Below are 41,308 nucleotides of genomic sequence, written 5' to 3' on the forward strand. Positions count from 1 at the left end.
AGCAGCCGGTCGACCTTGGTCAGCAGGTTGGCGATGACACCGAGCTTGTCGGAGACCTTGGCGCCGCCCAGCACCACCACATAGGGCCGCTCGGGGCTCTCGGTCAGCTTCTTCAGCACCTCGACCTCGGCCACGACCAGCCCGCCGGCCGCGTGCGGCAGCAGCCTGGGCACGTCGTAGACGCTGGCGTGCTTGCGGTGCACCGCGCCGAACCCGTCGCCCACGTAGAGCTCGGCCAGCCCCGCCAGCTTCGCGGCGAACGCGGCCCGCTCGGCGTCGTCCTTGGACTCCTCGCCCGGCTCGTAGCGCAGGTTCTCCAGCAGCGCGACCTCGCCGCCCTGGAGCGTTTCAACGGTGCCATGGGCGCTGTCGCCGACCACGTCGGTCGCGAACGCCACCTCCTGGCCCAGCAGCTCGCCCAGCCGCCCGGCCACCGGCCTGAGCGAGTATTTCGGGTCGGCCTTGCCCTTGGGCCTGCCCAGATGGGCACAGACGACGACCTTGGCGCCCCGTTCCACCAGCGCCTTGATCGTCGGCACCGACGCCCGGATGCGGCCGTCGTCGGTGATCGTCTCCCCGTCGAGGGGGACGTTGAGGTCGACGCGCACAAGCACGCGCCGCCCCTTCACGTCGAGCTCGTCGAGCGTGCGCATGCTCATGCTCCTGTTCATTGCCTCCGCTCCGCGGAGGCGGGCTCGGTCGCTTCGAGCCGTCGCCTGCTTTTGGCCTCCGCTCCGCAGAGGCGGCTCGGTCGCTTCGAGCCGTCGCCTTCCCTCGTCGCTCCGGTCGCTTCGCTCCCTGCGCTCCTCGGTCCAGGCGACGGCGCTCCCTCGCGAACACATGGGCCCCACCCCACGGCGGCGGCTTGTTCGCTCTGAGCCGTTGCCCTCCCTCACCGGGCAAGGCAACGGCGTTCCCCCACGGACTCGGTGGGTCAGAGGTCGCGGCCGACCAGCTCGATCAGGTCGGCGAGGCGGTTGGAGTAGCCCCACTCGTTGTCGTACCAGCCGACGACCTTGACCTGGTTGCCGATGACCTTGGTCAGGCCGGCGTCGAAGATGCACGAGTGCGGGTCGGTGACGATGTCGGAGGAGACGATCTGGTCCTCGGTGTAGCTGAGGATGCCCTTGAGCGGCCCCTCGGCGGCGGCCTTGACCGCGGCGTTGACCTCCTCGACGGTGACCTCGCGGCTGACGTCGACGGTGAGGTCGGTGGCCGAGCCGGTGGGGATCGGCACGCGCATGGCGAAGCCGTCGAGCTTGCCCTTGAGCTCCGGCAGCACCAGGCCGATGGCCTTGGCGGCGCCGGTGGAGGTGGGCACCACGTTGAGCGCGGCGGCGCGGGCGCGGCGCAGGTCGCCGTGCGGGCCGTCCTGGAGGTTCTGGTCCTGCGTGTACGCGTGGATGGTGGTCATCAGACCCTTCTCGATGGTGAAGGTGTCGTGAATGACCTTGGCCATCGGCGCCAGGCAGTTGGTCGTGCAGGAGGCGTTGGAGATGATCGTGTGGCTGGACGGGTCGTAGTTCTTCTCGTTGACGCCCATCACGATCGTGACGTCCTCGTTCTTCGCCGGAGCGGAGATGATGACCTTCTTCGCGCCGTTCTCGGCGTGCACCTTGGCCTTCGTGGCGTCGGTGAACAGGCCCGTCGACTCCACGACCACGTCCACACCGAGGTCGCCCCAGGGCAGCTTGCCCGGGTCGCGCTCGGCGAAGACCTTGATCGCCTTGCCGTCGACCGCGATCTCGTCGCTCGTGGCCTTCACCTCGTAAGGCAGGCGGCCCAGGATGCTGTCGTACTTCAGCAGGTGGGCGAGCGTCGCGTTGTCGGTCAGGTCGTTGACCGCGACGATCTCGATGTCCTTGCCGCTGGCGGCCACAGCGCGCCAGAAGTTGCGACCGATGCGGCCGAAGCCGTTGACGCCTACGCGGATGCTCACGGGAACCGATCTCCTCGAAACCAGATGGCGGGCTGAAACCTCAACCACGAACCTTATCGGACCTAAATTGGTTTAGACCACTGCAGGTCCCCGCATGTGAATCAGCGTTCCGGAGGCACGTTTTGCGAGGTTCGAGTAAAGTGCCCGACTCATCGATGTAAATTCGTGCATTCTCTGGGGGCTGAGATGTCACACAAGCGGTCCGGCCTGCTGCCCGGACTCATTGTAGGCGTACTATCTGCGCTGGTCAGCGCGGCAGTGCTGGGGGCGGCCGTGCTGTTCCAGACCCGCCTGCCCGCCGCCGTGATCGCCTTCGGCAACGGCCATCCGCTGTCGCTGGCCTCGTCTCTCGTGGTCGCCCTGATCGTCGCCCTGGCGATGGGCGCGGTACGGCCCCGCAGCATCATCCTGATCCCCGTGGCCGCGCTGTACGCGGGCGGCGCCATGGCCGCGGGTCAGATCGCCGGCTCGTCGATCATGATCGGCTCCACCCTGCACACCCCGCCCGCCGAGCGCGGCCCCGCCGACCTGTCCGACATCACGCTGGACAACTTCTCCGCCGGCCTCCCCTACGCGCCCGCGCTCTACCGGGATCCGCTCTCGGTGTCGTGGGCGGCCTGGCTCTACATCGCCGTGGCCGCCCTCGCCGCACTGCTCCTGCTGACCCTGCGCGTGGTACGGGTCCGCCGCGCCCAGAGGGCCCAGGCGGCCGAGGCGGAGTCTGAGTCGGCGGAGCCGGAGTACCGCGCCCCGTTCGAGCCCGCCCAGGCCCCCACCCCGAAGCCGACAACGGACCTGTTCACCCCCCGCAACCCCACCAGGGACTGACCACCCCCACCCCACCAGCCCCGGGCCCCACCCCCGCCCCGCTGACAGACACACCGCAACCGTCTGCCGGCCCGCTGACAGGACACACCCCAACCGCCCCGCAACCCGCCGACGGGCGCCAAAACCCGGCAACATGCGCACGCCCGGCAACTCGGCAACCCACCGACGCGCGCACCCCGGCCAGCGCCCAACCCGGCGCCAACCAGCCAAGTGCTCCAACCAGCCGGTGGACCGCCTACGCACCCCGACCACCCGCCAACCGGCCACCGGCACCTAACGACCCAGCACGTCGCCTCTGGGCCCCCCTGCGCCGCGCACAGCCCCCCGCGAGTCCACGGCTCACGAGCGACCGACACTCGGACCACCAACGCTGCAGCCACTGGCCGCACACCAGTCACTCCAGCCACCAGCCGTCCACGCGACGCACCAGCCATCGGCACCCCGGCCAAGCCGACCACGGAGCCGGCCCAGAATGCGCGTCGTCACGGCGAGCACCCCGTGAGCCTTCACGACCGGCCATGACAGACGGCCACCCACGTCGGCGCGTGCGGCCCACCGTGCGCAGCCGTAAAGGATGGGCCTGAAGACCGGCGCGGCCCACCGTGCGCAGCCTTAAAGGATGGGCCTGAGGACCGGCGCGCAGCCGCAAGAGACGGGCTTGAAGCGCACACCGCAGCAGGTGACCGGGCCCCCACCAGGCACAGCCGCGGCATCTGGAGATCTAAAAAGTCACGGGGCCAGCATGTCGACGGTGAGATTGGCCTCGGTGTTGGGGATGCCCATGTCGGAGGCGCGCTTGTCGGCCATGGCCAGCAGGCGCCGGATCCGCCCCGCGATGGCGTCCTTGGTCAGCGGCGGGTCGGCGATCTGCCCCAGCTCCTCCAGAGACGCCTGCTTGTGCTCCACCCGCAGCCGCCCCGCCACCACCAGATGATCGGGCGCCTCGTCCCCGAGGATCTCCAGAGCGCGCTGCACCCGCGCTCCCGCCGCCACCGCCGCCCGCGCCGACCGCCGCAGGTTGGCGTCGTCGAAGTTGGCCAGCCGGTTGGCGGTGGCCCGGACCTCGCGGCGCATCCGGCGCTCCTCCCAGGCCAGCACGCTGTCGTGCGCCCCCAGGCGGGTGAGCAGCGCGCTGATGGCGTCGCCGTCGCGCACCACGACGCGGTCGACGCCGCGCACCTCGCGCGCCTTGGCGTGGATCTTGAGCCGCCGCGCCGAGCCCACCAGGGCCAGCGCCGCCTCCGGCCCCGGGCAGGTGACCTCGAGCGACATCGAACGCCCCGGCTCGGTGAGGGAGCCGTGCGCGAGGAACGCGCCGCGCCAGGCGGCCTCGGCGTCGCAGGCGGCCCCCGCCACCACCTGGCGGGGCAGGCCGCGCACCGGGCGGCCGTGGTTGTCGATGAGGCCCGTCTGGCGCGCGAGCGCCTCGCCGTCGCGGTAGACCCGCACGACGTAGCGCGAGCCCTTGCGCAGGCCGGCGGGCGCGAGCACCAGCACCTCGGCCTTGTGCCCGAACACCTCGCCGATGTCCTTGATCAGTCGCCGTGCGGTGGCGTTCGTGTCGAGCTCGGCCTCGATCACGATCCGCCCGCCCACCAGGTGCAGGCCGCTGGCGAACCGCAGCAGCGTGGAAACCTCCGCCTTGCGGCAGCACGGCTTCAGCACCGGCAGGCGGCTCAGTTCGTCTTTCACCACACCTGTCATGGCCATGCGTTAGTCCTCTCCCCCATCAGACCGGCTCTCAGCAGTCTCTCGCACCTTCGCGCCACGCCGACCAGGATCAACGCTTCTGGAGGAAAATCTCGTCCAGGACGGAGGCAAGACGTCGTGGGTCATGCCTCGGCGAGCCGTCCGCGGCGGCCACGTCGGCCATCACGAGCCGTGCGCCGAGCGCCGCCGCGGCCTTGTCCAGCGCACCGGGGTCGTCCACCACTCCGGTGTCGGCGAGCACGACGTCGATCGACAGGTCAGGAGCGTGCTGCCTGAGCACCTCCAGGTGTTGCTGGGGGGAGAAATCATCTGTTTCACCCGGCTGGGGCGCCAGGTTGAGGGTCACGAGCCGCTTGGCCTTGGTCGAGTGCAGGGCCCTGGCCAGCTCAGGCACCTTGAGATGCGGCAGCACGCTGGTGAACCACGATCCCGGCCCGAACACCACCCAGTCGGCCTCCTGCACCGCCTCGACCGCCTCGGGCCGCGCGGGCGGGTCCTCGGGCACGAGCGAGATCGCCTGCACCCGCCCAGGCGTCAGCGCGCACGCCACCTGCCCGCGCACGGTCGATCTGACGCCGTCGAGCTCCACCTCGGCCACGATGTCGAGCGGCACCGACGCCATCGGCAGCACCCGGCCGTGGGCGCCCAGCAGGCGTCCGACCCAGTCGAGCCCGGCCACGGGGTCGCCGAGCAGCTCCCACAGGGCCACGATGAGCAGGTTGCCGACGGCGTGCCCGTGCAGCTCGCCCTCGCTGCGGAAGCGGTGCTGCACCACCTCGCTCCAGGTGCTGCCCCACTCGTCGTCGCCGCACAGCGCGGCCAGCGCCATCCGCAGGTCGCCGGGGGGCAGCACGCCGAGCTCGCGCCGCAGCCGCCCGCTGGACCCGCCGTCGTCGGCGACGGTCACCACGGCGGTCAACCGGTCGGTCACCATCCGTAATGCCGACAGGGACGCGTAAAGCCCGTGCCCGCCGCCCAGCGCCACGACGTGCGGCCCGAACCCCGAGAACGTCCGCGTGTACGTCCCGCGCTCCGGCACCGGGTTGCCCGCGGCCGGCCGCGCGAGCCGCACCGGGCACACCTCACCCTCCGAGGCCGGGTCCGGGTTCTCCGCACGCCCCACACCGGCCCCCTCGGAACCCGTACTCTCAGCACGCCCTTCGGAGCCTGGACCCACCGCGTCCGAGCGGGTCACGGCGCCGGGAAGATCACCGTCCGCCGACCGCGACGAACCTGCCGCTGCGAAGTCTTCATCGGTCACTCCCGCCCCACATCCCGATGGCTCACCTGGACCTCCATCCCGCGGTCGCGCAGGCGGGCGCCGACCTGTTCGGCCATGGCCACGCTACGGTGCTTGCCGCCCGTGCAGCCCACCGCGAGCGTCGCGTAGCTCTTGCCCTCGCGCGCGTATCCGGCCGCGACCACCTGCAGGACCTCCTCGTACGCGTCGAGGAACTCCTTGGCCCCCGGTTGCCCGAGGACGTAGTCGCGCACGGGCGCGTCGAGCCCGTTCATCGGCCGCAGGTCCGGCACCCAGTGCGGATTGGGCAGGAACCGGCAGTCGACCACCAGGTCGGCGTCCACCGGCAGCCCGTACTTGAACCCGAAGGACACGACGTTGAGCCGCAGCCCCGGCCGGTCCTCGCCGCCGAAGTACGCGACGATCTTGTTGCGCAGGTCGTGGACATTGTGCGACGAGGTGTCGATCACCAGGTCCGCGTTGGCCCTGACCTCCCGCAGGATCCCCCGCTCACGGGTGATCCCGTCGACCAGCCGCCCCTCGCCCTGGAGGGGGTGCGGCCTGCGGACGTTCTCGAACCTGCGCACCAGCTCCTCGTCGCTGGCCTCCAGGAACACCACCCGCACCCGCACGCCGCGCCCCTCGAGCTCCTCGATGGCCGCGTTGAGGTCGGTGGTGAAGGCCAGGCTGCGCACGTCGACGACGGCCGCCACCTTGTCGGCCGCCAGCTTGACCTTGCCCGCCTCCTCCGCCATCGCGAACAGCAGCCCGGGCGGCAGGTTGTCGATGACGAACCAGCCCAGGTCCTCGAGCGCTTTGGCGGCTGTGCTGCGCCCCGCCCCGGACATGCCGGTGACGATGACGAACGCCGGCTCGGTGCTCATTGCCTCTCTCCGTCCCGCACGCCCTGCCCGGGCGCGCCACCATGGCGGAGGCACCCGGACACGCCGTGGCATCCTGGCGAGATCATGGTGACTCTCCCTTCAGTGTCGACACGATGACCTCGGCGATGGACGGGCCGATGCCGGGAACCTCGCACATTTCCGCGGCAGTGGCCTCGCGTAGCTTCTTCACGGAGCCGAAGTGTTTGAGCAGCGCCTGCCTGCGCGCCGGCCCGAGGCCGGGCACGCCGTCGAGCGCGCTCTCCTTCACCGTCTTGGACCTCTTGGAACGATGGTAGGTGATGGCGAACCTGTGTGCCTCGTCCCGCACGCGTTGCAGCAGGTAGAGACCCTCGCTTGAACGAGGCATGATCACCGGCTGGTCATCGCCGGGCAACCACACCTCCTCCAGCCGCTTGGCCAGCCCGCACACGGACACGTCGTCGATGCCGAGCTCGTCGAGCGCCCGCTGCGCGGCGGCCGCCTGGGGGCCCGCGCCGTCGACGACGACCAGGTTGGGCGGATAGGCGAACTTGCGCGGTTTGCCGGTCTCCGGGTCGATGGGGCCGTGGCCGGTGTCGTCGTCGGCGGCCAGCTCGCCGGTGGCCGAGCGTTCCTCCAGGTAGCGGCGGAAGCGGCGCATGATCACCTCGTAGATCGAGGCGACGTCGCCCTCCTTGGTCTTGACGGCGAAGCGCCGGTATTCGCTCTTGCGCGCCAGACCGTCCTCGAAGACGACCATCGACGCCACGACGTTCTCGCCCTGCAGGTGGGAGACGTCATAGCACTCGACGCGCAGCGGCGCCTGGTCGAGGTCGAGCGCGTCGGCGATCTCCTGCAGCGCCTTGCTGCGGGTGGTCAGGTCACTGGCGCGGCGGATCTTGTGCTGCGCCAGCGACTCCTTGGCGTTGCGCTCGACGGTCTCCATCAGCGACTTCTTGTCGCCGCGCTGCGGCACGCGCACCTCGACACGGGCCCGGCGCTGCTCGGTCAGCAGCTCGGCGACCGCGTCGTTGTCGGGCGGCAGCGCGGGCACGAGCACCTCGCGCGGCATCGAGTCGGGGCTCGCCTCGGCATACATCTGGAGCAGGAACTGCTCGACCAGCTCGCCGGGGGAGGTCTCCTCGACCTTGTCGACCACCCAGCCGCGCTGGCCGCGGATGCGGCCGCCCCGCACGTAGAAGACCTGAACGGCGGCTTCGAGCGGATCCTCGGCCAGCGCGATCACGTCGGCGTCGGTGCCCTCGCCGAGCACCACGGCCTGCTTCTCCAGCGCCCGCTGCAACGCCTGGATGTCGTCGCGCAGCCGCGCGGCGCGCTCGTACTCCTGCTCGCCGGCGGCCTCGCGCATCTCCTTCTCGAGGCGCTTGATGAAGCGGCCGGTGTTGCCCGCCATGAAGTCGCAGAAGTCCTCGGCCAGCTCGCGGTGCTCCTCCGGGGTGACCCGGCCGACGCACGGCGCCGAGCACTTGTCGATGTAGCCGAGCAGGCACGGGCGGCCGATCTGGCCGGCCCGCTTGAACACCCCCGCCGTGCACGTGCGCACCGGGAAGACCCGCAGCAGCAGGTCGACGGTCTCGCGGATGGCCCACGCGTGCGAATAGGGGCCGAAGTAACGCGTGCCCTTGCGCTTGGCCCCGCGCATGACCTGCACGCGCGGGAAGTCCTCGCCCATGGTGACCGCGAGGTAGGGGTACGACTTGTCGTCGCGGTATTTCACATTGAAGCGCGGGTCGAACTCCTTGATCCAGGAGTATTCGAGCTGCAGCGCCTCGACCTCGGTGCCGACGACGGTCCAGTCGACGTCGGCGGCCGTGGTCAGCATCGTCTGGGTCCGCGGGTGCAGCGCGGAGAAGTCGGCGAAGTACGAATTGAGCCGCTGGCGCAGACTCTTGGCCTTGCCGACGTAGATCACCCGGCCGTGCGCGTCCCTGAACCGGTAGACCCCCGGGGAATCGGGGATCGAACCCGGCTTGGGCCGGAAACTCAAGGGGGTGCCCGCTGATCTCGCCACGTTCAAAGACTAGTAGGCCCCACCGACAAGGTTGCCCGCCGCGCCTTCCCACCAGGCGCGGCGGGCCCTCCCTGAAAAGGGGCCCGCCTACGCGAGCGTGATCTGGTCGCCCTCGACCTTGATCTGCTGCGCGGGCAGCGGCTTGTCGGCCGGTCCGTCCTTGACCGAGCCGTCCGCGATGGCGAACTTGCTGTTGTGACACGGGCAGACGATCACCCCGTCCGAGACGCTGCCGACCGTGCACCCGTTGTGCGTGCACACGGCGCTGAACGCCTTGAACTCGCCCGAAGTGGGCTGCGTCACCACGATCTTCTGGTCCTTGAAGATCGTCCCGCCGCCGACGGGGATGTCGGCGGTCTTGGCCAGCGCCCCACCGGCTTGCGGCGCGCCGGACTGCGGGGCGCTCGACTCGGAGGCGGTGCCGGCGGACTGTGCGGTATCGGTGCCGCCGCCGCAGGCGGTGAGCGCCAGCGCGAGGCCGCCCGCACCGACGCTCGCGAACACTGCACGGCGACTCTGAAGGTCATCTCCCATGCGCTCACCCAACCGCACCTAGGTGAGAAATTCATGAGACGCGATCTACGCGAGCTTGATCTTGTCTCCGTCCACGGTGATCTTCTTCTCCTCAAGCGGCTCGCTCGCGGGCCCGTCCTTGACGGAGCCGTCGCTGATGTTGAACTTGCTGCCGTGACAAGGGCAGTTGATCGTCTTGTTCGCGACGGTGGCGACCGTGCAGCCCGCGTGGGTGCAGACCGCCGTGAACGCCTTGAACTCCCCGGCGGTCGGCTGCGTGACCACGATCTTCTCGTTCTCGAAGACCTTCCCACCGCCTTCGGGGATATCGGCCGTGTCAGCCAGCGCCTTGCCGCCGCCGCTCTTCGCCTCGGCCTTTTTCTTCTTCGGCGACGACGACTCCTCGGCGGGCTCCTCCGCCGGCGGTTCCGCACTCGCCTCCGTCGTCGGCGAGCCGTAGCTCGCACACGCCGTCAGAACCGCCGCGAGCCCGGCGCCGCCGGCGCCGAGCATCATCGCCCGGCGAGTCGTTTCCGTCATGGTGTGTTCCTCCCAGATTGGCTTTCACTTCAGGTACGGCCAGCGCCCTCGCGCCGGTTCAGCGTGCCCGAGCCCAATCCGGTTCTCTACGCATAAGTACGTGTTCAGCAGGCCACTTCACGCCGCCACTTCACCCGCCACTTCAGGCGACCACGATGCCGTCACCCTCGACCCTGACCTTGTAGGACGTCAGCGGGGCGCTCGCGGGCCCCTTGGTGGCCTTCCCGCTGTCGGCGGCGAACTCGCTGCCGTGGCAGGCGCACCTGATGACGTTCTCCTTGGGGGTGCTGACCGCGCAGCCCTTGTGCGTGCAGATCGAGCTGAACGCCATAAAGACCCCCTGCGTGGGCTGGGTCACCACGACCTGCAGGTCCTCGATCACCTTGCCCCCGCCCACGGGCACGTCGGCGACCTTGGCGATGACCTTGCCCTTGAGACTCGGCTGGGCCTTGGCATCTCCCCCGCCACACCCCGCCAACGCCAGCGCACACGCCGCAACCCCGGCCGCTCCCAGCACCTTACGCCGCCCGAACCCCGCTTCAGAGCCCACTTCAGGCCCTGTTTCAGGCACGGCTGCGCCCCGCTCCGTAACCGTCATGAACTGCCGACCCTCCGCGTCGCCGCTGACCCCCTGCAGGTCAAGCCGTTACCATCACCCAACCTTATTGCCGCCACCCCTCGGTCCCCTCGCCGGGTAGCACCCCACCCCACCGCTCAGCTGGCCACTCCACCCCACCCCCACCGCCCAGTCGGTCACTCCACCCCGCCACAGCCACCACCGCGCCGCACGACCGCCGGCACCTCACCGGCCCCCAACCATCGACCCCGACGACCGGCCCAGCCGTTTCCCAGCCACCCCTCACCGACGAGAAGACCCAGCAATCCCCAGCCACCCGACCAGCAAGCCGACCCAACAGCCCTCAACCAGCCACCCCAGCGAGGCGGCCAGCAGCCTTCAGCCATCCGCACCGGCAACGCGACCCAGCAGCCCTCAGCCGCTCACACCGGCGGGGCAGCCCCACAACCACCCCCACCAGCGAAACATCCCAGCACCCCCCAACCCTCGGCATCCCAGCAATCGGTTGCCGAGGCGAGAACTCGACTACCGCCCGGCGTGATCGACGGTCAGCGGGCGGTAGGCCGACGGTCAGCGCCGACGCCCACCCTGCCCATATGACTCTCACGACAGAACGCCCGGCCACGCCCCCCGTCAGACCCCGCTGGTGGCGGCGTCCCTGGGTGGCCCCTCTGGCGGTGGTGGCGATCGCGTTCGTCGCCTTCTCGCTGCCGCCCTACCTGTCCATGAACCCGGCCCAGTCCCGCGTGCCCGCCCCCGACTTCTTCCCACCCCACTTCGCGGTGCTGTCCCTGCACGTGATCTTCGGCTCGACCGCGATGATCACGTGCTGCCTGCAGATCTGGCCGTGGTTCCGCCGGCGCTATCCCCGCGCGCACCGCCGGATCGGCCGCGTGTACGTCTTCGGCGGCTGCCTGCCCAGCGGCGTGCTGGGCCTGATCGTGTCGGTGACCACGCCGTACTTCGGCCCGGTGACGGCGGCCAGCGGCGTCGTACTCGCAACCCTCTGGGTGGCCTGTACGCTGGCGGGCTGGCGGATGGCCAGGCAGCGCAGGTTCGTCGACCACCGCCGGTGGATGATCCGCAGCTTCGCCCTGACCCTGTCCATCATCACGAACCGCCTCTGGGGCGTCGTGTTCACCATCGCCCTGTCGCCCGAACTGGAGACAACCTTCCATGGCGACGAGACGCTGCTGGCGAGCATGGTGAGCGCGCTGAGCGCGTGGCTGGGCTGGGTGCTGCCGCTGCTGTTCGCCGAGTGGTGGCTGGAGCGCGGCGACGCCGCCAAGCGCCGCGCCCGCGCCGCCGCAAGCCGCCAAGCAGCCTGAACGCACACTTCGCCCCGCCACCCCCGGCCCACAGAACCGGCTTCGCCCCGCTACCACCCGCGCACAAGCTACGAACGTCCCCCAACTACCACCCCACGCGCAAAGCCCCGCAACCACCCCACGCACAAACTAGGAACATCCCCCCGCTACCACCCCACGCACAACTACAGGCACCGCCCAGCGCCACCGCGCACAACTACGAACGCTGCCCACGCCACCGCGCATGAGCACCCCACGTCCGCCCAACACCCGCCCGTGTGGACACCCGCATCTCTCCGGCATCACCACTTCGCGCGTAAGCACGAATATCGCCAGGCACCAGCACTCCGCGCCCAACCTCGTCCAGCACGACCACCCCACGTGGGCGCTGTCCCCCACCAGCAACGCCCACGCGGACACCCCGCGTCTGGCCGACACCCCCGTCCCCGGCACGCCCCGGACCCATCCCGGCCGTCCCGGACCGCTACGCGCGCACCGGGGTGCCGCAGCGGTCCGCACCGAGGCGGCCCCCGCCGGACGCCCCGATCAGCCACACCGCCAGAACTGCCGCCCGCACGAGGACACCCCCGTGCGGGACTCAGGCACGAGGACACCGCCCCATGCAGGACTCGCGCACGAGGACACCCCCCGTGCGCGACTCAGAAGGAGAGAATCTTCCGCAGGAAGCGGCCCGTGTGGCTCTCGTCCACCAGCGCCACCTCCTCAGGCGTCCCACTGGCGACCAGCGTCCCGCCCCGGGACCCGCCCTCGGGCCCCATGTCGATGATCCAGTCAGCGGTCTTGATCACATCGAGGTTGTGCTCGATCACGATCACCGTGTTACCGCCGTCGACCAGCCGCCCCAGCACCCCCAGCAGTCGCCGGATGTCCTCGAAGTGCAGCCCGGTCGTCGGCTCGTCCAGCACGTAGATCGTCCGCCCCGTCTGCCGCCGCTGGAGCTCCGAGGCGAGCTTGACGCGCTGCGCCTCACCCCCGGACAGCGTGGTCGCGGGCTGCCCGAGCCGTACGTAGCCCAGACCCACGTCGTTGAGCGTCTGCAGGTGGCGCTTGATCGCCGGGATCGCCTCGAAGAAGCCCAGGGCTTCCTCGATCGGCATGTCGAGCACCTCGGAGATCGTCTTGCCCTTGTAGTGGACCTCCAGCGTCTCCCTGTTGTAGCGGGCGCCGTGGCAGACCTCGCAGGGGACGTAGACGTCCGGCAGGAAGTTCATCTCGATCTTGATGGTGCCGTCGCCCGCGCACGCCTCGCAGCGCCCGCCCTTGACGTTGAAGCTGAAGCGCCCGGGCTGGTAGCCGCGCACCTTCGCCTCGGCGGTGGCCGCGAACAGCTTGCGGACGTGGTCGAACACGCCCGTGTACGTGGCCGGGTTGGAACGCGGCGTGCGCCCGATCGGCGACTGGTCGACGTGGACGACCTTGTCCACGTGGTCCATGCCGTTGATCCGCGAGTGCCGCCCCGGCACCGTGCGGGCGCCGTTGAGCTCCTTGGCCAGCGCGTTGTAGAGGATGTCGTTGACCAGCGTCGACTTGCCCGACCCCGACACACCCGTGACCGCCGTGAACACGCCCAGCGGGAAGTCGATGTCGACACCCTTGAGGTTGTGCTCGCGCGCCCCCTTGACCGTGATCTGCCGCTTCCTGTCGCGCTTGCGGCGCTTGGCCGGGATCGCGATGCTCTTGCGCCCGGACAGGTACTGGCCGGTCAGCGACTCCTCACTGCTCAGGAGGTCCTGGACGGTGCCGGACACGACGACCTGGCCGCCGTGCTCGCCGGCGCCGGGGCCGATGTCGACGACCCAGTCGGCCGCCGCGATCGTGTCCTCGTCGTGCTCGACCACGATCAGCGTGTTGCCCATGTCGCGCAGCCTGACGAGCGTGTCGAGCAGTCGCATGTTGTCACGCTGGTGGAGCCCGATGGACGGCTCGTCGAGCACGTACAGGACGCCGACCAGGCCGGAGCCGATCTGCGTGGCCAGCCTGATGCGCTGGGCCTCGCCGCCCGCCAGGGTGGCGGCGGCGCGGTCCATGGTCAGGTAGTCGAGGCCGACGTCGAGCAGGAAGCCCATGCGGGCGTTGATCTCCTTGACCACCCGCTCGGCGATGTGCATGTCGCGGTCGGACAGCTTGAGCCCGGCCAGGAACTTCGCGCACTCGCCGATCGACATGGCCGCGACCTCGGCGATCGACTTGTCGGCGACGGTGACCGCCAGCGTGACCGGCTTGAGCCTGGCGCCCTTGCAGGCCGGGCACGGGATCTCCCGCATGTAGCCCTCGAACCGCTCGCGGGTCGAGTCGCTCTCCGCCTCGGCGTGCCGGCGCTGCACCCACGGGATGACGCCGTCGTAGGTGGTGTAGTAGGAGCGCTGGCGGCCGTAGCGGTTGCTGTAGCGTACGTGGACCTGCTCGTCGTGGCCGTACAGCAGCGACTTCTGCGCCTTCTTCGGCAGCTTCTCCCACGGCGTGTCGAGGGTGAACCCGACCGTGTGGCCGAGCGCCTCGATCAGCCTGACGAAGTATTCGCTCGTGTGGCCGCCGGACCAGGGGTGGAGCGCGCCGTCGCCGAGCGTGCGCTCGGGGTCGGGCACCACCAGGTCGGGGTCCACCTCCATCTTCGTGCCGAGGCCTGTGCACTCGGGGCAGGCGCCGAACGGGGAGTTGAACGAGAACGAGCGCGGCTCCAGCTCCTCGAACGACAGGTCGTCGTAGGGGCAGTAGAGGTGCTCGGAGTAGAACCGCTCCCGGTTGGGGTCGTCCTCCGGCAGGTCGACGAACTCGAGCGTGATCGTGCCGCCGGACAGCTGCAGCGCGGTCTCGACCGAGTCGTTGAGCCGGCGCCGCGCCGACTCCTTGACCGACAGGCGGTCGACGATGACCTCGATGTCGTGCTTCTCGTACTTCTTCAGCTTCGGCGGCTCTTCCAGCCGCACGACCGTGCCGTCGACCCTGGCCCTGGCGAAACCCTTGGTCTGCAGCTCGCGGAACAGCTCGGCGTATTCGCCCTTGCGGCCCCTGATGACCGGCGCGAGCACCTGGAAGCGGGTGCCCTCCTCCAGGTCCATCACGCGATCGACGATCTGCTCGGGCGTCTGCCTGGCGATCGGCCGCGCGCACACCGGGCAGTGCGGCTTGCCGATGCGCGCCCACAGCAGCCTCAGATAGTCGTAGACCTCGGTGATCGTGCCGACGGTCGAGCGCGGGTTCTTGCTGGTGGCCTTCTGGTCGATCGACACCGCGGGCGACAGGCCCTCGATGAAGTCGACGTCGGGCTTGTCCATCTGGCCGAGGAACTGGCGGGCGTACGCCGACAGCGACTCGACGTAGCGCCGCTGGCCCTCAGCGAAGATCGTGTCGAAGGCCAGGCTCGACTTCCCGGAGCCGGACAGGCCGGTGAAGACGATCAGCGAGTCTCGCGGCAGGTCGAGCGAGACGTCCTTGAGGTTGTGTTCTCGTGCACCACGCACGATCAGGCGGTCTGCCACGGCGATCCCGGAGGTCAAAAGGCGGATAGGTCCACGGGGGATGGTAGACGGAGGCTCCGACAATTTCGGCGGACCGTTGCCCGGCCCCCGAAAATCCGTCCCTCACAGGTTACGGCCATCTCCCACCCCGGCAGGAGCCCTTCCACATTCAACCAGCTGACCTGCGGCTTTATGCCGGGCGCCAGCCCACGCCCCCAACTGACGAAATATCCAGACATGACCGTCCTACTCGCGCTGCAGGCCGAGCTGGCCTCGGCCACCGGCCGGCTGCTGGCCACCGCCGCGTCCCTGTCCGACGCCGACCTCGCCGAACCCTCCCTCCTGCCCGGCTGGACCAGAGGACACGTGCTCGCCCACGTCGCGCAGAACGCCGACTCCCACCTCAGCCTCCTGACCTGGGCGAAGACGGGCGTCAGAATCCCACAGTACGCCTCCCACGAGGCCAGAACCGCCGCGATCGAGCCGTGCCCATGGTCGCGCTCACACGGGGCTCCGCTGGTCACGCAAGCTGCCGCTCTCCGCCCCAGGGTCGCCGCTCCGGCACCACCCGCCCGGCCGCCCGGCACCTGGCCGGCCTCGAGGAAGGCGCGGCCCGCCTGGCCGCCGCCGTCCGCGACCTGCCACAGGACCGCTAATCCGCCCGGGTGGAGGGCATGCGCCCGCCCGAGCACCCCGCCTGATACCTCCTGGTACGCCGCCTGCGCGAGATCGGCCTCCACCACGTGGACCTGGCCGCCGGGTACGGCCCCGCCGACTGGCCCGAACCGTTCGTCCTGCGCGAACTCCACGACTGCCGCGCCTGCCGGCCGCACGCCCGCGGCACGGTGAGCGAGATCATGCTCAAGAACCCGTCGGGCGAGATCGCCGCCAGGTGGCCCGGCCTCGGCTCCGGCCCCACGGTCGAGGGCGCGCCGGCCGACATGCTGGCCTGGCTGACCGGCCGGTCGAGGGGTGAGGGCGTTACCCTGGTGCCAGTGGGGCAGTCGTTCACGCCCGCGAGCGCGGGCCTTCCGGAGCCGCCGCCGTGGCTGACGATGCCGGCCCCCGCTGATCTGCCCACGACACCCCCGAAGGACTACCCATGACCTACACAGGTGACGTCCAGGTCGGCGGCCCCGCCGACGTGCGCGAGCTGCCCGCGCTCACGATCTACAAGCTCGCCGTCGGCCCGTTCGACAACAACGCGTACCTGCTGCGTTGCTCGGAGACCGGCGACGGGCTGCTGATCGACGCGGCCGCCGACGCCGACCGGCTGCTCGCCCTGATCTCCGACCGGCCGGTCGGAGAGATCGTCACGACCCACCAGCACGGCGACCACTGGCAGGCGCTGGAGCAGCTGACCAAGGTCACCGGCGCCGAGGTGATCGCTCACCCGCTCGACGCGCCCGCCCTGCCCGTGCCGGTGGACCGCACGGTCGAGCACGGCGACACCATCACCGTCGGCGCCGTCACGCTGGAGGTCATCCACCTGCGCGGCCACACGCCTGGCTCGATCGCCCTGCTGTACGACGGCGGCGAGGCGGGGCACCACCTGTTCACCGGCGACTCGCTGTTCCCCGGCGGCGTCGGCAACACCCAGAAGGACCCGCAGCGCTTCACCCAGCTCTACAACGACGTGGTGGAACGCATCTTCGACCGCCTCCCCGACGAGACCTGGGTCTACCCGGGCCACGGCAAGGACACCACCCTCGCCACCGAACGCCCGTCCCTCCCCGAATGGAAGTCTCGCGGCTGGTGATCTAAGCGCCATCTTTCAAGGCAGGCCGCACTGTTTTGGACGGACTTGCGCGGCCTGCCGCTTAGGGACGACGCGTCTGAGAACGAGGGGCGCCTCTTCCGCGAAGGTGCCGCCCTCTCGACGCCGCCTTGGTCAGGCTCACCACGGAGTCGGCCCAGAACGCGCGTCGTCACGGCGAGCAGCCCGTGAGCCTTCACGACCGGCCATGACAGACGGCCACCCACGTCGGCGCGTGCGGCCCACCGTGCGCAGCCGTAAAAGCTGGGCCTGAAGACCGGCACGCGGCCCACCATGCGCAGCCGTAAAAGATGGGCCTAGGGATGGGTGGAGAGGACGTGGAGGATGCGGTCGGCGGCGAGGGCGGGGTCGTCGGCCAGGCCGACGACCTCGCCCCACGACCACCGATAGAACCATCCTTCGGACATCGGCACGCAGTCGACCGTCTCCGCCAGCAGCGCCGTGTCGGGGTCGCTGATCCGCAACGCGGGCGGGTAGGGCCGGAGCGTGGCCGTCAGCCCGCGTTGCTCCAGCTCCGTGGCCAGCTTGCCGAGATAGTACGTGCGCGTGTGCTCGCGCGGCGTAGCCGACATGGCTCCATCAAAGCCGAAGTAAGACGAAAAATCCCGGTCAGTTGTTAATACGTTCGGCCTCGCGGCGCTGCTCCCGCTTGTAGACCAGCACCCGCAGAGGGATCGCCGCCACGAGCGCGATCTGCATGCTCGCGCCGATCTTGATCGGCATGTCGCCGCCCTCGGGCCAGGCCACCCAGAAGGTCAGGAACGCCACGTTCACCATGATCCAGCCCAGGACGCCCGCCAGGAGCTGGCCCTTCGGCTTGGGGTACTCGATCCGGCTGACCATCAGCCACGCCACGGCGAGCACGGCCAGCAGGGACCAGACGCTCGGCTGGAACAGCAGCACGATGGAGATCACGGTCATGGCCCCCATGGGGATGGGCAGGCCCATGAAGTCGCCGCTCTTGGTCTTGACGCAGGCGAACCTGGCCAGGCGTACGACGCCGGCCACCAGCACGGCCGCCGCCGCCCCGACCACCATCGGGAACGGCACCTCTTTGGTGAATCCGCCCCAGATCACGACCATGAACGCGGGCGCGAACCCGAAGCTGATGACGTCGGCCAGGTTGTCGAGCTCGGCGCCCATCGCGGAGGCTCGGAAACGCCGCGCCACGAGGCCGTCGAACAGGTCGCACGTCGCGCCGATGAGCAGCAGCACGATGGCGGTGGCGAAAGAGCTGGGAACGGGCGTGAAATGACCGCCGGCGACCGTCAGCTGCTGGATCGCGGAGTAGGCCAGCACGCACACCGCGAGGAACCCGCAGACCGCGTTGCCCAGCGAGAGGGAGTCCGCGGCGGACAGGCGGAACGCCTTGCCGACGGGACCACGAGGTTCTTCCTCATCCGCCTGCCAACTGCCGGCGTCAGCCGCGGTCAATTCTGGTCACCCCCGCAACCGTCTTCTCACCCACGGACACCGCGGGAGAGATCCCTTCGGGAAGGTAGATGTCGACGCGCGATCCGAACCTGATGAGCCCGATCCGCTCGGCCTGCGCCACCTTCGCACCGCTGCTCACGTATGGCACGATCCTGCGCGCCACCGCGCCCGCGATCTGCACCATCTCGATGTCGCCCAGCGTGGTCTCGAAATGCCACACCACGCGTTCGTTCTGGTCGCTGTCCTTGTTGAACGCCGGCAGAAACCCACCTGCCACATGCTGCACGGAGGTGACATTTCCCGCAAGAGGGGCCCGATTGACGTGTACGTTCAGCGGGCTCATGAAGATCGCGACCCTGGTGCGGCCGTCCGGCCACGGGTCGATGCTCTGCACCACGCCGTCGGCGGGCGACAGGACGCGTCCCTCGCCCGGAGTCCGGTCAGGGTCGCGGAAGAACCAGAGCATACCGCCGGTGAGTGCGCTCAGCGGCACCGCCGCGAGCGCCCAGCGCCGGTCTCGGCGCGTCAGCAGCGCGGTGGCGGCCGCCGCGGCCACCGTCGGGAGGAGCCACGGGGAGACCCCGCGTGCGAGCCTGACGCGGCTCGACTTGGCAGAATCGTCTGACACGTACAACCTTTGATGGTGACTGGATTGGGCGCTTTGCCGTGATGTTACAGAACTAGCAACTATTACACGGCACAACTACACAAGCAAAGCGCCTCGAAGCCCTTTTCGCTAGACCTGCTCCGGGTGCGGTTCCTCGCCCTTGCGCGCGTCGATGCGGGCCTTGATCAGGCTGGCCACGGTGGTGATGACCATGGTGGCGCCGATGACCGAGAGCGACACCCAGATGGGAATTTCGGGCGCCCAGGAGACATGGCTGGCGTGCAACGCCTCCAATATCAGCTTAACCCCGATGAACCCCAGGATGAACGCCAAACCATAGCTGATGTAGACCAGTCGCTGCAGCAGCCCGCCCAGCAGGAAGTAGAGCTGACGCAATCCCATCAGGGCGAACGCGTTGGCCGTGAAGACGATGAACGGGTCCTTGGTGAGCCCGAAGATCGCCGGAATCGAGTCGAGCGCGAAGAGCAGGTCGGTGCTTCCGATCGCGACCATCACGATGAGCATCGGGGTCACCATGCGCCGGCCGTCGATCTTGACGGTGACCTTGGAGCCGACGTACCCGTCGGTGGTGGGGAAGGCCCTGCGCACCCACCGCAGCACGACGTTCTCGTTGAACTCCTCTTCCTCACCCTTGAGGTGCTGGCGGATGAGGTTGATCGCGGTGTAGACGAGGAAGGCGCCGAACACGTAGAAGAGCCAGCTGAAGCGCTCCAGGGCGGCGGCCCCGAGCGCGATGAAGATACCGCGCATCACCAGCGCGAGCAGGATGCCCACGAGCAGCACCTTGTGCTGATATTGGCGTGGCACGGCGAATCTGCTCATGATGATGAAGAAGATGAAGAGGTTATCGACGCTCAAGCTGTATTCGGTGATGTAGCCGGCGAAGAACTCACCGGCCTTGTCTCCCCCGACCGTGGCCCACAGGAGCACTCCGAACACAATGGCGAGGGCGACATAGAAGGTCACCCAGTATCCGGCCTGCCGCATGGAGAACTCTCGGGCTTCTCCACGGTCGACTATCCACAAGTCAATGGCGAGGACGACAAGGAGACCGCCGATCACGGCGATCCAGGCCCACACGGGTACAGTCACGTCAAGACCCTCCGGCACGCACGACTCATTGCCGGAGGTCTCTCCCGCCCGCTGAAAACCGCGGACCGGCAGCCCCGGGGGCCCCGTGGAGCGGGGCTGCACCGTGATGACGAGGCTGTCGCGAAGGGATACTCCCCTCCCTAACCCAGGCAGTATATGAGAACCGTTCGGCGCGGCCTAATCATCCTTTGGATCTTGACCACCGTAAACGGCCAGCACGCTCTCGACGGCGTCGTCGTCCCCGGGCATCTCCAGCCCCCGCCGCGCAGCCGCCGCGGCCAGCGTTTCCGCAGCTCCGGGAGCTACGAGCGCCTGTACGGCCCGGCGCAGCGCCTCAACATCCCCGGGTGGAACCAAGATCCCAGCATCCCCCAAAATTTCTGGAATTCCACCCACATCGGATGCTATTGCCGGCGTTCCCGACATGAGCGCCTCGCGGAGGGTCAGCGGCTGGCCCTCCCACCGGCTCGGCATCACCAGCACGACGGCGGCCCCGAGCAGGTCGGGCACGTCGTCCCGGTTGCCGAGCAGCACCACGGGCAGGCTCTCGGCCTGGATCCTGCTCTGCAGCTCCCCGCGCAGCGGCCCGTCCCCCGCGACCACGAACAACGGCTGCTCGGACGGCCACGGCCCGGCGGCGACGTCGAGCAGCGTCTCGAGCCCCTTCTGCTGGGCCAGCCGGGCGATCGTCAGCAGCACCGGCCGGTCGCCCGCACCCAGCTCATCCCGGACCTGCCGCGGGGTGCGTGCCACCGGCCGGAGCCCGGGCGCGGGCACCACGGCGGCCCGCACGTCGCGGGCCCCGAGCCGGGCCATGCCCGCACCGAGGTCCGGCGAGACGACGAGCACGTGATCGGCCCGCCGCGCCACGATGCGCTCCAGGACCCCGTAGACGAGCCCGACGAACCCTCCGGCGGTCAGCGCGTTGTGCAGGGTGACCACCAGTCGCGGCCCGCCCCGCTGCCCGAGGGCGGCCAGCGCCCCGGCCCGCAGCCCGTGGGCGTGCACGACGTCGGCGTCCCGGGTCAACCGCCTGATGGCGAGCACGGTGCGCAGGTCGTTCGCGGGATGCGGCCGGTCAGAGACGGCCACCGCCGCGAACCGCGCCCCGGCACGACCGTAGGAGAACTGCTCCTCGACGCTGCGCGGCCCGATGACGGCCACCTGATGCCCGCGCCGCACCAGCCCTTCGACCAGCATCCGGACATACCTCCCGGTGCCGCCGGACGTGGTGCCCAGCACGAAAGCCACCCGCACAACCCGCTCCTTCCTCGCCGCTCCCGACCGCCGGGCCACGGAGCGGCCCGCTCAACCCGGCCCGCTCAGCCCGGCCAACTCAACCCCGCCTGCTCAACCCCGCCCTCGCGCTCTCAACCCCGCCCACCCCGGCGCAGCAGCCCGGCCACGGCGCCGGCGTCGGCGCGATCGACCAGGGCCACGACCACGGCCCCCACCACCAGCGCGACGGCGGCGGCCAGGACGGTGGCCCCCACGTTGGGCCAGATGCCGCTCGCCCCGACCAGCCCCACCACGCCGGTCCCTGCCAGGTAACCCAGGAAACCGCCCCCGGCCGCCGCGACCGCCGCCCGGGGCAGGCCCGCCAGCGCCGCGCTCCCCCGGGCGCGGACCACGGAGCCGAGCAGCAGCGCCCCGCCCACGCTCATGCCGACGCTCATGCCGAGCGCCAGGCCGCCGATCTTCCACCCCCCGGGCAGCGCCAGCGCGAAGACCGCCTGCGCGACCGTCGCCACCACCCAGGCCGTCACGGTCCCGGTGGCGACCTCCCGGCCGCGGCCGGCCGCGTAGAGGACCCGGCTCAGGTGAGCGATCAGCCCGTATCCGACCAGGCCCGGCGCGAACAGCGCGATGGCGTGGGCCAGCTCGGACGGGTCCACCTGGGTCTTGATCCCGAGGAACACCACCGCTCCCGGCCCCGACGCGGCGGCCAGCACCCCGGCGGCCAGCCCGGACACCAGCACCACGGCCCGCGTGGTGCGCGCCGCCAGCTCGGCGAACGCCCGCGGCTCGCCGGCCAGCGCGGACAGCCGGGGGAACGCGCTGGTGGCGATGGGCACGGCCAGCACCGCGTACGGCACCAGGTAGATCGCCCACGCGTAGTTGTAGACGACGATGGCGCCGTTGCCGATCGCATGGTTGGACAGCACCAGCACCACGATCGTGGCGGCCTGCTGGGCGAGGAGCGCGGCGATCCCGGCGAAGGCGAGCCGGCGCACCTGCCCGGCCACCCCCTCGGGGAAGCGCAGGATGGGCCGCCATCTCAACCCCAGCCGGGCCGTGGGCCCGATCACGGCCAGCACCAGGGACAGCACCCCCAGGCTGGTCCCCAGCGACAGCGCCAGCTCGGCCGGGCCCAACAGCGACTCAGGGTTGCTGTCGCCACCGCTGAGCGGCACGAACAGCAGGTAGGCCACGATGACCACGATGCTGGACACGAGGGGCGCGACCGCGGGCCCGGCGAAGCGCTTGTGCGCCTGCAGCACGCCGTAGAGCACGACGGCGACGCCGTAAAGGGGGATCTGGGGCGCGAAGACGACCAGCATCCGGGTGGCGACCGCGGTCACCGCGCTCATGTCGCACCCTTTGATCGGGGAGCCGAAGAACAGCCCGATGACCGGCCCGGCGAACAGCGCGGTGAGCACGGCCAGCGGGACGAGCACCACGACCACCCACGTCAGCAGCGCCGAGCTGATCCACCCCACCCGCTCGCCGGTCTCCCGGTCGTCGTCCGAGGCCCGGGCGGCGAGCACCGGGACGACCATCCCGGCCAGGGCCCCGCCGACGACCACCTCGAACACGATGTTGGGGATCTGGTTGGCCGTCATGTAGGCGGTCGAGAGGCAGTTGGTCCCCACCGTCTGGGCGAAGGCGTACTGCTTGGCGAACCCGGCGACACGTGCCAGCACCGTGATGGCCCCGATGAGCATGGCGCCGCCCGCGACCCCTCGCGCCGTCACCACTGCCACCCGGCCTCCCCAGCCCCGCGCCCGATCGCGCCGACGCAGAACATCCTGGCAGGTCGTACCGACAAACGAGCGGTCACACAGGGTCGACCGGACGGCGGCCGAGCATGTCGAGGCGGTTGAGCACGGGGTTGCCGGCGATGACCTTGGTGAAGCTGACCTTCTCCGCGGCGGCGGTCAGCGCCACCACGGTGCCCAGCAGGACGTAGCGGCCCGGACGGCCCAGCTTGGTGACGGCGGCGAGCCCGAGCAGGGCGCCCAGGGAGTTGGCCCCGGCGTCGCCGAGCATGGCGCGCTCGCCCAGGTCCTCCGGCAGCAGCGCCGCGGCGGCCCCCAGCGGCACGGCGGCCAGCGCCGCGGCGGCGGGCGAGTCGCGGAAGAGGGCGGCGGCCAGCAGCGGCCCGCCGGTCAGCAGGCCCACCTTGATGGCCCGGCCGGGGCGCAGGTCGAAGAGGTTGGCGAGGTTGGCGGCGCCAGCGATGGCGGCGCCGTTGACCAGGGTGTCGACCGGTCCCTGCGAGACGAGGGCCGCGGCGCCGAGCCCGGTGGCGCCGATGCCGAGGATCTTGACGGCGCCGCTGGTGACCTCGCCCCGGGCGAGCGCGGTCAGGTGGCCCTTGAAGCCCTTGGACGACGTGGTGCCGTACAGGTCGTCGTAGGCGCCGAGCGCGCCGCTGCCCGCGCCCGCGACGAGCGCTGCCAGGCGCAACCTCCCCGGCAGGCCGGGCGTGAGCGCGGCCGCCGTGCTCGCCCCCGCCACGAACGCGGGGCCTTCGAGCAGCGTGATGGGCTCGCCGCGGTGGTTCTTACGCGTCCAGCGGCCGCTCAGGTCGGCCGGCTTGTTGCGGGTGAACGCGGCGTACGCGACGCGGGCGGCCGCGGCGCCGATGGCGGCACCGGCGATCGCGTAGAGGAGGCCACGGGCCTGGGTGGCAGGCATGTCAGCTCCCTGACTGGGTGGTGGGGGACGGAGTGGCGGTCGTCACCGTGGGCAGCATCGCCGAGGCGCCCTTGCCGATGCCGTACTGGCCGGCACGCCCGTTGAGCTGCTCCCGGAGAGAGTAGACGATCGCGACCCGGCCCGCGGGCATGTCGGCGGTATCGACCGAGCTGACCCTCTTGGAGACCTCGCCGTCGTCGCGCAGGGCAGCGATCGGGTCGCCGGGCGCGGCGGGAGTCGCGACGGTCCCGGCCAGCACCGTGCCTTTGCCCGCCAGGTCGAGCCCACCGGCCACGGAGACGAGCGCGCCCGCCTGGACCTCGGCGCTCTCGCCCTCGTACGGCTTCTCCGGCGCGAGTATGACGGCGAGCGTGGCCCGCTTGACCGGGTCGCCGTCCGTGGTGAGCAGCCCGCCCGTCTCGAAGGAGCTGACGACGTCGGCGGTGGCCGGGTTGGGGGTGTTGGCCTGTGCCTGGTCGGGGGTGACGAAAGCGGCCGAGAGCAGCGTGGCGGCCCGGTCCCAGGAGGTGGCCGTGGCCGGGAAGATCATGTTGGCCGGCTTGAGCTGGTTGACCAGGCCGTCCAGCACGCCGACACCCTTGGGGTCGAGGAACTTCTCCGTCAGCGAGACCCGCCCGGAGATCTCCGCGCCCGCCTGCGTGAGCACCTGCTGCGCGGCCTCGCGAACGGTGCTGCTGGAGCCGGGCGTCTCCACAAGGAGCACCCGCTGGCCCGTCAGGTCGCCCGCCACCAGGTCCGGCGTCAGGGCCGTGATGAGCGCGTCGTTGCCGGACTCGCGGCCCTGCAGCGTGTCGAGCTGCGTCCGCAGCTCCTCCTTCGACTTGGTGAGCTGGGCGGCCACCTCCTGCGCCGACTTGACCGCGGGCTCCTGCAGCAGCGTGGTGCCCAGCACGATCCCCACCGCGAGCGCCAGGAAGATCGCGACGATGGAGACGAGGTGATAGCGAAAATCGATCACGAGAAAAGTCCGACCAGCCAGAAGATGAAGGCGTTCCAGGCATCTTGCAGACCGTTCAGCCAGGTCTGGCCGATCGGTGTGAGGTTGAGTGCGACGGTCATCGTGATCAGCGCCGCGATCACGAGCAGGAGCAGCTGCGGGGTGGAGATGCGGCTGCGGTAGAGCCTGCTCACGCCCTTGGCGTCGATGAGCTTGCTACCGATGATCAGCCGGGTGAGGAAGGTGCTGGCCATGCCCGGGCGTCCCTTGTCGAGGAACTCCTCCAGCGTCCCATGGGTGCCGACGGCCACGATCAGCTCGGCACCCTTGTCATCGGCCAGGAGCATCGCGATGTCCTCGCTGGTGCCGGTGGCGGGGAAGATCACCGCCTCGCGGCCGAGCTGGTGGACGCGCTCCAGGCCCGGCGCCCTGCCGTCGCGGTAGGCGTGTACGACGAGCTCGGCGCCGCAGGTCAGGGCCTTGGTGGAGACGGAGTCGAAGTCGCCCACGATCACGTCGGGCAGATAGCCGGCCTCCATGAGCGCGTCGGCCCCGCCGTCCACGCCGACGAGGACGGGACGGTATTCGCGGATGTAGGGGCGGAGGGTGGCGATGTCTTCCTTGTAGTGATAGCCGCGCACCACGATGAGGACATGCCTGCCCTCCATGGGGGTGCGGATCTCAGGTACGCCGACTCCGTCGATGAGCAGCTTGCCCTCACCGCGGACGTACTCCATGGTGTTGACGGCGAAGGCCTCGATCTGCACGGCGAGCCCGGCGCGGGCCTCGGCCATGGCCGACTCGACGGCCTCGACGGTCTGCTCGCTGCCCTTGCCGACGATGTCGTCGTCGAGGTAGACCACGCCGTCGCTGACGCGTACGACGTCGCCGTCCTTGACGCGTTCGAACAGCTCCTGATTGACGTTGTCGACGAACGGCACGCCCGCTTCGAGCAGAATCTGGGGCCCCAGGTTGGGGTAGCGGCCGCTGATGCCGCAGGCGACGTTCACCACCGCCGCGGCACCGCATGCGACGAGCGCCTCCGCACTGACCCGGTCAACGTCAACGTGGTCGATAATCGCAATTTCTCCGGGTTGGAGGCGCTTTGTCAGCCTCTTGGTCCGCCGGTCGATTCTCGCCACTGCCGTTACACCTGGAAGGTCTCCGACCTTCCGGCCGCGGAGGCCCGGCATCTTGCTTCCCGGAACCTTCATCAAGACCATCCTGCCAGAGCGAAACAGCGCAGAGGCCACGCATGACGCGGCGTGTCCGCTATGTCACCCAGGATCACCTGTCTGCCGCGGCCAGCCCCAGGAGTTCTTCCGCGTGGGCTCTGCCCAATTCGGAGTCCTCCAAGCCCGCCAGCATGCGGGAGAGCTCGCGTACCCGGCCCTCGTGGTCGAGCGTGACCACGCCGCTGCGCACGACACTGCCGTCACTCGCCTTCTCGACCACCAGATGCTGGTCGGCGAACGCGGCGACCTGCGGCAGGTGAGTGACCACAATCACCTGCGCGGTGCGGGCGAGCCTGGCCAGCCGACGCCCGATCTCGACCGCGGCCTTGCCGCCGACACCCGCATCCACCTCGTCGAACACGAACGTCGGCACCGGGTCCGCCCCCGCGAACACCACCTCGATCGCGAGCATGACCCGGCTCAGCTCGCCGCCGGAGGCGCCCTTGTTGAGCGGCAGCGGCGGCGCGGCGGGGTGGGCGGCCATCCGGAGCTCCACCTCGTCACGGCCCTCGGGGCCGAACTCCTCGCTCTGGCTGAGCTGCACCACGACCCTGGCATGGGGCATGGCCAGCGCCGTCAGCTCCTCGGTCACGGCCCGGCCGAACCGCTCGGCGGCGCTCTGGCGCACCCTGGTGAGCTCGGCGGCCAGGTCGGTGAGCCGCGCGGTCAGCTCCTCGTGCTCGCGGGTCAGCTCCTCGATGCGCTCGTCGTCGCCCTCCAGCTCGGCCAGCCGCGTGGCGGCCTGCTGCGCCCAGGCCAGGACACCCGCGCTGTCCTCCGCGTATTTCCTGATCAGCCCGGACAGCACGGAGCGGCGCTCCTGCACCGCCGCCAGCCGCGCCGGGTCAGCCTCGATCGACTCCGCGTAGGCCGCCAGGTCGGTGGCCACGTCGGAGATCAGGTAGCCGGCCTCGGCCAGCCGGTCGGCCACGGAGGCGAGCTGGGGGTCGAAGTCGCGTACGGCCTCCACTGCCGTACGCGCCTCGCCGAGCAGCGAGATCACGTCGTGGGGGCTTCCCGCCGCCTCCATGGGGTCGCCGAGCAGCGCGGTGTGCGCGGTGGTGGCGGCGCTGCGCAGCGCGTCGGCGTGCGAGAGCCGCTCCTCCTCCCCGCGCAGCTCGGTGTCCTCGCCCGGCTTGGGGTCGACCTTCTCGATCTCCTCCAGGCCGAACCGCAGCCGGTCGGCCTCCTGCGTCCGCTCCCTGGCCCTGGTGGTCAGCTCCTCGAGCAGCGCGCCGACCTGCTTGTGCCGCTTGTACGCCTGCGAGTACGCCCGCAGCGGCTTGACCAGCTCGTTTCCGGCATAACGGTCGAGCGCCGCGCGCTGCCTGGCCGGCTGGAGCAACCGCTGCTGATCCATCTGCCCGTGCACGGCCACCAGGTCGTCGGCGAGGTAGGTCAGGGTGCCGACGGGCACCGTACGCCCGCCGAGCCAGGCTCTGGACCTGCCCTCGGCCGAGACGGTGCGCGAGATGATCAGCTCGCCGTCCTCGACCTCGCCGCCGATGTCCTCGACCTGCTGGGAGACGCGCCCGCCCGGCTTGATGACCAGCGTGCCCTCGACGCGCACCCGATCGGCCCCCGGGCGGATGCGCGAGGGGTCGGCCCGGCCGCCGAACAGCAGCCCGAGCCCGGTCACGACCATCGTCTTGCCCGCGCCGGTCTCGCCGGTGACCACGTTGAAGCCCGGCGAAAGCTCGAGCACGGCCTCGTCGATGACGCCGAGCCCCTGGATGCGGACCTCCTCGACCCTTGGTCGCACTGCCCACTCCCGTTCACTGCCGTGTCTGATGGTCACCCGCGTCGTCTCCGAACACGTGTGCCAACGTGTGCCCAGGCGATCCTACGCGGTCCCGCCTCCATTGACTCAGGGTCGCACCCTTCCGCGCCAGCCCTGAACAGGAAGCTCGAACTTGGCGACCAATCTGTCGGTGAACGGCGCGCCGCTGTTCTCCACGCCGTGCAGCCGAGCCAGGCGTACGGGCTCGGCGCCTCTGCGCACCTCGACCCGCGAGCCCGACGGCAGCTCGAAGCGGCGCCGCCCGTCGCACCACAGGACGCCACCCGGCGTCTCGGGCAGGATCTCGACGGCCAGCGTGGAACGCGGCGAGACCACCAACGGCCTGGCGAACAGCGCGTGCGCGCTGATGGGCACCATGAGCAGCGCCTCCACCTCCGGCCACACGACGGGTCCGCCCGCCGAGAAAGCGTAGGCCGTCGAGCCCGTCGGGGTGGCGCAGATCACGCCGTCGCACCCCCACCGCGACAGGGGGCGGCCGTCGATCTCGGCGACCACCTCGAGCATGCGCTCCTGCTTCTCCACGGTCACCTCGTTGAGCGCCCACGTGTCGGCGATCACCCGGCCGTTCTGCCTGGCGAGAACGTCGATCGTCATGCGCTCCTCGACGTCGTAGCGACCCGCCACGACGCTGTCGACCGCCTCGGCCAGGTCGGCGACCTCCGCCTCGGCCAGGAACCCGACGTGCCCGAGATTGACTCCCAGCAGCGGCGTGCCCGCCGGCTTGGTCAGCTCGGCCGCGCGCAGCAGCGTGCCGTCGCCACCGAGCACGATCATGACCTCGGCGTCCTTGACCGCGCCCGGGTCTCCGGGCACCGTCTCCACGCCGCCGCAGCCGACCTCGGCGTACTCGGTCTCGAGCACCCTGACGTTGATTCCGGCGTCCACCAGCCGGTTGATGACCAGGCGAGCGCTCTCGACTGCGGCGTCACGCCCGGTGTGTACGGCGACCAGCACGGTCCGTTTCATTGCGGCCCTTCCGCGACGGCACGTTGGATCTCGGCTTCGAGGTCGGCGACAGCCGGCTCGCCCTCCCCCTTGCCCAGCCAGAGCAGATATTCGACATTTCCCGATGGTCCCGGCAACGGGCTGGCGGTCACGCCGCGCACGATCAGCCCCAGCTCCCGGGCCTTGGCGGCGGCATCGCTCACCGAACGCCTGCGCAACTCGGGATCGCGCACCACGCCACCCGCCCCGACGAGGTCCTTGCCCACCTCGAACTGCGGTTTGACCAGCATCACGAAATCGGCCCGCGGCGCGGCGACCGAGGCCAGCGCGGGCAGCACCAGCCGCAGCGAGATGAACGACAGGTCGCCCACGACCAGCGTGGGCGGCTCGCCGACCATCTCGGGGGTCAGGTCGCGTACATTGACGCGCTCCATCACCGTCACCCGCTCATCGGTACGCAGCGACCAGGCCAGCTGGCCGTATCCCACGTCCACGGCGAGCACGTGACCGGCGCCGCGGCGCAGCAGCACGTCCGTGAACCCGCCGGTGGAGGCGCCCGCGTCGAGGCAGCGCCGGCCCTCCACACTCAGGTTCTCGAACGCCTCGAGCGCGCCGAGCAGTTTGTGCGCTCCTCGCGAAACGTAGTCGGGCCCGTCCTCCGACTCGGCCACCACGATGGCGGAGGCGGTCTCGACCTGGGTGGCGGGCTTGCGCGCCGCCTGGCCCCCGACGCTGACCCGGCCGGCCTCGATGAGCTGGGCGGCCTGCTCGCGCGACCTGGCCAGGCCCCGGCGCACCAGCTCGCTGTCGAGGCGGATCCGCCGGCTCACTGCTCTTCCACTGCGGTGGCCAGCGTGGACTCGAGCCCGGAGAACGCCTCGTCGAAGACCTGCACGTGCTCACTCACCGGCAGCTCGCCAAGGCGGCCCAGACCGGCCACGATGGCATCGACCCGCTCGTTGCCGGTCTCCTCCGGCAGCTCACTCATGACTCGACCGTAACGCCTCCCGCGAGCGCCCGGGACCTTGGCAGGCGTGTCACGCGTTGAAGCTCATACAGGGGTGCTACTGATGTGGAACGCTACCGTCCGCAAAGGGAAATGAAAGGATGCGCATCATGGCAAGCGTCGAGGAGTGCCGGGCGGCACTGGTGAAGCTCGTCGCCCAGTTCGACGAGATCGACGAGCAGGATCGTGCCAAGCACGTGGTCGAGCGGACGGTCAGCTGCCGGGTTCCCGACCTCGACGTGATCTTCTACGGCCGACTGCACCACGGAGGGCTCGACCCGTTCACCGAACGTCCACCATCGGACGGCAAGCCGGCGGACGTCAAGCTCACGATCGCGAGCGACGACCTGATCGCCCTGGTGGACGGGGAGCTGGATCTCGCTCGCGCGCTCCTCGGGGGACGCGTGAAGGTCGACGCCAGCTTCGGCGACCTCCTCCGCCTCCGCAGACTCCTCTGACGGAACTCACCAACAAACCCATCACCCCACCCCAACGAACCCATCGGCCCACCCCAACGAACCCGCCACCCCAACCAACGAACCAGCCACCCTGCCCAACTGACCCGATGCCCTGCCCCTCGGGCCCGCACACAACCCCAACCCTCCCCAGCCGCCCCCTAAGGGCGGCTCACCACTCGCCGCCCCTGAGGCCCCCTGTCCGTCCTCCCTCCGTCTGCTCGCGCTCCCCAAACGGAGCAGACCATCTGACGACCACCGACCGCGACCCGCATAGTCGCCACGATGGCACCACCTGACGCCAACCACCCCGCGCGTCCCAACCCCAGCAACACCACGCAGCCGAGACATCAGGTCGCCAACATTGGCCAGTCCGGCAGCAGCGACGCAGCAGCAAGCGGGGGCAGGCACCACCAACCGGCCCCTGAGCAGACTCACCGCCTCCCTGCCCGCAACCCCGGCGGCAGCACAACCCCCAACGCCAGCCAGCCCCTGAGCAGATTCACCGGCTCCCAGCCCGCAGCCCCAGCAGGGCCGCACACTCCCCAACCCCAACCAGCCCTGCTGTCTCCACCACAACCCTGGCGACACAACGCAGCGGAGACATCCGAGCCAGTCCACCCGTCCAGCAGCAGCCACCACGGCAGCAGCGGGGACGGGGACCACGGCAGCAGCGGGGACGGGGAGCACAGCAGCGGCGAGGACGGGGACCACAGCGGCGGCAGCGGCGACAGCAGAGGCGGCAGCGAGAGGCAGCTCCACCCACCCGACACCCCTGCGCCAGATTCACCCACCTGCCCCTACCCGGGCAACGCTTCAGCGGGACCGGCGCACCCTCAACGGTGGCCCAGCCCTCGCGAACCTCAGCCCAACCGATCCAGCACGGGCTTCACGGTGTCCTCCTCAACCCGCCCCTCACCGGCCACGGCCCACGCCGCGTCGCAGGCAGCCCGCAGCCCGTCGATCCGGCTCCCGTCGCCATCGAGGTGCAGCACGCCGTCCTGCCACCGGGCCCGCCAACCCCCGCAAGCCCCATCCCGCACCTCGGGATAAGACTCCAGCAACGTACGCAGATCCTCACCCACATAGGTGGGCCGATGACGCGGTCCCGCCGTCAGCACATCGACAGGCGTAGCCACCCCGGTCAACACCAGCAGGCTCTCAACCCCCGCGTTGGAGGCCCCCTCGATATCGGTGTCCAGCCGATCCCCCACAACCAACGGCCGCCGCGCCCCCGTACGGATCATGGACTCCCGATGCAACGGCGGATCAGGCTTACCCGCATAAACCGGCTCAACCCCAGTAGCCGCCGCGATCACCCGAACCATCGCCCCGTTCCCCGGCAACTCCCCTCGCCCAGTAGGCATCGTGCTGTCCCCGTTGGAGGCCACGAACAACGCCCCCTGCCGCACCGCCAGCGCCCCTTCCGACAGCAGCCCATACGACAGCCCGGGGGCGATCCCCTGCACCACGGCAACAGGCGACTCGGCGGCGGTAGAAACCGGCCGAAGCCCCCGATCCCGTAGGGCCAGCCGCAACCCGGACCCTCCGACGACGAGCACGTTCGACCCAGGCGGCACCCTTTCGGCGACCAACCGGGCAGCGGCCTGAGCCGAAGTCACCACGTCGTCAGCCGAGGCCGGCGCCCCAAGCTCGCGAAGGTGAGTGGCGATGGCAGCAGGTGTACGAGAGGCGTTGTTGGTGACGTACGCCAGCCGCACCCCACGCCGCTGAGCCTCCTCCAACGCCGCCGGCGCCCCCGGCACCGCGTGGCTGCCCAGATAGACCACACCGTCGAGGTCGAGCAGCAGGGTGTCAAAGCCGTCGATCAGCACAGTGTCTCTCCCCGTTTGACTCTCACGCCGCGTGCGACTTTAGCGCCGCCGCAACCCTCACCCGCACAAGGGCCGACCATTTCCCGCGCCCACCGCCCATACGCGTGGACACCCACCTCCACACCACGGGCACACGCAGAGACATCCACCCCTACATGCGCAGAGCGCCCAACTTCACATCCCACGTCCACACCAACCAACGCCCCTCATCACAACGGCCGCCGCCGCATTCGCGGCCGCCATGTCGAGCCGACTGACCCAGCGGCCGTTCCCTCACTCCCCAAACGCGTTACAGCCCGCCTAGGCTCCACAACCCACCCTGGCTACATCGCCAGTCCCCTCACCCTCGTCGGCCCAGAGCCCTGCACGCCTGAGCTCCACACCGCCGATCGCGCGGGCGGCACCCACACCCACCAACCCCAGCTTTCCAACCGGAGCAGTCTTCACCCGCGCCCGGACGTCATGAGATCACTCAATACCAACCTCACGCCCCCGCCTGCGCTTGGGCCACGGGACACAACCCGCGCCCTCGCGCCATCGCCAACCGCCGAACAGCGCGACGCCATTGCCGACCACTCGATCCCGCACGAGGACAACAAGAACGCCGCCTACCGCCCACTCACACACCAGGCCGGCTCAAGCGCCGAACCCCTCGCCGGAACGACGCAAAGCATCGCTCAACACGCATCCCACACCCAGAACCACATAGCTCAGACAGCCAAAGAAGACGACCAAAGAGACCAGGGCGGCTCACCGACCCCCACGTCCTCCGACTACATTTCGCGACGAGCTCGCAAGGTAGCGCGAACACTCTTCAAAGCCGACACATAATGCCGCTCATCCGGCCGCATGGCCACCGCGATGGCCAGAGGTTCCTGGGCCCCCTCCACATCCCCGGTCCGCCACAGCGACAACCCCAAACCAAAGTAGGCATAATCCTCGGCCGGATTAGCATTCACGATCTGCCGGAAACTAGCGGCAGCCTCCGCGTACTGCCGTGAATTGAACTGCGCCCGAGCCAACGCCTCCAGAATGCTGCGCGATGCGGGTTCGGCCGCGGCAGCGCGCTCCAGCAACGCGGCAGCGGCAGCCGGGCTGCCCTCTTTCAGCAATCTCACCCCACGCTGATACCAATCGTAAACACCGCCCCCGGGAGCACCTGAGTTCTCGTTCTGAACGTTTCCATCGTGGGCCATGCGTGGGGACTCCTTCATCGCTTAACGACGGACCCGCTTCGCCCTGCTACGGAACGGGCACGGGCTGCAACCATGGGGCGACTTCTGGGAGGGACAAGCATTTATGGGAGCATGCCCGGTATGGGGATTCCTGAACTGCCGATGCCGGACGGGCTGGTGCTGCGACCCTTCCGAGGGGTACGTTTCGCCGTCGAAGATCCCGCCAAGGTGACCTCCCCGCCATACGACCTGATCTCCGACGCCGACGTGGACGCCCTCCTGGACTCCCATCCGAACAACGTCGTCCGACTCATCCTTCCCCGCTCCCCCCGAGGCGATTCCTCCGTCAAACCACCAGCCCCTCATCGGCAACAGGAACCAAACCAAACACCCAGCACCGCGCCCCACCGCCCGTCGGCTGACGGCGAGCCGACCGCCACGGAGCAGCAGGCGTCCGTTCCTCCCACACCGTCCGACGCAGGGCTTGAAACCCGCTATGCCAAGGCGCGGGACACGTTGAGAGCCTGGCTGGACACGGGTGTCCTGGTGCCGGACGACGTTCCAGCGCTCTACGTGTACGAGCAGAGCGGGCCGAACGTGCTGCAACGCGGCTTGATCGGCGACGTGGGCCTGGCCGATCCGGGGCAGCGCATCATCCTCCCCCACGAGGACGTCATGCCGGGCCCCATCACCGACCGGCTCGCCCTCATGAGCACCACGCAGGCCAACCTCGAACCCATCTTCCTCCTCTACAACGGCGACAACGGCACGGCCACTCGCCTGGTGGACGAGGTGGCCTCGGAACGGCGCCCTCTCGTGTCCGCCCGCACTGAGGACGGCCTCACGCACCGCCTGTGGGCCATCACGGACACATCCGAGATCAACGCGATAAACGCCGATCTCCACGACCGCCAAGCCCTGATCGCCGACGGCCACCACCGGTACGCGACGTACCGCGTCCTCCAGCGCCAGGAGCACGCCACCCACCGCTCAGCCCAGCCCGAGCAGCCGGCCACCACCACGAGACCGGAACCACCCGACATCCCACAGACGCCGCCACCGCTACGCACCGCCACGTCAGAAGCCCCCCTCTCCTGGCCTGCCACCACTTCAAAGGCGCAGTCACCCAACGCCTCGGAGGCAGAATCATCCGCTGCCTCAAAGACCGAGTCACCTGGCGCTCAGGACGCAGAACCATCCACCACCTCCAAGACCCAGCCACCCACTGCCCTGGAAGCAGAACCACCCAGCGTCTCAAAGGCCCAGTCACCCGGCGCTCAGGACGCAGAACCATCCAGCACCTCCAAGACCCAGCCACCCACCGCTCTGGAGGCGGAACCACCCAGCGCCTCAAAGTCGCGGTCATCCAGCACCGTAGAGACAGCACCGGTGGCCGTTCCCCAGGCCCACCCGCTCCGCACCACCACCACGCGTCCAGCGACCACGCCAGAAGCCGAGCAGCCCGGCGCCACGTCTGAGGCCCCGTCGTCTTCCTCTGACGTCGAGCCAGCGGCTCGACCACCTCATCCCGCCATCCCTTCGGAATCACAGACGTCTTCCCCCGGGAACCTCGACCTGGATGGGAAGCCGCCGATCCCTGACATCCCCCAGGCCTCCCAGGTCTCCGGAACCTATGGTGCCGCCAGTGTTTCCCGTACGGCCGGATCTGGGCGCTCAGGCAGCGGCCGTTCGACGCCGGAACCCGTGGTCGGGCCGTGGGACTTCGGGCTGGCCCTGCTCGTCGACTCCACCGCGTACCCGCCCAATCTGCAGGCCATCCACCGCGTGATCCCCGGGCTCCCCCTCGCCGAAGCGGTCGCCAAGGCCAGAGGCGCGTGGCGCGTTCACGACTTCGACGACTTGGCGCAGGGCCTGGCCGCTCTGGAGGAGGCTCAAGAGCCGGCCTTCCTGCTCGGCGGGGAGGGCGGCACGCACCTGCTCACCAACCCCGACCCGGTGCAGCTCGCCCGAGCCATGCCGCCCGACCACTCCGAGCGCTGGAACTCCCTCAACACCTCCATCCTCACGGAGTTCGTCCTGCCCAAGGTGTGGGGTATGCGCGATGACGAGCAGGCCGTACGCATCGTCCATCACGACACGGACGCCGCGGTGCGACTGGCCATCCGCACCGGCGGCACCGCGGTGCTCCTCAAGCCGCTCGCGGTCGACGACGTACTGGCCGTCGCTGCGGGCGGCGAACGAGTCCCCCGCAAGTCCACCTCCTTCGGTCCGAAGCCCAGGACCGGCCTGGTCCTCCGTACGTTCGCCATCGACTGACGCAGCCGTCTCCTCCAGCGGCGCATGATGCTTCCTGATCGCCGACGTCCGCCGTCTGCGCGGCGATCGTAAGGACTTTCCTGCCGTCCATAAACCGCTGCGCGGCGGTGGCTCCTGCGAGAACTACCCGTGGGCTGCGGGACTCACGGAACGGTGCAATACCCAGCACGACCGCCCAGCCACGGACAGCCCCGATCAATGGCCAGCCCAGCCACCCGCCAGCGAGCGCGGCCTGGCGGAACGACTCCACGTGATGACCGCGAGCACCACCGCTGACCGCGGCGGCCAGTTTCGTGCTCTCGGTCGACGGACGGCCGAGGAAATCCACGCCCGCCACCCCCACGAGAGGGCGCTGTCCACGACCGGGCGAGACTCCGGCGGTCTCCGCGCACGACAACCCTCCGCAGCCCCGGTGGGTCAGCTTGCTGGGGCGAGGTAGACCACTTGGCGGGGGATCAGGGCGGCGAGGCTTCCGTGAGCGCTGTGGGCGGGGCCGTCCGGAAGGTCGCTGGGGAGGGGAACGTCAGCTTCGTATGGTCTGGCGGAGCTCACCTCCACCTCGTACCGCCAGATCTTGGCCGCGGACGGGCCGAAGACACGGCAGCGGAAGGATCCGGTCACCTCCATGTAGTCGCGGGGTTTGAGGCCGCGGATTGTGGCCACCGTCTCCGGGTCGAAGGTGACGCACGGGATGCTGTCGGTCAGCGCGGCTCCTCGTCGGTTGCGGCGGCGGCGCACGATGATGCGCCACTTCGCCACGGTGTCGCCGCTGGGCAAGGAGTGCTCCTCGACCCCCGCCGACAGCCGGCCTACCAGCAGGACTTCGTTTCGGTCCACTGTCGTCCTCCTATCGGTGCTCTGGTGGAGATCACTATCTACGATGAGGAGGAGGCCGGATCGGCTGGAATGCCGTTCTGGGGACAGCTGCTGGAGGCTCGGGAGTTCCTGTGGATAACATCACCGCGTTGGGTGGCGACGTCTATGAAATCGACACCAAAATGGCTGGATACACGGGTATCACGGCCGGCTATCTGATTTTGGGGGATCGACCGTGCCTCGTGGAGACGGGCACCTCGACCTCGGCCCCTGTGGTGCGCGATGCGCTGGCCTCGCTCGGTGTCGGCCCGGAGGACCTGGCCACCGTCGTGGTGACGCACATTCATCTGGATCATGCCGGTGGCGTGGGCGACATCGCCAAGTTCTTCCCGTCCGCGCAGATCGTCGTACATGAGAAGGGCGCCCGCCATCTGGCTGACCCGTCACGGTTGATGGCCAGTGCACGGATGGTGTGGGGTGACCAACTCGACACACTATTTGGTGAGCTGTCGCCCACCGAGGCCGAACGCATCGTGGCCCTCGGCGACACCGGAGCCATCGACCTGGGCAACGGACGCACGCTGAACAGCCACTACTCCCCTGGGCACGCGAAACACCACGTGGGCCTCATCGACTCCGCCACCGGTGACCTGTACGTCGGCGACGCGGCCGGCGTCTACCTCCCCGAAACAGGCGATCTCCGTCCCGCGACGCCGCCGCCGGACTTCGACCTGGAGACGGCGCTCGATTCGATCGCGCTGTTCGAGGCGCTTGGGCCGCAACGGCTGCTGTTCAGCCACTATGGGCCGGTCGATGCCGTACAGGAGACTTTGGAGCGGTCTGCGGAGGAGCTTCGCATCTGGGTTGATCTCACTCGGCGGGCTCATGCTGAGGGGATGGATCTGGACCACGCCGTCGCCATGGTCAGGGATCGCACCAAGGATCGCTATCGGGCGTTGGAGGCTGCTGGTGGGGAGGATGGGGCGGCTGAGCAGTTCGAGCTGTTGAGTGGTGCTCCGTCGAACGTGGCGGGGATCCTCCACTGGCTCAACCGCGTCTCACCGTAGTCGCGTGTTGTGGGAGGTGCCGGGCGGTGGGGGGCGGATGTCCCCGCCGTCGCCTGGCCGGTACCCGCTTTCGGCGCCTGGCCGGTAAATCTCGCCACAGAAGCCGTGTGTGTTGGGGGGGTCTCAGCGTCATGCGTGGGGGCGTCGTGCCCCCGTGCGTTTGGCGGTTCTTGGCGTCATACGTGTGCCAGGGGCGTCGTGCTCCCGTGTGTGGCGGTTCTTAGCGTCATACGTGTGTCGGGGGGCGTCGTGCCGTTGCACGTGGACCGACTTCGTCGACGTCAGATTCCCCTAGGTCACGCGTGTACGGGGCTCCTCGCAGGTCAACGCTACGCAGGATTTCTCGCCGGGAGGCGGGTCCGGGACTTCACGCGGTCGGATACGTATGGGATCTCAGGGCCGATGGACGTGAGCTGGGTTCCTCGGCGCAGTACGAGGGCCGAGTTCCTCGGCATCAATCGCGCGGGGGATTCTCACGAATATGCCGTACAGGATCCCCCGGCGGACCGGATGGGCGGGCGTTCGCCATCGGCTGAGACCGTGAGCGACCGCCCACCCGTCCCCGCCGTACCGGACCGGCTTGACCGTCGGATGGCGACGGTATCGGTCCGGGTACGGCGGGGACGTGGCGTCAGTCGTCGGACTTGCGCTTGACGTCCGAGGCGGGTTCGTCGGACTCGTCGTTGAGCGTGTCTCCGAAGTTGGGCTCGATGAACGCCGGGGTGATGCTCGGCGCCTCGGCCTGCTTCGGGGCCTCCTGAGCAGGCCGCTCAGTCTGCTCCTCGGCAGCGTCGGCGGGACCGGGCTGCTCGGGCGCTTCGGCCGGGGCAGCCTGCTGCCCGCGATCCGATGCGTCCGCGGGGGCGGCCTCTCGCGACTCCTCATCCAGTACGTCTGCCGAGGCCGCCTCCTGCGGCTCCTCGTCCAGAACGTCCGCCGGCTGCTCTTCCAGGACGTCGGCCGGCGCCGCTTCCCGCGACTCCTCCTCGGCCGGGGCCGTTTCCGGGGACTCCTCATCGGCTACGTCGGCGGGTGCCTCGTCCGAGACGCTCTCCGGCGACGCCAGGAGGTCGCCCGCTTCGGCCAGGGCCGTGGCGTCATCCACGTCCTCGGCCGCCTCAGCTGCCTCGGCCGCGCCGGCGTCGTCGAAGTCGTCCTCGTAGTCGAACTCCTCCTCGACGTCTTCGATGACGGACCCGGTCAGCTCGGCATAGCGTTCGGCCGCTTCCGTCTCCCCGTCCTCGTCAAAGGCCATCGCCCGCCCGAACCAGTCCGTAGCCGCCTCCTGGTGCCCGGCCTCGGCCAGAGCGTCCGCATACGCGAACGCCAGCCGTGCCGACCACGGCCTGGGCTGCGGGTCACGCAGCTCGGGAAGGCGCTGCAGGGTGATCACGGCGGCGTCGTGCTGGCCCAGGTCGCGGCGGGCGCCGGACTCGACGATGGTCAGCTCGATGCGTCCGGCGCGGTCGAGGCGTTCGGCCTCAGGCGAACGTACGAGGTCAAGCGCCCGCTCCGGACGGCCGAGACCGCGCTCGCAGTCGGCCATGACCGGCAGGTACGCGTCAGAGCCCGTCATCCTCCTGGCTGCGCGCAGATCGCTCAGCGCCTCGGAGAAGTGTCCCGCGCGATAGGCGACGATGCCCGCGGCCTCCCTTACGACACCGATCCTGGCCGCGAACCTGCGTGCCACCTTCGTGTGCTCGTGCGCCCGGTCGGGGTCGTCGTCCTCGAGCGCCCGTTCGGCGGCGACGAGGTGCCGGCCCACCAGCTCGGCGAGGTCGCCGGGGAGGGAGCGCAGCTCCTCGCGGACTTCCTTGTCGAGCTCGTCCGCGGTGATGTCGGGCGCGACCTCAGGCAGCTTCTCGCGCTGCGGGGCCTCGGCGTCACGGTCGGACCTGCCGTACCTGGCGCGGGTGCCCGAGGAGTCGGGGCGCTCGCCGCGGTCGTCCCGCGAGAACGGCCGCGAGTCCCGGCGGGGACCGAAGCCACCTTCGCGACGGTCGCCGCCGCCACGCGGCCCGCGGTCGCCCTCGCGCCTGCCACCGAATCCGCCTTCACGACGCGGACCCCGGTCCTCCCGGAACCCGCCCTCACGCCGGTCGCCGTAGCCGCCTTCCCGGCGGGGGCCGCGGTCGTCCCTCGAGAACGGACGCGAGCCTTCGCGCCGGGGGCCACCCCCGCCCTCACGCCGGTCACCGTAACCGCCCTCGCGACGGGGGCCGCGGTCATCCCGATCCCGGAACGGACGACGCTCCTCACCCTCACGACGCGGACCACGATCGTCACGGAACCCACCCTCGCGGCGCGGACCACGGTCGTCACGGAACCCACCCTCACGGCGCGGACCCCGGTCGTCACGGAACCCACCCTCGCGGCGCGGACCACGATCATCGCGGAACCCACCCTCACGGCGCGGACCACGATCGTCACGAGACCCGCCCTCACGACGGTCGCCGTACCGGCGCTCGCCGAAGCCGCCTTCCCGGCGCGGGCCGCGGTCCTCACGGAAGCCGCCCTCGCGCCGCTCGCCGTACCTGCCTTCACGACGGTCGCCGAACCCGCCCTCACGACGAGGACCGCGATCATCCCGATCCCGGAACGGACGACGCTCGTCACCCTCACGACGGGGGCCGCGATCGTCACGGTCCCGGTAGGTACGACGATCGTCACTCCGGGGCGCGCGATCATCACCCTCGCGTCGAGGGCCACGGCTGTCGCCGAAGCCGCCCTCACGACGCGGGCCGCGGTCCTCACGGAACCCGCCCTCGCGGCGCGGACCCCGGTCGTCGCGGAACCCGCCCTCGCGGCGCGGACCCCGGTCGTCGCGGAACCCGCCCTCGCGGCGCGGGCCTCGATCGTCGCGGAACCCGCCCTCACGGCGCGGACCCCGGTCGTCATGAGACCCGCCCTCACGGCGCGGACCACGATCATCGCGGAAGCCACCCTCACGGCGCGGCCCTCGATCGTCACGAGACCCGCCCTCACGACGGTCGCCGTACCGGCGCTCGCCGAAACCGCCCTCACGACGGGGCCCACGGTCATCCCGGTCCCCGAACGAACGACGCTCGTCACCCTCACGACGCGGGCCGCGATCGTCCCTGTATCCGTCGTCGCGCCGCGGCGTCCTGTCTCCACGACCGTAGGAGCGCGACCTGTCGTCGGAACGGAACGGACGGTCGCCGCCGGAGTCTCGCCCGCGAGAGCCGTACCCGCCGCTCCTGCCGCCTCCGCTGGAGCGCCTGTCCCCATAGTCGCCGCGCCCGCGCTGTCCGCCGTCCGATCCGTTATCACTGTTCACTTCTGGTCCATTTCGTTGGCTCACTCAGCGGACTCATAACGACGGTCCACCGTGGCTGGTCGCCGCCTCTCGGGCCTTACGCGACGAAGGCCACCCGTGGGGTGGCCCGGTTCCTTCCAGCCTAGCAAGCCCCAGTACGTCCATGAGCCCGGACGCAAGCCATATATCGGCGTGACCAGAAACGCACGGTCATCGAGGATGTTCGCACTGTCACCACGCCTCGCGGAAATCTTGATCCGTGAACGGGATTCGCCGAACTTGCCACTCTGCCGTCGGGGCGGCCAAGGCCCCGTCATCTGTCAACGAAGGTGCTCGAATTGCAGAACAGCGCACAGCTGCGCTGTCAGCGGAACGGCACAGCTACAGAAATGTGGCCTAGGAAACCGATGTGGCCCAGTGAGCGGAAGGGCGGGCAGCCGGCCGCGCGAGGGAACCCCCCACAGCTCCCACCACAACCGCCACAGCACACAAAAAAAAGGGGGTCCGACGCCCAAGGCGTCGAACCCCCTCAAAGATTGTCCGGCGGCGACCTACTCTCCCACACCCTCCCGAGTGCAGTA

The 41,308-nt window shown here is 69.9% G+C and carries 35 protein-coding genes and 2 pseudogenes (1 of these 37 running past the window's edge); 9 read left to right on the plus strand and 28 right to left on the minus strand.

The window, feature by feature from the left end:
- Both AB0L65_RS46865 and gap read right to left on the minus strand, forming a co-directional pair.
- A protein-coding gene (locus AB0L65_RS46865) for a phosphoglycerate kinase (protein WP_364260274.1) crosses the window boundary here: on the minus strand, positions 1-653 show its 5' portion. 547 nt of this gene lie to the left of the window's left edge; only the first 653 of its 1,200 coding nucleotides appear in the window; its start codon is at positions 651-653; the stop codon falls past the left edge of the window.
- 281 nt (positions 654-934) lie between these two features.
- A complete protein-coding gene (gap, locus tag AB0L65_RS46870; protein WP_364260276.1) occupies positions 935-1,939 on the minus strand; it encodes a type I glyceraldehyde-3-phosphate dehydrogenase in 1,005 nt (334 codons plus the stop codon).
- Positions 1,940-2,125: 186 nt separating this feature from the next.
- On the opposite strand from gap, the gene AB0L65_RS46875 reads away from it, so the two are divergent.
- Positions 2,126-2,767: a hypothetical protein gene (locus tag AB0L65_RS46875; protein WP_364260279.1), complete on the plus strand. Its 642-nt coding sequence runs from the start codon at positions 2,126-2,128 to the stop codon at positions 2,765-2,767.
- Positions 2,768-3,496: 729 nt separating this feature from the next.
- Here AB0L65_RS46875 and whiA read toward each other — a convergent pair.
- From whiA to AB0L65_RS46910, 7 genes are all read right to left on the minus strand, one after another.
- Entirely contained in the window at positions 3,497-4,477 is a 981-nt protein-coding gene (whiA, locus tag AB0L65_RS46880; protein ID WP_350739945.1) for a DNA-binding protein WhiA, read from the minus strand.
- A gap of 70 nt (positions 4,478-4,547) precedes the next feature.
- Entirely contained in the window at positions 4,548-5,516 is a 969-nt protein-coding gene (yvcK, locus tag AB0L65_RS46885) for a uridine diphosphate-N-acetylglucosamine-binding protein YvcK (protein ID WP_363970134.1), read from the minus strand.
- A 218-nt stretch (positions 5,517-5,734) separates the two neighbouring features.
- Complete coding sequence (gene rapZ / locus AB0L65_RS46890) at positions 5,735-6,601, minus strand: RNase adapter RapZ (protein WP_355384327.1); 867 nt, start codon at positions 6,599-6,601, stop codon at positions 5,735-5,737.
- Positions 6,602-6,683: 82 nt separating this feature from the next.
- A complete protein-coding gene (uvrC, locus tag AB0L65_RS46895) occupies positions 6,684-8,588 on the minus strand; it encodes an excinuclease ABC subunit UvrC (protein ID WP_364260331.1) in 1,905 nt (634 codons plus the stop codon).
- Between the two features lie 111 nt (positions 8,589-8,699).
- The gene (locus tag AB0L65_RS46900) at positions 8,700-9,116 is read right to left on the minus strand and encodes a Rieske (2Fe-2S) protein (RefSeq protein ID WP_357742244.1); all 417 of its coding nucleotides are present in this window, start codon (positions 9,114-9,116) and stop codon (positions 8,700-8,702) included.
- Positions 9,117-9,191: 75 nt separating this feature from the next.
- A complete protein-coding gene (locus AB0L65_RS46905) occupies positions 9,192-9,665 on the minus strand; it encodes a Rieske (2Fe-2S) protein (protein ID WP_350739937.1) in 474 nt (157 codons plus the stop codon).
- A 142-nt stretch (positions 9,666-9,807) separates the two neighbouring features.
- The gene (locus AB0L65_RS46910; protein WP_350739934.1) at positions 9,808-10,215 is read right to left on the minus strand and encodes a Rieske (2Fe-2S) protein; all 408 of its coding nucleotides are present in this window, start codon (positions 10,213-10,215) and stop codon (positions 9,808-9,810) included.
- 623 nt (positions 10,216-10,838) lie between these two features.
- Here AB0L65_RS46910 and AB0L65_RS46915 point away from each other — a divergent pair.
- On the plus strand, positions 10,839-11,570 hold the full coding sequence (locus AB0L65_RS46915; protein WP_364260282.1) for a DUF2306 domain-containing protein: 732 nt from the start codon (positions 10,839-10,841) through the stop codon (positions 11,568-11,570).
- A gap of 638 nt (positions 11,571-12,208) precedes the next feature.
- Here the strand turns inward: AB0L65_RS46915 and uvrA are convergent.
- Positions 12,209-15,049, minus strand: coding sequence for an excinuclease ABC subunit UvrA (gene uvrA, locus AB0L65_RS46920; RefSeq protein ID WP_364260285.1), 2,841 nt, complete (start codon positions 15,047-15,049; stop codon positions 12,209-12,211).
- 225 nt (positions 15,050-15,274) lie between these two features.
- Positions 15,275-15,430 carry a hypothetical protein gene (locus AB0L65_RS46925; protein ID WP_364260287.1) on the minus strand — a complete coding sequence of 52 codons (156 nt, stop codon included), beginning with the start codon at positions 15,428-15,430 and terminating at the stop codon, positions 15,275-15,277.
- Positions 15,431-15,771: 341 nt separating this feature from the next.
- Between AB0L65_RS46925 and AB0L65_RS46930 the strand changes: the two genes are divergently transcribed.
- Both AB0L65_RS46930 and AB0L65_RS46935 read left to right on the plus strand, forming a co-directional pair.
- Positions 15,772-16,134, plus strand: a complete 363-nt coding sequence (locus tag AB0L65_RS46930) for a hypothetical protein (RefSeq protein ID WP_364260290.1) — start codon at positions 15,772-15,774, stop codon at positions 16,132-16,134.
- A complete protein-coding gene (locus AB0L65_RS46935) occupies positions 16,131-16,787 on the plus strand; it encodes an MBL fold metallo-hydrolase (protein ID WP_350739922.1) in 657 nt (218 codons plus the stop codon). The genes AB0L65_RS46930 and AB0L65_RS46935 overlap by 4 nt, the downstream gene beginning before the upstream one ends.
- A 314-nt stretch (positions 16,788-17,101) precedes the next feature.
- On the opposite strand, the gene AB0L65_RS46940 is transcribed toward AB0L65_RS46935, so the two are convergent.
- From AB0L65_RS46940 to AB0L65_RS47000, 13 genes are all read right to left on the minus strand, one after another.
- The gene (locus AB0L65_RS46940; RefSeq protein WP_350739919.1) at positions 17,102-17,377 is read right to left on the minus strand and encodes a hypothetical protein; all 276 of its coding nucleotides are present in this window, start codon (positions 17,375-17,377) and stop codon (positions 17,102-17,104) included.
- 37 nt (positions 17,378-17,414) lie between these two features.
- Complete coding sequence (gene pssA, locus AB0L65_RS46945) at positions 17,415-18,239, minus strand: CDP-diacylglycerol--serine O-phosphatidyltransferase (RefSeq protein WP_350739917.1); 825 nt, start codon at positions 18,237-18,239, stop codon at positions 17,415-17,417.
- Positions 18,226-18,867, minus strand: coding sequence for a phosphatidylserine decarboxylase (locus tag AB0L65_RS46950; protein ID WP_350739914.1), 642 nt, complete (start codon positions 18,865-18,867; stop codon positions 18,226-18,228). The genes pssA and AB0L65_RS46950 overlap by 14 nt, the downstream gene beginning before the upstream one ends.
- Positions 18,868-18,975: 108 nt before the next feature.
- Positions 18,976-19,959, minus strand: coding sequence for a TerC family protein (locus AB0L65_RS46955; protein ID WP_185077015.1), 984 nt, complete (start codon positions 19,957-19,959; stop codon positions 18,976-18,978).
- A gap of 177 nt (positions 19,960-20,136) precedes the next feature.
- Positions 20,137-21,216 carry a glycosyltransferase family 4 protein gene (locus tag AB0L65_RS46960; protein ID WP_364260293.1) on the minus strand — a complete coding sequence of 360 codons (1,080 nt, stop codon included), beginning with the start codon at positions 21,214-21,216 and terminating at the stop codon, positions 20,137-20,139.
- Between the two features lie 113 nt (positions 21,217-21,329).
- Positions 21,330-22,943, minus strand: coding sequence for a lipid II flippase MurJ (locus AB0L65_RS46965; protein ID WP_364260295.1), 1,614 nt, complete (start codon positions 22,941-22,943; stop codon positions 21,330-21,332).
- 73 nt (positions 22,944-23,016) lie between these two features.
- Positions 23,017-23,880 (minus strand): hypothetical protein, encoded by an 864-nt coding sequence (locus AB0L65_RS46970; RefSeq protein WP_364260298.1) that lies wholly within the window; start codon positions 23,878-23,880, stop codon positions 23,017-23,019.
- Between the two features lies 1 nt (position 23,881).
- Positions 23,882-24,859, minus strand: a complete 978-nt coding sequence (locus tag AB0L65_RS46975) for a copper transporter (RefSeq protein ID WP_364260301.1) — start codon at positions 24,857-24,859, stop codon at positions 23,882-23,884.
- Complete coding sequence (gene steA / locus AB0L65_RS46980; protein ID WP_364260304.1) at positions 24,856-26,052, minus strand: putative cytokinetic ring protein SteA; 1,197 nt, start codon at positions 26,050-26,052, stop codon at positions 24,856-24,858. The genes AB0L65_RS46975 and steA overlap by 4 nt, the downstream gene beginning before the upstream one ends.
- 73 nt (positions 26,053-26,125) lie before the next feature.
- Positions 26,126-27,835 carry a DNA repair protein RecN gene (gene recN / locus AB0L65_RS46985; RefSeq protein WP_364260307.1) on the minus strand — a complete coding sequence of 570 codons (1,710 nt, stop codon included), beginning with the start codon at positions 27,833-27,835 and terminating at the stop codon, positions 26,126-26,128.
- A 105-nt stretch (positions 27,836-27,940) separates the two neighbouring features.
- A complete protein-coding gene (locus AB0L65_RS46990; RefSeq protein ID WP_350739894.1) occupies positions 27,941-28,840 on the minus strand; it encodes an NAD kinase in 900 nt (299 codons plus the stop codon).
- Positions 28,837-29,649: a TlyA family RNA methyltransferase gene (locus AB0L65_RS46995; RefSeq protein ID WP_364260310.1), complete on the minus strand. Its 813-nt coding sequence runs from the start codon at positions 29,647-29,649 to the stop codon at positions 28,837-28,839. Before AB0L65_RS46995 ends, AB0L65_RS46990 begins: the two co-directional genes overlap by 4 nt.
- Positions 29,646-29,807, minus strand: coding sequence for a hypothetical protein (locus AB0L65_RS47000; RefSeq protein ID WP_350739888.1), 162 nt, complete (start codon positions 29,805-29,807; stop codon positions 29,646-29,648). Before AB0L65_RS47000 ends, AB0L65_RS46995 begins: the two co-directional genes overlap by 4 nt.
- A gap of 128 nt (positions 29,808-29,935) precedes the next feature.
- On the opposite strand from AB0L65_RS47000, the gene AB0L65_RS47005 reads away from it, so the two are divergent.
- A complete protein-coding gene (locus AB0L65_RS47005) occupies positions 29,936-30,283 on the plus strand; it encodes an SCP2 sterol-binding domain-containing protein (protein ID WP_350739886.1) in 348 nt (115 codons plus the stop codon).
- Positions 30,284-31,143: 860 nt separating this feature from the next.
- Here AB0L65_RS47005 and AB0L65_RS47010 read toward each other — a convergent pair.
- Both AB0L65_RS47010 and AB0L65_RS47015 read right to left on the minus strand, forming a co-directional pair.
- Positions 31,144-32,118, minus strand: a pseudogene (locus tag AB0L65_RS47010) (HAD-IIA family hydrolase); the annotation flags it as partial.
- Positions 32,119-32,888: 770 nt separating this feature from the next.
- Positions 32,889-33,311 (minus strand): tetratricopeptide repeat protein, encoded by a 423-nt coding sequence (locus AB0L65_RS47015; RefSeq protein ID WP_350739880.1) that lies wholly within the window; start codon positions 33,309-33,311, stop codon positions 32,889-32,891.
- Between the two features lie 141 nt (positions 33,312-33,452).
- Between AB0L65_RS47015 and AB0L65_RS47020 the strand changes: the two are divergent.
- Together AB0L65_RS47020 and AB0L65_RS47025 are read left to right on the plus strand one after the other, a co-directional pair.
- Positions 33,453-34,289 (plus strand): annotated as a pseudogene (locus tag AB0L65_RS47020) (DUF1015 domain-containing protein); the annotation flags it as partial.
- A gap of 705 nt (positions 34,290-34,994) precedes the next feature.
- Positions 34,995-35,567 (plus strand): hypothetical protein, encoded by a 573-nt coding sequence (locus AB0L65_RS47025; RefSeq protein ID WP_364260334.1) that lies wholly within the window; start codon positions 34,995-34,997, stop codon positions 35,565-35,567.
- Between the two features lie 417 nt (positions 35,568-35,984).
- On the opposite strand, the gene AB0L65_RS47030 is transcribed toward AB0L65_RS47025, so the two are convergent.
- Entirely contained in the window at positions 35,985-36,404 is a 420-nt protein-coding gene (locus AB0L65_RS47030; protein WP_364260313.1) for a single-stranded DNA-binding protein, read from the minus strand.
- Positions 36,405-36,514: 110 nt separating this feature from the next.
- Here AB0L65_RS47030 and AB0L65_RS47035 point away from each other — a divergent pair, with 110 nt between their 5' ends.
- Positions 36,515-37,450, plus strand: coding sequence for an MBL fold metallo-hydrolase (locus AB0L65_RS47035; protein WP_364260316.1), 936 nt, complete (start codon positions 36,515-36,517; stop codon positions 37,448-37,450).
- A 631-nt stretch (positions 37,451-38,081) separates the two neighbouring features.
- On the opposite strand, the gene AB0L65_RS47040 is transcribed toward AB0L65_RS47035, so the two are convergent.
- Complete coding sequence (locus tag AB0L65_RS47040) at positions 38,082-39,215, minus strand: hypothetical protein (protein WP_364260319.1); 1,134 nt, start codon at positions 39,213-39,215, stop codon at positions 38,082-38,084.
- On the opposite strand from AB0L65_RS47040, the gene AB0L65_RS47045 reads away from it, so the two are divergent.
- A complete protein-coding gene (locus AB0L65_RS47045) occupies positions 39,153-40,787 on the plus strand; it encodes a hypothetical protein (protein WP_364260322.1) in 1,635 nt (544 codons plus the stop codon). The two genes, AB0L65_RS47040 and AB0L65_RS47045, sit on opposite strands and share 63 nt — an antisense overlap.
- Positions 40,788-41,308 lie beyond the last annotated feature (521 nt).

The organism is Nonomuraea sp. NPDC052116 (genome assembly GCF_040680035.1).
GTDB classification, from domain to species: Bacteria; Actinomycetota; Actinomycetes; order Streptosporangiales; family Streptosporangiaceae; genus Nonomuraea; species Nonomuraea angiospora_A.

Excerpts from the sequence above, each read along its gene's own strand:
- AB0L65_RS46875 (WP_364260279.1), top strand. The coding sequence starts at position 2,126 with ATGTCACACAAGCGGTCCGGCCTGCTGCCCGGACTCATTGTAGGCGTA.
- whiA (WP_350739945.1), bottom strand. The coding sequence starts at position 4,477 with ATGGCCATGACAGGTGTGGTGAAAGACGAACTGAGCCGCCTGCCGGTG.
- rapZ (WP_355384327.1), bottom strand. The coding sequence starts at position 6,601 with ATGAGCACCGAGCCGGCGTTCGTCATCGTCACCGGCATGTCCGGGGCG.
- AB0L65_RS46905 (WP_350739937.1), bottom strand. The coding sequence starts at position 9,665 with ATGACGGAAACGACTCGCCGGGCGATGATGCTCGGCGCCGGCGGCGCC.
- AB0L65_RS46915 (WP_364260282.1), top strand. The coding sequence starts at position 10,839 with ATGACTCTCACGACAGAACGCCCGGCCACGCCCCCCGTCAGACCCCGC.
- AB0L65_RS46935 (WP_350739922.1), top strand. The coding sequence starts at position 16,131 with ATGACCTACACAGGTGACGTCCAGGTCGGCGGCCCCGCCGACGTGCGC.
- AB0L65_RS46940 (WP_350739919.1), bottom strand. The coding sequence starts at position 17,377 with ATGTCGGCTACGCCGCGCGAGCACACGCGCACGTACTATCTCGGCAAG.
- AB0L65_RS46970 (WP_364260298.1), bottom strand. The coding sequence starts at position 23,880 with ATGCCTGCCACCCAGGCCCGTGGCCTCCTCTACGCGATCGCCGGTGCC.
- steA (WP_364260304.1), bottom strand. The coding sequence starts at position 26,052 with ATGAAGGTTCCGGGAAGCAAGATGCCGGGCCTCCGCGGCCGGAAGGTC.
- AB0L65_RS46990 (WP_350739894.1), bottom strand. The coding sequence starts at position 28,840 with ATGAAACGGACCGTGCTGGTCGCCGTACACACCGGGCGTGACGCCGCA.
- AB0L65_RS47000 (WP_350739888.1), bottom strand. The coding sequence starts at position 29,807 with ATGAGTGAGCTGCCGGAGGAGACCGGCAACGAGCGGGTCGATGCCATC.
- AB0L65_RS47005 (WP_350739886.1), top strand. The coding sequence starts at position 29,936 with ATGGCAAGCGTCGAGGAGTGCCGGGCGGCACTGGTGAAGCTCGTCGCC.
- AB0L65_RS47015 (WP_350739880.1), bottom strand. The coding sequence starts at position 33,311 with ATGGCCCACGATGGAAACGTTCAGAACGAGAACTCAGGTGCTCCCGGG.